This is a genomic window from Pseudomonas sp. PB103, assembly GCF_009764635.1.
Taxonomy (GTDB): Bacteria; Pseudomonadota; Gammaproteobacteria; order Pseudomonadales; family Pseudomonadaceae; genus Aquipseudomonas.
The window spans coordinates 1-44,268 of record NZ_RWIL01000075.1 but is presented as its reverse complement, the minus strand read 5'-3'; the positions used below and the strand labels follow the sequence as shown (position 1 = coordinate 44,268).

Annotated in this window: 44 protein-coding genes; 25 read left to right on the top strand and 19 right to left on the bottom strand. The window is 59.8% G+C overall.

Translation table 11 applies throughout. From position 1 onward, the window contains the following. Positions 1 to 435: 435 nt before the first annotated feature. Together EJA70_RS14415 and EJA70_RS14410 are read right to left on the bottom strand one after the other, a co-directional pair. Positions 436 to 1,515 carry an endonuclease/exonuclease/phosphatase family protein gene (locus tag EJA70_RS14415; RefSeq protein ID WP_158831583.1) on the bottom strand — a complete coding sequence of 360 codons (1,080 nt, stop codon included), beginning with the start codon at positions 1,513 to 1,515 and terminating at the stop codon, positions 436 to 438. A gap of 75 nt (positions 1,516 to 1,590) precedes the next feature. Next, the gene (locus EJA70_RS14410) at positions 1,591 to 2,265 is read right to left on the bottom strand and encodes a YciC family protein (RefSeq protein WP_008087373.1); all 675 of its coding nucleotides are present in this window, start codon (positions 2,263 to 2,265) and stop codon (positions 1,591 to 1,593) included. 178 nt (positions 2,266 to 2,443) lie between these two features. On the opposite strand from EJA70_RS14410, the gene EJA70_RS14405 reads away from it, so the two are divergent. The 3 genes from EJA70_RS14405 to EJA70_RS14395 all read left to right on the top strand — a co-directional run bounded on the left by EJA70_RS14405 (position 2,444) and on the right by EJA70_RS14395 (position 4,587). Further along, positions 2,444 to 3,190, top strand: coding sequence for a DUF2076 domain-containing protein (locus EJA70_RS14405; protein ID WP_158831582.1), 747 nt, complete (start codon positions 2,444 to 2,446; stop codon positions 3,188 to 3,190). Between the two features lie 287 nt (positions 3,191 to 3,477). Next, positions 3,478 to 3,957 (top strand): NYN domain-containing protein, encoded by a 480-nt coding sequence (locus tag EJA70_RS14400; protein WP_016986151.1) that lies wholly within the window; start codon positions 3,478 to 3,480, stop codon positions 3,955 to 3,957. 24 nt (positions 3,958 to 3,981) lie between these two features. After that, on the top strand, positions 3,982 to 4,587 hold the full coding sequence (locus EJA70_RS14395; RefSeq protein WP_158831580.1) for a PolC-type DNA polymerase III: 606 nt from the start codon (positions 3,982 to 3,984) through the stop codon (positions 4,585 to 4,587). Between the two features lie 153 nt (positions 4,588 to 4,740). On the opposite strand, the gene EJA70_RS14390 is transcribed toward EJA70_RS14395, so the two are convergent. Continuing rightward, complete coding sequence (locus tag EJA70_RS14390) at positions 4,741 to 5,193, bottom strand: Lrp/AsnC family transcriptional regulator (RefSeq protein WP_158831578.1); 453 nt, start codon at positions 5,191 to 5,193, stop codon at positions 4,741 to 4,743. A 163-nt stretch (positions 5,194 to 5,356) separates the two neighbouring features. On the opposite strand from EJA70_RS14390, the gene yedA reads away from it, so the two are divergent. Both yedA and EJA70_RS14380 read left to right on the top strand, forming a co-directional pair. After that, positions 5,357 to 6,292: a drug/metabolite exporter YedA gene (gene yedA, locus EJA70_RS14385; RefSeq protein WP_158831576.1), complete on the top strand. Its 936-nt coding sequence runs from the start codon at positions 5,357 to 5,359 to the stop codon at positions 6,290 to 6,292. Positions 6,293 to 6,344: 52 nt separating this feature from the next. Then, complete coding sequence (locus tag EJA70_RS14380; protein ID WP_008082980.1) at positions 6,345 to 7,682, top strand: DEAD/DEAH box helicase; 1,338 nt, start codon at positions 6,345 to 6,347, stop codon at positions 7,680 to 7,682. A 73-nt stretch (positions 7,683 to 7,755) separates the two neighbouring features. On the opposite strand, the gene EJA70_RS14375 is transcribed toward EJA70_RS14380, so the two are convergent. Continuing rightward, the gene (locus EJA70_RS14375; RefSeq protein WP_158831574.1) at positions 7,756 to 9,015 is read right to left on the bottom strand and encodes a TIGR03862 family flavoprotein; all 1,260 of its coding nucleotides are present in this window, start codon (positions 9,013 to 9,015) and stop codon (positions 7,756 to 7,758) included. A gap of 268 nt (positions 9,016 to 9,283) precedes the next feature. Continuing rightward, the gene (locus EJA70_RS14370; protein ID WP_158831572.1) at positions 9,284 to 10,204 is read right to left on the bottom strand and encodes a histone deacetylase; all 921 of its coding nucleotides are present in this window, start codon (positions 10,202 to 10,204) and stop codon (positions 9,284 to 9,286) included. Positions 10,205 to 10,286: 82 nt separating this feature from the next. On the opposite strand from EJA70_RS14370, the gene EJA70_RS14365 reads away from it, so the two are divergent. The 3 genes from EJA70_RS14365 (at position 10,287) to EJA70_RS14355 (ending at position 12,425) form a co-directional block, all read left to right on the top strand. Further along, on the top strand, positions 10,287 to 10,856 hold the full coding sequence (locus EJA70_RS14365) for a GNAT family N-acetyltransferase (RefSeq protein ID WP_008082983.1): 570 nt from the start codon (positions 10,287 to 10,289) through the stop codon (positions 10,854 to 10,856). A gap of 109 nt (positions 10,857 to 10,965) precedes the next feature. Then, entirely contained in the window at positions 10,966 to 11,835 is an 870-nt protein-coding gene (gene tesB, locus EJA70_RS14360) for an acyl-CoA thioesterase II (protein WP_008082985.1), read from the top strand. Further along, positions 11,832 to 12,425 (top strand): HAD family hydrolase, encoded by a 594-nt coding sequence (locus tag EJA70_RS14355; RefSeq protein ID WP_158831570.1) that lies wholly within the window; start codon positions 11,832 to 11,834, stop codon positions 12,423 to 12,425. Before tesB ends, EJA70_RS14355 begins: the two co-directional genes overlap by 4 nt. 139 nt (positions 12,426 to 12,564) lie before the next feature. Here EJA70_RS14355 and EJA70_RS14350 read toward each other — a convergent pair whose 3' ends face one another. The 4 genes from EJA70_RS14350 to EJA70_RS14335 form a co-directional block, all read right to left on the bottom strand. Beyond that, positions 12,565 to 13,515: an alpha/beta hydrolase gene (locus tag EJA70_RS14350; protein WP_158831568.1), complete on the bottom strand. Its 951-nt coding sequence runs from the start codon at positions 13,513 to 13,515 to the stop codon at positions 12,565 to 12,567. Continuing rightward, positions 13,516 to 14,403, bottom strand: a complete 888-nt coding sequence (locus EJA70_RS14345; protein ID WP_158831566.1) for a neutral zinc metallopeptidase — start codon at positions 14,401 to 14,403, stop codon at positions 13,516 to 13,518. It abuts the gene before it with no gap. Positions 14,404 to 14,606: 203 nt separating this feature from the next. Next, complete coding sequence (locus EJA70_RS14340; RefSeq protein WP_158831564.1) at positions 14,607 to 15,440, bottom strand: aldo/keto reductase; 834 nt, start codon at positions 15,438 to 15,440, stop codon at positions 14,607 to 14,609. Further along, on the bottom strand, positions 15,424 to 17,163 hold the full coding sequence (locus tag EJA70_RS14335; RefSeq protein WP_158831562.1) for an FAD-dependent oxidoreductase: 1,740 nt from the start codon (positions 17,161 to 17,163) through the stop codon (positions 15,424 to 15,426). The genes EJA70_RS14340 and EJA70_RS14335 overlap by 17 nt, the downstream gene beginning before the upstream one ends. A 177-nt stretch (positions 17,164 to 17,340) precedes the next feature. Here EJA70_RS14335 and EJA70_RS14330 point away from each other — a divergent pair, with 177 nt between their 5' ends. The 4 genes from EJA70_RS14330 (at position 17,341) to EJA70_RS14315 (ending at position 21,222) form a co-directional block, all read left to right on the top strand. After that, positions 17,341 to 18,117, top strand: a complete 777-nt coding sequence (locus EJA70_RS14330; RefSeq protein ID WP_158831560.1) for an IclR family transcriptional regulator — start codon at positions 17,341 to 17,343, stop codon at positions 18,115 to 18,117. Positions 18,118 to 18,333: 216 nt separating this feature from the next. Continuing rightward, positions 18,334 to 19,395, top strand: coding sequence for a Gfo/Idh/MocA family protein (locus tag EJA70_RS14325; protein ID WP_158831558.1), 1,062 nt, complete (start codon positions 18,334 to 18,336; stop codon positions 19,393 to 19,395). Positions 19,396 to 19,397: 2 nt separating this feature from the next. Beyond that, on the top strand, positions 19,398 to 20,213 hold the full coding sequence (locus tag EJA70_RS14320) for a sugar phosphate isomerase/epimerase (RefSeq protein ID WP_158831556.1): 816 nt from the start codon (positions 19,398 to 19,400) through the stop codon (positions 20,211 to 20,213). Between the two features lie 118 nt (positions 20,214 to 20,331). After that, positions 20,332 to 21,222, top strand: a complete 891-nt coding sequence (locus EJA70_RS14315) for a DMT family transporter (protein WP_158831554.1) — start codon at positions 20,332 to 20,334, stop codon at positions 21,220 to 21,222. 87 nt (positions 21,223 to 21,309) lie between these two features. Here the strand turns inward: EJA70_RS14315 and EJA70_RS14310 are convergent, their stop codons facing one another. Further along, complete coding sequence (locus EJA70_RS14310; protein WP_158831552.1) at positions 21,310 to 22,647, bottom strand: MFS transporter; 1,338 nt, start codon at positions 22,645 to 22,647, stop codon at positions 21,310 to 21,312. A gap of 351 nt (positions 22,648 to 22,998) precedes the next feature. Here EJA70_RS14310 and quiC point away from each other — a divergent pair, with 351 nt between their 5' ends. Next, positions 22,999 to 24,900: a 3-dehydroshikimate dehydratase QuiC gene (gene quiC / locus EJA70_RS14305; RefSeq protein ID WP_158831550.1), complete on the top strand. Its 1,902-nt coding sequence runs from the start codon at positions 22,999 to 23,001 to the stop codon at positions 24,898 to 24,900. A gap of 101 nt (positions 24,901 to 25,001) precedes the next feature. Next, entirely contained in the window at positions 25,002 to 25,679 is a 678-nt protein-coding gene (locus EJA70_RS14300; protein WP_158831548.1) for a TetR family transcriptional regulator, read from the top strand. Positions 25,680 to 25,757: 78 nt separating this feature from the next. Here the strand turns inward: EJA70_RS14300 and EJA70_RS14295 are convergent, their stop codons facing one another. Further along, positions 25,758 to 26,612 (bottom strand): shikimate dehydrogenase, encoded by an 855-nt coding sequence (locus EJA70_RS14295; protein WP_158831546.1) that lies wholly within the window; start codon positions 26,610 to 26,612, stop codon positions 25,758 to 25,760. A gap of 5 nt (positions 26,613 to 26,617) precedes the next feature. Continuing rightward, positions 26,618 to 27,058 carry a type II 3-dehydroquinate dehydratase gene (gene aroQ, locus EJA70_RS14290; protein WP_008084592.1) on the bottom strand — a complete coding sequence of 147 codons (441 nt, stop codon included), beginning with the start codon at positions 27,056 to 27,058 and terminating at the stop codon, positions 26,618 to 26,620. A gap of 314 nt (positions 27,059 to 27,372) precedes the next feature. On the opposite strand from aroQ, the gene EJA70_RS14285 reads away from it, so the two are divergent. After that, positions 27,373 to 27,801, top strand: a complete 429-nt coding sequence (locus tag EJA70_RS14285) for a DUF4160 domain-containing protein (protein ID WP_158831544.1) — start codon at positions 27,373 to 27,375, stop codon at positions 27,799 to 27,801. Next, on the top strand, positions 27,798 to 28,244 hold the full coding sequence (locus EJA70_RS14280; RefSeq protein ID WP_158831542.1) for a DUF2442 domain-containing protein: 447 nt from the start codon (positions 27,798 to 27,800) through the stop codon (positions 28,242 to 28,244). The genes EJA70_RS14285 and EJA70_RS14280 overlap by 4 nt, the downstream gene beginning before the upstream one ends. 55 nt (positions 28,245 to 28,299) lie before the next feature. Here EJA70_RS14280 and trmA read toward each other — a convergent pair whose 3' ends face one another. Both trmA and EJA70_RS14270 read right to left on the bottom strand, forming a co-directional pair. After that, a complete protein-coding gene (gene trmA, locus EJA70_RS14275; RefSeq protein ID WP_158831540.1) occupies positions 28,300 to 29,379 on the bottom strand; it encodes a tRNA (uridine(54)-C5)-methyltransferase TrmA in 1,080 nt (359 codons plus the stop codon). After that, complete coding sequence (locus EJA70_RS14270; protein WP_158831538.1) at positions 29,376 to 30,671, bottom strand: NCS2 family permease; 1,296 nt, start codon at positions 30,669 to 30,671, stop codon at positions 29,376 to 29,378. Before EJA70_RS14270 ends, trmA begins: the two co-directional genes overlap by 4 nt. Positions 30,672 to 30,894: 223 nt before the next feature. Between EJA70_RS14270 and EJA70_RS14265 the strand changes: the two genes are divergently transcribed. Together EJA70_RS14265 and EJA70_RS14260 are read left to right on the top strand one after the other, a co-directional pair. After that, on the top strand, positions 30,895 to 31,341 hold the full coding sequence (locus tag EJA70_RS14265) for a DUF4879 domain-containing protein (protein WP_008084603.1): 447 nt from the start codon (positions 30,895 to 30,897) through the stop codon (positions 31,339 to 31,341). Between the two features lie 67 nt (positions 31,342 to 31,408). Further along, positions 31,409 to 31,954, top strand: a complete 546-nt coding sequence (locus EJA70_RS14260) for a DJ-1 family glyoxalase III (RefSeq protein WP_158831536.1) — start codon at positions 31,409 to 31,411, stop codon at positions 31,952 to 31,954. An 8-nt stretch (positions 31,955 to 31,962) separates the two neighbouring features. Here the strand turns inward: EJA70_RS14260 and EJA70_RS14255 are convergent, their stop codons facing one another. Continuing rightward, the gene (locus EJA70_RS14255) at positions 31,963 to 32,208 is read right to left on the bottom strand and encodes a HigA family addiction module antitoxin (RefSeq protein ID WP_158831534.1); all 246 of its coding nucleotides are present in this window, start codon (positions 32,206 to 32,208) and stop codon (positions 31,963 to 31,965) included. Next, positions 32,208 to 33,464 carry an MFS transporter gene (locus EJA70_RS14250; protein ID WP_158831532.1) on the bottom strand — a complete coding sequence of 419 codons (1,257 nt, stop codon included), beginning with the start codon at positions 33,462 to 33,464 and terminating at the stop codon, positions 32,208 to 32,210. The genes EJA70_RS14255 and EJA70_RS14250 overlap by 1 nt, the downstream gene beginning before the upstream one ends. Positions 33,465 to 34,014: 550 nt before the next feature. Here EJA70_RS14250 and EJA70_RS14245 point away from each other — a divergent pair. The 3 genes from EJA70_RS14245 (at position 34,015) to EJA70_RS14235 (ending at position 36,709) form a co-directional block, all read left to right on the top strand. Then, complete coding sequence (locus tag EJA70_RS14245) at positions 34,015 to 35,460, top strand: cytochrome ubiquinol oxidase subunit I (RefSeq protein ID WP_158831530.1); 1,446 nt, start codon at positions 34,015 to 34,017, stop codon at positions 35,458 to 35,460. Positions 35,461 to 35,463: 3 nt separating this feature from the next. After that, positions 35,464 to 36,471, top strand: a complete 1,008-nt coding sequence (cydB, locus tag EJA70_RS14240; protein ID WP_008084613.1) for a cytochrome d ubiquinol oxidase subunit II — start codon at positions 35,464 to 35,466, stop codon at positions 36,469 to 36,471. A gap of 70 nt (positions 36,472 to 36,541) precedes the next feature. Beyond that, positions 36,542 to 36,709 (top strand): DUF2474 domain-containing protein, encoded by a 168-nt coding sequence (locus tag EJA70_RS14235; protein ID WP_008084615.1) that lies wholly within the window; start codon positions 36,542 to 36,544, stop codon positions 36,707 to 36,709. A gap of 73 nt (positions 36,710 to 36,782) precedes the next feature. On the opposite strand, the gene EJA70_RS14230 is transcribed toward EJA70_RS14235, so the two are convergent. Further along, positions 36,783 to 37,907 carry a class I SAM-dependent methyltransferase gene (locus EJA70_RS14230; RefSeq protein ID WP_158831528.1) on the bottom strand — a complete coding sequence of 375 codons (1,125 nt, stop codon included), beginning with the start codon at positions 37,905 to 37,907 and terminating at the stop codon, positions 36,783 to 36,785. A gap of 173 nt (positions 37,908 to 38,080) precedes the next feature. Beyond that, positions 38,081 to 38,794 (bottom strand): autoinducer binding domain-containing protein, encoded by a 714-nt coding sequence (locus EJA70_RS14225; RefSeq protein WP_158831526.1) that lies wholly within the window; start codon positions 38,792 to 38,794, stop codon positions 38,081 to 38,083. A gap of 318 nt (positions 38,795 to 39,112) precedes the next feature. Between EJA70_RS14225 and EJA70_RS14220 the strand changes: the two genes are divergently transcribed. Beyond that, a complete protein-coding gene (locus EJA70_RS14220) occupies positions 39,113 to 39,889 on the top strand; it encodes a ferredoxin--NADP reductase (RefSeq protein ID WP_158831524.1) in 777 nt (258 codons plus the stop codon). Positions 39,890 to 39,932: 43 nt separating this feature from the next. Here EJA70_RS14220 and mscL read toward each other — a convergent pair whose 3' ends face one another. Further along, positions 39,933 to 40,349 (bottom strand): large-conductance mechanosensitive channel protein MscL, encoded by a 417-nt coding sequence (gene mscL / locus EJA70_RS14215; protein ID WP_008084629.1) that lies wholly within the window; start codon positions 40,347 to 40,349, stop codon positions 39,933 to 39,935. A gap of 286 nt (positions 40,350 to 40,635) precedes the next feature. Between mscL and katB the strand changes: the two genes are divergently transcribed. The 3 genes from katB to radA are packed head-to-tail and all read left to right on the top strand — an operon-like array spanning position 40,636 to position 44,200. Continuing rightward, complete coding sequence (gene katB / locus EJA70_RS14210; protein ID WP_158831522.1) at positions 40,636 to 42,177, top strand: catalase KatB; 1,542 nt, start codon at positions 40,636 to 40,638, stop codon at positions 42,175 to 42,177. A 60-nt stretch (positions 42,178 to 42,237) separates the two neighbouring features. After that, entirely contained in the window at positions 42,238 to 42,786 is a 549-nt protein-coding gene (locus tag EJA70_RS14205; RefSeq protein WP_158831520.1) for an ankyrin repeat domain-containing protein, read from the top strand. Positions 42,787 to 42,832: 46 nt separating this feature from the next. Further along, the gene (gene radA / locus EJA70_RS14200) at positions 42,833 to 44,200 is read left to right on the top strand and encodes a DNA repair protein RadA (RefSeq protein WP_008084632.1); all 1,368 of its coding nucleotides are present in this window, start codon (positions 42,833 to 42,835) and stop codon (positions 44,198 to 44,200) included. The last annotated feature ends 68 nt before the right edge of the window (positions 44,201 to 44,268 follow it).

Here is a 44,268-nt window from a genome sequence, read left to right as displayed (position 1 = left end):
TGCCGCAGGCTGCGATCTTTTGATGTTGTTCTTGAAGATCAAAAGATCGCAGCCTGCGGCAGCTCCTACCTTGATTAATCTGCTGCCGAGTAACCCTGCAGGAGCCGAGCTTGCTCGCGAAACCGGTGTGTCTGCCGGCCTGTGTGCTGGCTGATCCAACGCCAAATGTAGGAGCTTCCGCAGGCTGCGATCTTTTGATGTTGTTTTTGAAGATCAAAGGATCGCAGCCTGCGGCAGCTCCTACCTTGATTAATCTGCTGCCGAGTAACCCTGCAGGAGCCGAGCTTGCTCGCGAAACCGGTGTGTCTGCTGGCCTGTGTGCTGGCTGATCCAACGCCAAATGTAGGAGCTGCCGCAGGCTGCGATCTTTTGATGTTGTTTTTGAAGATCAAAGGATCGCAGCCTGCGGCAGCTCCTACACGGGGATGTGGTGATTTATGGGGCAGCGGGGAGGAGGAAGCGGGCGATGACCGGCAGGTGGTCGGAAATGCGCAAGGTATCGTCCTGGCGCACCGTCGCTTCGATCCGTTTGATTTTCGGGCTGTAGAACAGATAGTCCACCGTGCGATCCGGGCCATTCAGGCCGGGGTCGTTGGGGTAGTGCGTCAGCCACTGCGCACGGTCAATGCCGCCGGCCTCGTTGTTGGTCGGGATCATCGGGTACTTGTCCCACAGCAGATGCAGTTCGCTGTCGGTGGAGTAGGGCGTACGCCGTTCGACCGGCAAGCGGCGGTATTGCCCGAGCGGCAACAGGTTGAAGTCACCGCCGATCAGCCATGGCAGGCCCTGGCTTTCATATTTGTCGAGGACCTTGGCCACGGCGCTCACTTGCGTCTGCAAGGTGCTGTCCGGCTGGCTGGCGCGTTCCAGATGCGTGTTGAAAACGGTCAATTGTCCGCCATCGCTGAGCGGCAGCTTGGTCGCGAGCAAGGCATCTTTGGGCTGAAACTGACGGCTGATGAAGTTCGCCGAGGCCACCGGCAATTGCAGGCGTTCGGCGTGTTCGATGCGGTAGCGGCTGAGGGTCGCCAGTTGCCGGCCGACACTGCCGAAGATATGCCGATCAGGAACGAAGTCAGCCTTCCAGTCAAAAGCGCTGACGCTGCACGGATACAGGTCGGCGACCCTTTCCTGCAGCAGTTTGAGCTGATCCTGATAATCGCTGGCCTTGGCGCCGTCATCCAGCTCCTGCAACAGCAGCACATCGGGCTGCTCATCACGGATCACCCGCGCCACTTCATCAAGGCTGAAGGCCATGTCTTCCAGTGTCGGCGATTCGTCGTCGCCCTGGGCCAGGTCATTCCAGAACACGTAGCGCTTGCCGGCGAGAAACTGCACGTTCCAGGTCATGACTTTCAGCGCTTGCCCCGGCACCAGCGTCGGTGGTTTCCCGGTACAGCTGACCGGCAGGGTTTCGCGGGCATCGGGGCGCCAAGTCAGGCTGAAAATCAGCCCGCCGATCACGGCGATGGCGAGCACAACAAGCAACAGGGTGTAGCGCAGTAGACGGGTCATGGCTCGGCTTATAGCGTTACAGAAAGTGGCCCCGAGCATACCTGAGGGCGGTCGCCATGCCCAAGCGCTGCGCTGTCAGACCGCTCCGTCACGTTTGTCAGGCAATTCGCTGATGAGCATGAACAGGCGAAACAACACCACGCTGGTGAACAGTTGCAGGAAGCTGTGGGCGCTTTCGATCAGCACGGCAATCGCCGGGTTCTGCGGCTCGGGATAGACCGCCAGCGTCGCGCCCTTGAGCAGCCACAGTGGCGTCATCACACACAGAATGCACAGCAGAATTCGCCAGAAATGCCCGCGGGTCAGGCGCAGGCTTTCTTTCATTGCCTGCAACGGGGCGAGGCCGCGCAGCACCAGCAGGTACTCACCGAACGCAAGCATGACCATCAGTATCAGGCCCGGCAGGAAGTACAGCGACAGGCCGAGCAAGATCAACAACGTGTTGAGCGCGGTCAACAGCGCGAAACGCGGCCACAGGCGGGCCGACATCGCCAGCAGATCAAGGGTGCGCGGCGACTCGCCTCGGGTGCGGGCGTCGAGAAACAGGATCAGTGCAGCGGTGTAGAGCGGATAGACCAACAGGCCGACGACCACACTGACCGAGGAAAAACTGTCCGGGTCGGTGTTGTGATCGACCACTTGCTGCAACAACGCTTCGAAAATCACCAGCGGCAGACACAACTGCACGATGCTGCCCAAATGGCGTTTGAAAAAATACAAAGAGTCGCGCAGTACTTCGAGGGCATTCATCAGTCGGTATCGCAGGTCGAAAACAGTGGCTCACTTTAACCGATGATGCGCGCGGCGGCACAAACGTAAACATTCGGTAAAGGTCATTGAAACGTTTTGTCACTGTCTCCATTACAGGAGAGCACCTCACTCAAAGTGGGCGAGGGCAACGTTATCCCCGGCAATCTACGAGGTCGCCATGAACAGCGAAGAGCAAACCCTGATCGATGGACTGTTTTCCCGGTTGCAACAGGCCGAAACGGAGGCAGCCCCGCGCGACGCCCAGGCTGAATCGCGGATCAAGGAACACCTGACCCGCCAGCCGGCGGCAGGTTATTTCATGACCCAGGCGATTCTGGTGCAAGAGGCTGCGCTGAAGAGCCTCGATGAGCAGAACAAACAACTGACCCAGCAAGTCCAGCGTTTGCAGGCTGAATTGCAATCGGCCAAGGCCCAGAGTGCTGCGCCTGCTTCGAGTGGTAGCGGTGGATTCCTGTCGAGTATTTTCGGTGGCAGCCCGCGTCCGGCGCCGACCCAAAGTGCTGCCCCGTCTTCCACGGGCGGCTGGCGTGAACCGGCCCCGCAGCAGAGTTTCGGCGCGCCCGCGCCACAACAGAACTTCGGTGCAGCGCCGCCCAACTATGCGCAACAAGCGGCTCCGGCAGCGGGCGGCAGCTTCCTTGGCGGCGCCTTGAAAACCGCCGCCGGTGTGGCCGGTGGTGTAATGCTGGCGCAGGGCATCAGCAGCCTGTTCCATCACAACCAGCAACCGGAAGAAATCGTTGAAGTGATCAAGGAAGAACCGGCGCAGGTTGCCGACCAGAGCAACAGTGGCTGGGGCGATGATCAGCGTATGGCCGGCAACGATCAGGGCGGGTTCACCGACACCGATTACAGCAGCGACGACAACTCATCGTTCTTCGATGACGACGACTCCTTCGTCTGACCCATCTCTAAACTTCACGCTAACTCTGTGGCGAGGGGATTTAGCGAAACGTCGCACCGCCCCGTTGGGCAGCGGAGCGGCCCCAGTTTTTGGGACTGCTGCGCAGCCCATCGGCGCGGTGCGACGTTTCGCTAAATCCCCTCACCACATTCACCACTCGTCAGTAGCACCTCGGCGCCTGCCGGTGATTATTCGCTGAACCTTCCTCATGGCTGGCATACTGAGCGCCTTTTTCGGGCCCCGCGCCCGATCCCGCTTCGTGCGCTTGCGCGCCCACAGGAACTCCGGTGAAAAAAATCGCAGTGTTCGCCGACGTGCAGAACCTCTACTACACCGTGCGTCAGGCCTATGGTTGCCATTTCAACTATGCGGCGCTGTGGGCGGACATCAGCAAGGACGGGCAGATTGTCGAGGCCTACGCCTACGCGATCGACCGTGGCGACAGCAAGCAGCAGCAGTTCCAGCAGATCCTGCGCAACCTCGGCTTCACCGTGAAGCTCAAGCCGTACATCCAGCGCAGTGACGGCTCGGCCAAGGGCGACTGGGACGTCGGCATCACCCTCGACATCATGGACGCCGCCGACCACGTCGACGAAGTCGTTCTGGCCTCCGGTGATGGCGATTTCGACATGCTGCTCGAACGCATCATCAGCAAACACGGTGTGCAAGCGGTCGCCTATGGCGTGCCGGGACTGACTGCCAACTCGCTGATTCGCGCGGCCAGCCGTTACGTGCCGATCGAAGGCGCGCTGTTGCTCAAGAATTGATTTTTGTACGGAGTTGAACCCGGTTTGGAACGCATTGCAGTCATCGACTTTGAAACCACCGGCCTCTCGCCGAACAGCAGCTGTCGCGCCACGGAAATCGCCGTGGTCATGCTGGAAAACGGCCGCATCGTCGAGCGTTACCAGAGCCTGATGAACGCCGGCGTGCGCGTTCCCGCGTTCATCGAACAACTGACCGGCATCAGCAACGCCATGCTGCGCACCGCGCCGCCGGCCGAGAAGGTGATGAACGAGGTCAACGAGTTTGTCGGCTGCACGCCGCTGCTCGCGCACAACGCCTCGTTCGACCAGAAGTTCTGGGACTTTGAACTGGGGCGGATCAAGCGCACGCGGTTGCAGAATTTTGCCTGCTCGTTACTGCTGGCCCGACGCTTGATGCCGGCAGCGCCGAATCACAAGCTTGGCACCCTCACCACATTCGCGCGCCTGCCGCACACCGGCCAGGCTCACCGGGCCATGGCCGACGCCGAGATGGCGGCCAACCTGATGGCGCATCTGGCCGAAGAGTTGCGCCACAAGCACGGCGTGCGCGAGCTGTCGCACGACCTGCTGTGCAAACTGCAGAAAGTCCCCGCCGCGAAAGTCAGCGAACACCTGCAACGCTATCGCTGACGCCACCCGATCCTCTGTAGGAGCTGCCGCAGGCTGCGATCTTTTGATCTAGAGGTGAAAGATCAAAAAATCGCAGCCTCGTTTCACTCGTCAGCTCCTACAGGGGATGGAAGATTGTTTCTGTGCAGGGAGAGGGGCGGTCACGCGATTTATTCACTTTCCGTTGTTTTCGATATGGCCGAGCGGCACGCGCTTTTCGATGGCGCTCGACAGCACGATCGATGTCTTGCTGAAGCCGAATTTCGCCACGCGATTGATCAGCTCTTCCAACTCCGGCATTGAACCCACCGCGCCTTTCATCATCACGCACGGATCGCCCGTCACTCGAAAGCACTCGGTCAGTTGCGGGATCTTCACCAGTTCGTCGTAGACCTTCTGACTGCCGTTCTGGTGCAGACGCAATTCGATCATGCACTGGATCGGTAAGCCGATTTTCGACAGGTCGATTTTCGCCTCATATCCGGTGATTACTCCGGATGCCTCAAGCTTGGCCACGCGTTCGGCCACCGCGGGCGCTGACAGGTTCACCTTGCGCGCCAGATCGGCGTAAGACGCACGGCCGTTTTCGAGCAGAGCGCTGAGCAGCATGCGGTCGTATTTGTCCAAGATCGAACTCCTGAAAATGCCAGACTTTCGAAATCGCGGTTTAAGCCGTCGATCTCCGTGATTTCCAAAGTGTACCGGCCTGATAAACAGGTTTTGTAGCTTATTTTTGCCCGTGTGCCTTTCTAGAATAATCCAATCCCTGATCCTGACAGTCGAGCCACTCATGTCTGCCTTGCGCCGTTTTTCTCTACCGCTGATCGCCGCGTTTTTTGCGTTGTATGTGATTTGGGGATCGACCTACCTGGTGATCCGCATCGGCGTTGAGTACTGGCCACCGCTGATGCTCGGTGGTGTGCGCTTCGTGATCGCGGGCACGTTGATGTACGCGTTCCTGCGCTGGCGCGGGGCGCCGGCACCGACCTGGGCGCAGTGGAAAGCGGCGGGAATTATCGGGATTTTGCTGCTCAGTTTCGGTAATGGCGCGGTGAGTGTGGCTGAGCACACGGGCGTGGCTTCGGGTGTCGCAGCCTTGGCAGTGGCAACGGTGCCGCTGTTCACTTTGCTGTTTGGTTATTTCTGGGGTGCGCGCAATACCCGTCTGGAATGGGCCGGAGTGGCCTTGGGAATCATCGGCATCGCCATGCTCAACATGGGCTCCAACCTGCAATCGAGCCCGATGGGCGCAGCGCTGCTGATTTTTGCGGCGGCGACCTGGGCGTTCGGTTCGGTGTGGAGCAAACATTTGCCGTTGCCGCAGGGGGCGATGGCCAGTGCGGTGGAAATGCTCGTTGGCGGTGTGGTGCTGCTGATGGGTAGCGCCGTCAGTGGCGAACGCCTGCAAGCCGTGCCGCCGATGGAAGGCTGGCTGGCGTTGGCGTACCTGATCTTCTTCGGCTCGATCATCGCCTTCAACTCTTATATGTATCTGCTCAAGCACGTACGCCCGGCGGCGGCGACCAGTTATGCCTACGTCAACCCGGCGGTGGCGGTGTTGCTCGGGATCGTGTTTGTTGGCGAAACCATCGGGATCGAGGAAGCGCTGGCGATGCTGGTGATCATCAGCGCCGTGGTGCTGATTGGCTTGCCGCAGTGGCGCCGCCCAGCACAGCCGCCAGTCGTGGCGCCGACAGCCGTTCCCACAGAAACGCGTACGAATTAGGGTAAACTGCGCGGCATTGCATGCCCGCGTCATCTTTTCCTACGGTACTCCCATGACTTTCGCCACCCTTGGCCTGATCGAACCCTTGCTGCGCTCCCTTGAGACGCTCGGCTACCAGACCCCGACGCCGGTGCAGGCGCAAGCCATCCCAGCCGTTCTGGCCGGTCGCGACCTGATGGCCGCCGCCCAGACGGGCACCGGCAAAACCGCCGGTTTCGCCTTGCCACTGTTGCAGTTGCTGAGCATGGAAGGGCCGAAAGTCGCTGCCAACTCGGCGCGTGCGCTGATTCTGGTGCCGACCCGCGAGCTGGCCGAGCAGGTTCATGAATCTGTGCGCCAGTACGCCGAAAACCTGCCGCTGCGCACTTATGCGGTTTACGGCGGCGTCAGCATCAACCCACAAATGATGAAGCTGCGCGGCGGCGTCGATGTGCTGGTCGCCACGCCGGGTCGCCTGATCGACCTGTTCCGCCAGAACGCGCTGAAACTCGATCAGTTGCAGACTCTGGTGCTGGATGAAGCCGATCGCATGCTCGACCTGGGCTTCTCCGAAGAACTGGCGAACATTTATCGCATGCTGCCGAAGAAGCGCCAGACCCTGCTGTTCTCCGCGACGTTCTCCGATGACATCCGTCTGCTGGCAGGGCAGATGCTCAACGATCCGCTGAGCATTGAAGTCAGCCCGCGCAACGTCGCCGCCAACACCGTCAAGCAGTGGATCGTCACGGTGGACAAGAAGCGCAAGGCCGAACTGTTCGTGCACCTGATGCGCAAGAACAAGTGGAAGCAGGTGCTGGTGTTCGCCAAGACCCGCAACGGCGTCGATGCGCTGGTGGAAAAACTTCAGGGTCTGGGTGTGAACGCCGACGGTATCCACGGCGACAAACCGCAGGCGACTCGTCAGCGCGCGCTGGATCGTTTCAAGCTCAGTGAAGTGCAGATTCTGGTCGCGACCGACGTTGCTGCCCGTGGTCTGGATATTGAAGATTTGCCGTTGGTGATCAACTTTGATCTGCCAATCGTGGCCGAAGACTACATCCACCGTATTGGCCGTACCGGCCGTGCGGGTGCAACCGGTGAGGCGATCTCGCTGGTGTGCGCGGATGAAGTGAACATGTTGTCGGCGATTGAAATGCTGACGCGCCAGACTTTGAAGCGTCAGAACGAGCCGGACTTCGAACCTGAGCACCGCGTGCCGGACACCGACGCCAGCGGTCAGGTGATCAAGAAGCCGAAGAAACCGAAGAAGCCGAAAGCTTCTGGTGGTGGCGGCAAGCGTAATCTGGGCAAATGGGTGGATAGCGGTGAGACGCAGGCGCCGGAGCCTTCGATCAAGCCTGTGCGCAAGGTGCCGGTATTTAACACCGGCCCTCGTAAGCGTAAGCCGTAACTCCTGTAGGAGTTGCGGCACGCTGCGATCTTTTGATCTTGATTGCCGAAGATCAAAAGATCGCAGCCTCGTTTCACTCGTCAGCTCCTACAGGGTTAGGGTGTTTGAGCCACTGTAGGATCCCCGACCCTGCCGCCCGGCCGCTGGCGAAACAGCCTGTCAGCAGATAGCCGCCCGTCGGCGCTTCCCAATCGAGCATCTCTCCCGCGCAGAACACCCCCGGCAAGGCCTTGAGCATCAAGCGCTCATCCATCGCCTCAAACGTCACGCCACCGGCACTGCTGATCGCTTCGTCCAGCGGCCGCGGTTTCACCAAGGTCAGCGGCAACGTCTTGATCGCCCGGGCCAACAGCGCCGGATCGGCGAAAGTCGCAGCATCGGTCAGCTCACGCAACAACGCCGCTTTCACCCCATCAATCCCGACCTGGCTGTGCAGATGCTTGGCCATCGAACGCGAACCGCGTGGCTTGCTCAATCCCGCCTGTAACTTATCCACAGGCCGGCCGGGCAGCAGGTCGATGTGAACAACCGCCGCGCCATACTGATTGATCGCCTCACGAATCGGCGCTGACAGCGCGTAAATCAGACTGCCTTCAATCCCGGTCGCAGTGATCACGCATTCACCCAAGCGCGGAATGTCATCGTTCAAACCAATGGCGATATTTTTCAGCGGCGCGCCGGCGAATTTGCTGACCATCAACTCGCTCCAGGCCTGCACCTCGAAGCCACAATTACTTGGCTGCAGCGGCGCAAGTCCTACACCGCGTTGCTCCAGTGGCAGCATCCAGGCGCCGTCGGAACCGAGGCGCGACCAACTGCCGCCGCCGAGGGCGAGCAGGGTGGCGTCGGGTTTGACGGTGATTTCACCTTCCGGGCTGTCGATGCGCAGCGCACCGTGTTCATCCCAGCCGAGCCAGCGATGGCGGGTGTGGATAACTACGCCGCTGTCGCGCAGACGCTTGAGCCAGGCGCGAAGTAGCGGCGCGGCTTTCATGTCGGTAGGGAATACGCGGCCGGAGCTGCCGATAAAGGTTTCGATACCGAGATCGTGAATCCATTTACACAACGCGTCAGCATCGAAGCCGCGCAGCAGCGGGGCGATTTGCGGTGCACGTTCGGCGTAGCGCGAGAGGAACGCCGGGTACGCTTCGGAGTGGGTGATGTTCATCCCGCCAACGCCAGCCAGGAGGAATTTGCGGCCCACCGAGGGCATGCCGTCGTACAGATCGACGCGGATTCCGGCCTGGCTCAGCACTTCGGCGGCCATCAGGCCGGCAGGGCCACCGCCGATGATGGCGACGTGAGCGGGGGAGGAGACGGCGTTCTGGGTCATGGCGTGCGCTGCGGTATGGCGGGATAAGCCGCGCATTCTAACAGCGCAAATCCCTTGTAGGAGCTGAGCTTGCTCGCGAAAGCGGTGTGTCAGCCACCAACAATACTGAATGAAAGACCGCTTTCGCGAGCAAGCTCTGCTCCTACAAGTTTGTGGTGGTTAAAAATTGACCAGTGTTCTGTAGGCCATGGTGGATGTGGGCTGTAGGCTCTTTCACGCAGGTTATCCACAGGCAGTTCCACAGCGATTGTGGGTAACGCAGCACAGCTCAATGACAACCGTGTGACTGCCAGACCCGTTGTGCGCTGTGATGGAGGATGCCGTGGCGGCGGGCAAGGGCGTGGCGATCCTTGCTGTAGCCGCCGCCGATCACGCCCATCACCGGAATGTCGCGGCCCAGGCAATGGCGCATCACGCTTTCATCACGGGCGGCGACGCCTTCGTCCGTCAGTTGTAAATAACCGAGGGCGTCGTCCTTGTGCACATCAACGCCGGCGTCGTACAGCACCAGATCCGGTTGATACAGCGGCAGCAAATAGTTGAGCGTGTCGTCGACCACCTTCAAATAATCGCCATCGCCCATGCCTTTGGGCAGTGGAATGTCCCAGTCACTTTCGGCTTTGCGTGCAGGAAAATTCTTTTCGCAGTGCAGGGAAACGGTAATCGCCTCCGGCGTGTCATGAAGAATCCGCGCCGTGCCGTCACCCTGATGCACATCGCAGTCAAAGATCAGCACGCGATTGACCCGGCCGCTTTGCAGCAAATAATGGCTGATGATCGCCAAGTCATTGAAGATGCAGAATCCCGCCGGGTAGTCGTAATGCGCGTGATGGGTGCCGCCGGCCAAGTGACAGGCCAGGCCATGCTCCAGGGCTTGTTCCGCCGCCAGAATCGAACCGCCAACCGCGCGCACCGTACGCCGCGCCAAAGCTTCGTTCCAAGGCAGGCCAAGGCGCCGTTGGTCTTCGCGGGACAACTCGCCGCTCATGTAGCGTTCGATATACGCACGGTCATGGGCGAGGGCGAGGATGTCGTTGGGGCAGATCTCGGGGCGCAGCAGGTCAGCATCGCGGGTCAGACCGCTGTCGACCAAGTGATCGCGCAGCAGACGAAACTTGTCCATCGGGAAGCGGTGATCCGCCGGAAACTCGGGGCTGTAGTCTTCGTGGTAGATCAGCGGCAATGGCATGTCGGTTTCATGTAGGAACGTAGGAAAGAGTGAAGGATCCTACCAGCGATGTAGACTTGCGGCATGGAAACGGAGGGGCACGATGGAGCCGATACTGGAACTGCAAAGCGCGCGGCTGGTGATGCGTCAGTGGCAGGACGAGGATTTGCCGGCATTTGCGGCGATGTGCGCCGATCCGCAGGTGATGCGCTACTTTCCGGCACCCTTGAGCCGACTGGAAAGCGCGTCGATGATCGGCCGCGTGCGCGGGCATTTTGCCGAGCACGGTTTCGGCTTGTGGGCGCTGGAGCGCAAGGACAGCGGCGAATTCATCGGTTTCACCGGGCTCGGCGTGGTCGGGTTCGACGCGCCGTTCACCCCGGCGGTGGAGATCGGCTGGCGTCTGGCCAAGGAACATTGGGGGCTCGGTTATGCCAGTGAAGCGGCGTGGACCGCTCTGCGTTGCGGCTTTGACCGCTTGGCCTTGAAGGAAATCGTCTCTTTCACCGCGCAAACCAATCTGCCTTCGGAGAAGGTCATGCAGGCGATCGGCATGCATCACGCCCCGGAGGATGATTTCGATCACCCCAAGCTTGCCGCCGATCATCCGTTGCGCAGGCATGTGCTGTACCGCATCACCCGGGAACAATGGCTGCAAACCTTGCATGGCTAAGCCGACACGGACGTTTACAATGGCCGCCAAATCATTGGCCCGTGCCAGAACCTGAATCGCCCGCCGCAGCCAAGACTGCGCGGCATAGCTTTGTGTGAGGAGAGTCTGAATGAGCCAAGTGTTGGAAGATCTGGTCGACCTGCTGACCCTGGAACCGATCGAAGAAAACCTGTTCCGTGGCCGTAGCCAGGACTTGGGTTTCCGTCAGTTGTTCGGTGGTCAGGTGCTCGGTCAGTCGCTGTCGGCGGCCAGTCAGACGGTTGAAGAAGCGCGCCATGTGCACTCGATGCACGGTTATTTCCTGCGTCCGGGCGACGCCAAATTGCCAGTGGTTTATTCGGTTGATCGCGTGCGCGATGGCGGCAGTTTCAGCACCCGCCGCGTCACGGCGATCCAGAAGGGCCATCCGATTTTTACCTGCAGCGCTTCGTTCCAGTACGACGAAGCCGGCTTCGAACACCAGAGCCAGATGCCTGTCGTGGTCGGCCCGGAAAACTTGCCGTCGGAGCTGGAGCTGTTCCAGCAACGCGCGCAACTGATCCCCGAGCACATGCGTGAAAAGCTGCTGTGCCCGAAGCCGATCGAAGTGCGCCCGGTCACTGAAAAGGATCCGTACAACCCGCAACCGGCCGATCCGGTGAAGTACGTGTGGTTCCGTGCAGACGGTGCGCTGGCCGACATTCCCGCGCTGCACAAATACCTGCTGGCCTACGCCTCGGACTTCGGTCTGCTGACCACCTCTATGCTGCCCCACGGCAAATCGGTCTGGCAGAAAGACATGCAGGTCGCCAGCCTCGATCACGCGCTGTGGTTCCACAACGATCTGCGCGCCGATGACTGGTTGCTCTACGCGATGGACAGTCCGTGGGCCGGCAATTCCCGTGGTTTTTCCCGTGGCAGCGTGTACAACCGCGCCGGGCAACTGGTCGCGTCGGTGACGCAGGAAGGCCTGATTCGTCATCGCAAGGATTGGGCATGAGCCTGAGCGACGTTCGCCATTGGGTGTTCGACATGGACGGCACGCTGACCGTTGCCGTGCATGACTTTGCGGCGATTCGCGTGGCATTGGCGATTCCGCCGCAGGACGACATCCTTACGCATCTCGCCGCGTTGCCGGCGGATGAGGCGGCGGCCAAACATGCGTGGTTGCTTGAGCACGAACGCGATCTGGCACTGGGCTCGACCCCGGCGACCGGGGCGGTGGAATTGGTGCGTGATCTGCACGCGCGCGGTTATCGCCTTGGCATCCTCACCCGCAACGCGCGGGAGTTGGCGCATGTGACGCTGGAGGCGATTGGTTTGGCTGACTGCTTTGCGGTGGACGATGTGCTGGGCCGCGACGAAGCGCCACCGAAGCCGCACCCGGGTGGATTGCTGAAGTTGGCAGAGGCCTGGGATGTGGCGGCCAGCGAGATGGTGATGGTCGGTGATTACCGCTTTGATCTGGATTGCGGGCGAGCGGCGGGGGCGCGCACGGTATTGGTGAATTTGCCGGATAACCCGTGGCCTGAGTTGACCGATTGGCATGCCAAGGATTGTGTCGAGTTGCGCAGGATGTTGTTTACCTGACATTTCGGTTGTTTGATATGGCCTCATCGCTGGCAAGCCAGCTCCCACAGGGATTTTCAGTGGATGCAAAATGTGTGCGACACAACCCACTGTGGGAGCTGGCTTGCCAGCGATGGCGGCAGATCATTCAATACAGGACTTATTCAAACAACGCCTTCTGCCCCTCCGGCGAGGTCAGCATGCCATCGCCGTTATGCCCGACCCCGGGCACTTCAACCAGCCGCTGATTCACCCCTTCCGGATGGCGGCGCAGCAAATAGCCGAAGTACAACTTCCCACGCTCCAGACGATAGGCACCTTGCGCCTCGGCTTCACATCGCTTGTCCAGCGCCGGATGCTTGGGATCGATGTCCTGCTGCCCCAGCAGATAAATCATCTCGCGTTTGATGTAACTGCTCTCAAGCTGCAACGGCGTTTGCCCACCGGCGTACACCGGCATGTCTGTCAGACCGTACTTCCAGCGATTGAAACCCACGCACTTGGCATGATCGAACGCCACCGGCCGCTGTTCATTGAAGTACGCATAGGACGAAGGATTGGCCACCACGTAGCGCAAACGAATGCCGTTGGCCTTCAGCGCGGGCTGATCCTTGGCCAGCAGGGCATAACGCTGCACCACCTGACCGCCGCCAGAGTGTCCGAAAATAACGATCTGCTTCACGTCGGGAAACTGTTTGCGATCGCTGATCCGCGCGACGATTTCGTCCAGCGCCGCGTAGGAACTCAACGGATTCGGCCCTGTGGATAACCCGCCGCCCATCCAATCGTTACCTTGCCAGCGCAGCAACGTCGCAGGCAACGAGTACAAAGCGACATCGCTTTCATTGAGAAACTGTGGCGCGATCACCAGCGTGTGCGCACTTTGCCCGGCCAGTTCGGCCGCGCTCTCGGCGCTTTTGCGATAGGTCTCGGCGTTGCGCAAACGGCCATGAATGACGATCAGCACACGCTCAATCTTCTCCGGCGCGGGGCCGATACCCACTGCCATTTCGCCGGCCTTGAGTTGCAAGCGACCCGGGCTGATTGCATCGACACCGGCGGCTTGCGCAGTGCTGCCAACTATCAGTAACGCCAAAAGCCATTTATGCATTTACAGGTTTTTCGCCGCGAAGGTGTCGCACTGGCCGACCTGGCCCTGCGCGAATCCGGTTTTGAACCAGCGCACCCTTTGCGCCGACGTACCGTGGGTAAACGAGTCCGGCACCACACGACCCTGACCCTGTTGCTGCAAGCGATCATCACCGATGGCGTTGGCCGCGTTCAAGGCTTCTTCGATGTCGCCCGGTTCCAGCCAGTTCAGGCGCTTCTGCGCACTGTAGGCCCAAACGCCAGCCAGACAGTCAGCCTGCAATTCCTGACGCACCAACAAACCGCCGGCGCCTTCCATCTGCCGACCTTGCTGGCGGGCTGTCTGAATTTTCGCCGAGACGCCGAGCAGCGTCTGTACATGGTGTCCGACTTCGTGCGCGATCACGTAGGCCTGGGCGAAATCGCCGGCAGCCTTGAAGCGTTGCGACATTTCCTGGAAGAACGCCATGTCCAGATAAACCTTCTGGTCAGCCGGGCAATAGAACGGGCCGGTGGCGGACGTTGCCAGGCCGCAGGCGGAATTCACCCGATTGCTGAACAGCACCAGCGTCGGGTCTTTGTATTGGCGCCCGGCCTGTTGGAAAATCGCTCCCCAAGTGTCTTCGGTATCACCGAGGATCGAACGGACGAATTCGGCTTGCTCATCATTGGCCGGCGGCGCCTGACGAGTTTGCGAGGTCGGCGCCGCTTGCTGGGTGGATTGCCCGGTGAGCTGGCCGAGGATCTGCAATGGATCCTGCCCAGTGATCCAGCCGATCCCGACGATCAGCAGGATCGCGCCCAGGCTCAGGCCTTTGCCGCCGCCGAAGCGCATGCCGCCGCCACCGCCGGCATCATCACCACGGGCATCGACGACGTTGTCACTGCGTCGGCCTTTTTTCCATAGCATGTGGGAATCCTCTGTTTGTATCGGGTGAATAGCACGTGGTGATGAGTGTTGCTGGTGTGTGAGTGTGGCGCCAGTCCGGTCGTCCGTCTATTGGCCACACGCAAACAGGCCCGGCCTCGTGCAGACGAGGTCGGGCCTGTTATTGACGATCGCCCGGCCCGCGAATTCAATCCGGTGGCGGGTTTCTTTCAGCAGGTCATCGATCAGCGATCAAAGGCATCCCATTCAGGCGCGAAATCCGGGCTGACCTGGCGTTGATTTTTCGGCAGTGCGGCAATCAATGCGCGGTCTTCATCGTCGAGTTCGACCTTCAGCGAGGCCAGGTTGGCCAGTTGATTGGTCTGGCTGCTGGCCTTGGGAATGGCCGCAACGTTGGGCTGATCGAGCAACCATTTCAAGGCGACCTGGGTCGGCAGCACGCCGTGCTTTTGCGCGATCTGTTGGATCTGCGGGATGTCCGAGACTTTGTTGCGCGCCAACGGGGTGTAGGCCGTCAGTGCCATGTCGTGTTGGCGGGCGTAGTCGAGCAGGGCGTTTTGGCCGAGGAGAACGTGGTACTCGACCTGAATCGCTGACAGACAAATCCCGTATTCCTCGACGACTTTGCGCAGCAGCGCCAGGGGGAAATTCGCCACGCCGATGTTGCGGGCCAACCCCTGTTCCTTGAATGACGCCAATGTTTCGAGCGTACGGGGTAAATCCCAGTCCGTGCTCGGCCAGTGGATCATGAACAAATCGACGTAGTCGCTGCGCAAGGCTTTGAGGCTGCGCGCCATGGAGTGGCGCATGGCATCGGGTTGCAGCTGATCCCACCAGACTTTGCTGGTGACATGGATCTGCTCGCGCGGTGTCGGCGTATTCGCCAGCGCTTGTCCGACCGCGTCTTCATTGTTGTAGGCCGCTGCCGTGTCGATGTGGCGATAACCGAGTTCCAGCGCCTGCTCGACGGCGCGGGTGCATTCGTCGCCGAGCATCGGCCAGGTGCCGAGGCCGAGTTTCGGCATGTTCAAGCCCTGGGCATTAACGATGTGCTGCATGGTCGATCTCCTGTTCGAAAGCAGTGATGCCGGCGATGTGCCGGGCGGCGATGTAACCGAACGTCAGCGCCGGGCCGAGGTTGATCCCGCCTGCCGGGTAGTGGCCGCCCATGATGCTGGCCATGTCGCCGCCTGCCGCGTAGAGCCCGGTGATGGCGTGTTCGTTGGCGTCGAGCACTTGCGCGTGCGGGTTGACCTTGAGGCCGGCGAAGGTGCCGAAACAGCCCGGCTGGACTTTCACGGCATAGAACGGGCCGGTGTCTATCGGGGCAACGCAGGGGTTGGGCAGGTTCGCCGGGTCACCCTGTTTGCGGTTGTAAGGTGTTGAGCCGCGCCCGAATTGCGGGTCTTCGCCGTTGCGTGCATGGCGATTGTAATCGTCGAGAGTCTGGCGCAAGCCGCCCGGGTCGATGCCGCAAGCACTGGCCAATTCTTCAACGCTGTTACCGGTTTTCAGATAGCCGCTGCGGATAAATTCTGACACTGGCAGCGGAAACGGCCTCGATATGCCAAGGCCATAACGCCGTTGAAAGGCGTGGGTGCAGATCAGCCACGAGGCGACTTCTTCGCCTTCCGGCGCGGCGGCAACCATGGCGCTGACATAGTCGTAGTAACCGTTGGCTTCGTTGACGAAGCGCTGACCGTTGCGCAGCACACCGATGATTCCGGGTTTGCCGCGCTCGATGATGTGTGGGAAATGGCCGGTGCTGCCGTCGGAATGTGGCACTTGCGACACCGGTGCCCACGCCACCGGTGAAGCGACATCGGTGTTGACCCGCGCGCCGACGCTTTCCCCCAGGCGCAGGCCATCGCCGTTGACGGCCAGCGGCGGCAGCGCCCAATGCTCGTGGCCGGTTGGCGTGCGTGGGAACAGGGCTTTGCGCCGTTCGATATCGTTGGCGAAGCCTCCCGCCGCGAGTACCACGGCTTTGCGCGCACGGATGCGGATCGGGCCTTTACGGCTGTTGATCAAGGCTCCCGAAACGCGGTTTCCGTCCTGCAGCAGTTCGGTAACTGGCGCTGAGTGCCACAGCAATACCCCGAGGTCTTCGGCGGATTTCGCCAGTCGCGCGACCAGCGCCACGCCGTTGACCAGTTGCATTGCCCGGCCGTGAATCGCGAGGTCGAGCAGGTGCCGAGTAAAACGTCGCGTCACATGCCACGCCGCTTTCAGCGAACGAGTCAAATTGAGGAACGCCGAAAGATCCGCGCCGGCCATGATCGGCATGCCCATGAAGGACGTTTCGCGCATCGTTGTACGAAGACGCTTGAGCAAGCGCCCGACTTTGCGTCCGTCGTAAGGGGCGGCGATGACAGAACGTCCACCGGTGCCAGCGCCCGGCGTGTCGCCATGAATGTCGGCAATGGCGTTGCCGTCGGCAAATTGCAGGACGGTGTGCTGCTCGAAAAACGCCACCATGCGTGGCCCGGCGGTCAGGAAGGCGTCGATCATTGCCGGGTCGAAATGCTCGCCCAGTTCATGGCGCAAATAGGTGCGCGGTTGTTCGACGTCTTCGATGATGCCGGCCCGACGTGCCAGTGGATTGCACGGCACCCACGCCCAGCCGCCCGACCACGCGGTAGCACCACCGAAGACCGGATCTTTTTCCACGACGATAACCTTCAGGCCATGCCACGCCGCAGTGACGGCCGCCGACAACCCGGCGGCGCCGGAGCCGACGACCAACACGTCGCAGTCGATTTCGGGAAGTTCGACAGACATCAAACAAGGCTCCAGCGCTGAATTTTTTTTGGAATTTGATTCCAGAAAATAACCAGTGGCGGCACCGCTCGACAAGTCTTGGGCCGACAAAGCGGGCGGTTATCGAACGGGCGGTTGCAGATTTCGCTTTGCCAAGGATGTCTTCTAGAATCGGCGAAATTTCATTTGGATTTCTCCATGGCCGGCAGTCAAATCGAACGGGTTTTCAGCGTGCTGGAAAGCCTCACCAGTGATTCGCGCGGGCTGCCGATGCAGACGCTGGCCGAGCAACTGGACATCCCCAAGAGCGCAACGCATCGCTTGCTCGCCGAGCTGATCCGCCTGGGCTACGTGCGGCAGAATCCGGAGACCCTGCGTTATCACCTGTCGACCAAACTGGTTGCGATGGGCTTTCAATACTTGTCGAGCAGCGGTGCCGACATCGTTCAGCCGGTGCTTGATCGGCTGGCGCAAGAGAGCGGCGAGCTGGTGCGCCTGGGCGTGATCGACGGCGAGCGCCAAACCTGGATTGCCAAAGCGCAAGGCGCGCGCACCGGTCTGCGCTATGACCCGGACATGGGCCGCGATGCGCCGCTGTTCTACACTGCGTCCGGGCATGCGTGGCTGGCGTGCATGACCGACGCCGAGGCGCTGTCGATGGTCGAACGTCAGGCGGCGGAGGTGCCGGCGGGTGTCGGGCCGAATGCGCCGCGTTCCAATATCGAATTGCTGGAACGCCTGCGCCTGGCCCGTGAACAGGGTTATGCCTGCGTTGAAGAAAGCTCGGCGGTCGGCACTTCGGCCATTGCCGCGGTGGTGAAACATCCTACGGATGGTCGAGTGATCGGCGTGCTGAGTATCGCCGGCCCCAGTGCGCGCATGCCGGGCGCACGCTTGCATGAACTGGCGCCGCTGTTGCTGACATTCACCAAAGAATTATCAGCAGCCAGTCTGGCCTCGGAACTGTTCATCTAATAGCCACAATCCCCTGTAGGAGCTGCCGCAGGCTGCGATCTTTTGATGTTGTTTTTAAAGACAGGATCAAAAGATCGCAGCCTGCGGCAGCTCCTACAGGGGAAAAGTTGTGCGGTGTTCGCACGGTTCTCGGATTGGTGGGTTTTTGATTCTGGAACTCGGTTCTAAATTGTTGCTGGAGTGGTATTCCAATAACAATCACAAGAGGATCGCGCCTTGAATTCGCCCCTTCGAATCGCCCTGATCGGCGCCGGCAACATGGGCCAGCAACATTATCGACACCTGCAAACCCTGAGCGAAGCGACGCTGTGCGCAGTGGCTGATCCTGGGTCGCAAGCCGCAGCCCTGGCGGCTGAGTGGGGTGTAAGGCATTTCGCTGATCACCGTCAGATGCTCGAGCAGATCAGGCCAGACGCGGTAATCGTCGCCAATCCGAATAATCAACATGTCAGCACGGCCCTCGATTGCCTGGCGGCGGGCGTACCGGTGTTGCTGGAAAAACCGGTCGGCGTGCACCTCGATGAAGCGCGTGTGTTGGTCGCGGCGGTCAAAAGCAGTGGCGTGCCGGTATTGGTCGGCCATCACCGACGGCACAATCCGCTGATCGTGCGAGCCCATGAACTGGTGCAGAGCGGCGCGCTCGGGCGTCTGACCACGGTCACCGCGCTGTTCCAGTTGCGCAAACCGGACAGCTATTTCGAGATCCCGTGGCGTCGTGAACCGGGCGCCGGCATGTTGCTGACCAACCTTATCCACGACCTCGATTTGCTCCGGCATCTGTGCGGTGAAGTGCGCTCGGTGCAAGCGATCACCGACAACGCTGTGCGGGGTTTTGCCAATGAAGACAGCGCGGCGGTGTTGCTGCAATTCGCGGGCGGCACATTGGGTACGTTGAGCGGTTCGGATGCGGTCGCCGCGCCATGGAGTTGGGAGCTGGACTCCGGCGAAAACCCGGTGTATCCGCGTCAGGCCGATCAGCCGTGTTACTTGTTGGCCGGGACCGCCGGCGCATTGAGTATTCCGCAGCTCAAGCACTGGCATTACGCCGCTGATCAGGTGGATGCCGGTTGGCATGAACCGTTACAGGTGGTGCAAGAGTCCTACAGCGGTGACGACGCTTTACGTTTGCAGTTAGAGCATTTCGTACGCGTGGCGCGGCGTGAAGTCGAGCCGCTGGTCAGTGCGGCCGACGCCGCCCGCACCCTTGCACTGATTGAAGCCATTCGCGCCGCCGCCGCTACCGGCCGTGCTTGCGCCCCTGCACTGATCGAGGCTTGAACATGAGCGAACGCATTCTTTCCCTGGCCAGCCTTACCGTGCTGGAGTTGTCGCCACCGCAAATGGTCGAAGTCGCTGCACGCGCCGGTTATAGCCATGTCGGTCTGCGCCTGGAACCGGCAACGCCTGAGGAATATCACTTTCCATTGGTAGCCGATGGCGACTTGCGTCGTCGGACGTTGGCGCAGTTGCGCGATAGCGGTATCCGTGTGCTCGACGTGGAAATCCTCCGTCTGAAACCGCAAACCGTGGTGGCCGACTTCGAGAAACTTCTTACGGTCGGTGCGGAATTTGGCGCTACTGAATTGCTGGTCGCCGGTAACGATCCTGACGAGCAGCGGCTTACCGATAATTTTGCGGCGCTGTGTGATCTGGCGGCGCCGTACGGGTTGCATCCGCACCTGGAGTTCATGCCCTGGACGGATGCGCGCAATCTTGAGCAAGCGCTGCGCATTGTTGAAAACGCTGATCGGGAAAATGCTGCGGCGCTGGTCGACGCGTTTCATTTTGATCGTTCGGCGTCACGGCTGGAGGATCTGGCAGGTGTGCCCGCGTCGCGCCTGCGATATGCGCAATTATGTGATGTCGCGGGGCCGAGGCCGTCAGACATGGCCGAGATCTTGCGTCAGGCGCGCAACGAGCGACGGTTTCCCGGCGAGGGCGATTGCGATCTGCTCGGGTTGTTGAAAGCGCTGCCGACTAATATTCCACTGAGCCTGGAAATTCCCACGGTGAAATTGCTGGAGCAGGGCGTGAGCGGATTGCAGCGGGCGCAGATGGCGATTGATAAAACTCGAGCGTTGTTGGCGCGACTGTAAGCGGTGCTGCGCACCTGTTCGCGGGCAAGCCTTGCTCCTACGGGGTTTACCCAACCCCTGTAGGAGCAAGGCTTGCCCGCGAAGCTTTTGATCTTTTTCGGCACCACAAGGAAACCCAATGACCATCAGCACCCCGCTCTCCGGTGTCAATCAACCCTTCAAGGGCATCTTGCTGATCGTCGTGGCGACCTTCCTGTTTTCCAGTCACGACGCACTGTCGAAATACCTGTCCGGTTTCTACCCGATCGTGATGGTGGTCTGGGCGCGCTATCTGGTGCACACCTTACTGATGGCGGGGATTTTTCTGCCGCAGTCGGGATTGCGCGTCCTACGTACCAAGAAGCCGTTATGGCAGTTGGTTCGGGCACTTTGCCTACTCGGCACCAGCCTGTTTTTCACCACGGCGCTGCTGTACATCCCGCTGGCGGAAGCCACGGCGGTCAACTTTCTTGCGCCGGTATTGGTCACGGCATTGTCAGTGCCGCTGCTCAAGGAGCGAGTGACACGCGGCCAATGGATCGCGGTCATCTGCGGTTTTATCGGCGTGCTGATCATCGTTCATCCGGGCGGTGAACTGTTCACTCCTGCGGTGCTTCTGCCGTTCTGCTCGGCGCTGTTTTTCTGTTTCTATCAGTTGCTCACGCGCAAGCTGGCAGAGGTGGACAGTCCGACCACCAGTAACTTTTTCGCCGGGTTGTGCAACACGCTGGTGATGAGTGCGCTGGTGCCGTTCTTCTGGCAGGTGCCGACGCTGACCCACGCCGGGTTGATGCTGGCGCTGGGCAGTTGCGGGATGACCGCGCATTTGTTCCTGACCCAGGCGTTCCGCCATGCCGCACCGGCGCTGCTGGCGCCGTTCGGTTATTGCCAGATCGTGTTTGCAGGGTTGTTGGGCTGGCTGCTGTTCAATCACACGCCGAGTCTGTTGACGATCATCGGCATCGCGGTGATCTGCTGCAGTGGACTGGCAGCAGCGTGGCAGCAAAGCCGAAAACACAAACCCCTGTAGGAGCTGACGAGTGAAACGAGGCTGCGATCTTTTGATCCTCAACATCAAGATCAAAAGATCGCAGCGTGCCGCAGCTCCTACATGGGTTTATTCGGTGACGGTCGGGATTTTGCGCGGGGCCATGAAGTACATCCAGGTCAGCGCAATGAAGTACATCGCCGGAATCAGGGTGAACAACACGGTGTAGTTGTTGTTGGTCACAGTCAGGATATGGCCGACGATCTGGGTCATGAACATCCCGCCAATCGCTGCGCACATGCCGCCGAAACCGAACACCGTGCTCATCATGTGCTTGGGCGTGTAGTCCATCACCAGGCTCCAGATGTTCGCGGTCCAGGCCTGATGCGCGCCGATCGCCAGAGAAATCGCCGCCACTGCCACCCACAGATTGGCCGAGCCAGCCGCCATGATCACGCCGATGATGCAGCAGGCGAACAGCAACATCGATAGCAGCCGCGCCTTGATCGAGTTCATCCCGCGACCGATCAGGAACGAAGACAGAATCCCGCCTCCGACGCTGCCAAAGTCAGCGGTCACGTAGATGATGATCAGCGGAATACCCATCTGGGTGACGTTGATGCCCAGGTTGTATTGCTGATTGAGAAACGGCGGCAGCCAGTACAGGTAGAACCAGAACACCGGCGCGGTCAGCGCATAAGCGATGGCGAAGGCCCAAGTGCCGCGCATCCGCAGGATTCTCGAGAACGGTACGCGGGCCTGCTCCGGTTCGACTTCCTGCTGGATGTAGTCCAGTTCGGATTGCTTGACGCTCGGGTGATCTTCCGGGTTGAAGTACTTCAAGCCCCAGAACAGCAACCAGATGCCGCCGAGTGCCGACATGCACAGGAATGCCGCTTGCCAGCCCCAGACGTGGAGAACCAGTGGCAGCAACATCGGCGTGAACATCGCGCCGACGTTGGTGCCGGCGTTGAAGATGCCGGTGGCGACTGCACGTTCGCCGGCCGGGAACCACAGGCGCGTGGTTTTCACGCAGGCCGGGTAGTTCGCCGCTTCCGTCAGGCCGAGGATGAACCGGCAGACCATGAAACCGATGGCCGATGTCGCCAGACCGTGGGCACCGGTGGCCAGGCTCCACAGCAACACGGCGCAGAAGAACACGCGTTTGACGCCGACCCGGTCGATCAGTCGACCTTGCAGGACGAAACCGATCGCGTAGCCGACCTGAAACCAGAAGTTGATGTTGGCGTAATCCATCGCCGTCCAGCTCATTTCCTTGGCGAGGATTGGCTGCATGACGCCGAGGGCGGCGCGGTCGATGTAGTTCAGGGTGGTGGCGAAAAACACCAGCGCCAGCATGCCCCAACGGGTCTTGCCGACGGCCATGGCGCCGCGGATCTTGTCGCCGATGCCACCTGAGGCAGTGCTCATGGCCGGGGCCATGCGGGAAGTCTGTGAAGGAATCATGTGTTCCACCCGTTTTTGGATTTGTTATTTGGTGTGCTTTTTTCTGTGCACGCTGCGACCGGTGGTTCAGATCCGGACTCAATGTGCGGTCGATGTTGGGCAGTGGACGAAAAATCGTCAATTCGCCAAACCGCCATTGTGTTCGATAATCGCACGCAAAACTAACCGGGTAGTACACTTTAAATTGCTGCCACGTTCGATGCAGCCAATAATTTCCCTACTATAAAAACCCATCCCATGTAGGAGCTGCCGCAGGCTGCGATCTTTTGATCTTGATCTGAAAAGCAACATCAAAAGATCGCAGCCTGCGGCAGCTCCTACATTAAAGCGGCGCAGTCCGGGAGTTGAAGCATGCAGCGTTCCATTGCCACCGTTTCCTTGAGCGGCACCCTGCCGGAAAAACTCGAAGCCATTGCCGCCGCCGGGTTCGACGGGGTGGAGATATTCGAAAACGACCTCCTGTACTACGACGGCAGTCCACGGGAAATTAAACAGATGTGCGCCGACCTCGGTATCGCCATCACCCTGTTCCAGCCGTTCCGCGATTTCGAAGGCTGCCGCCGCGATCGCCTGGCGCGCAATCTTGAGCGCGCCGAACGCAAGTTCGACCTGATGCAGGAACTCGGCACCGACCTGGTGCTGGTCTGCAGCAACGCCTCGGCCGACAGCGTCGGCGATCAACAAATTCTAGTCGATGACCTGCGCCTGCTGGCCGAACGCGCCGGTGCGCGTGGCTTGCGCATTGGTTACGAAGCGCTGGCGTGGGGCCGTCATGTGAACACTTATCAACAGGTCTGGGACATCGTGCGTCAGGCTGATCACCCAAGCCTTGGGGTTTTGCTCGACAGCTTCCATACGCTGTCGTTGAAGGGCGATCCCCGCGCAATCGCCGACATTCCCGGCGACAAGATCTTTTTCGTACAAATGGCTGACGCGCCGATTCTGGCCATGGATGTGCTGGAGTGGAGCCGGCATTTCCGCTGCTTCCCGGGGCAGGGCGAATTCGATCTGCCGGGTTTCCTCGCGCCGATCATCCAGAGCGGTTATACCGGGCCGCTGTCGCTGGAAATCTTCAACGACGGTTTCCGCGCCGCACCGCCACGGGCGAATGCCGCTGACGGTTTGCGTTCGCTGCTGTATCTGGAAGAGAAGACTCGCCAGCGTCTGGAACAGGAAGCGACGCCTGTGGCCAACCGTGAAATCCTTTTTGAAACGCCGAAGGCTAGCGAATATAACGGCATCGAGTTTCTGGAGTTTGCCGTCGATGAAAGTCTCGGCGCCAAGCTGTCGAACTGGCTGGAGCGCCTCGGGTTCGTCAAGGCCGGGCAGCATCGCTCCAAGAGCGTGAGCCTGCTACGTCAGGGCGACATTAACCTGATCCTCAACTCCGAGCCTTATTCTTTTGCGCACAGCTTCTTCGAAGCCCACGGGCCGTCGTTGTGCGCCACCGCTGTGCGGGTCAAGGACAGCGCCAGTGCTTTGGCCCGCGCCGTGGCTTACAAAGGTCAGCCCTATCGCGGACTGGTTGGCCCTAACGAGCTAGAACTGGCGGCAGTGCGCGCTCCCGACGGTAGCCTGATTTATCTGGTGGATGAACAGGCCGATGTCTACGGCACCGATTTCAATCTGCTGGCGGATACGCCGGCCCGTGGCGGCCTCAAACGCATCGATCACATGGCCATGGCGCTGCCGGCCGACAGCCTCGACAGTTGGGTGCTGTTCTACAAGAGCCTGTTGGATTTCGAGGCGGACGACGAAGTTGTGTTGCCCGACCCGTACGGTTTGGTGAAGAGCCGCGCATTGCGCAGTCGCGACAGCTCGATCCGCTTGCCGCTGAACATTTCCGAGAACCGCAACACCGCGATCTCCCACGCACTGTCGAGTTATCGCGGTTCAGGTGTGCATCACATCGCCTTCGATTGTGACGACATCTTCGCCGAAGTCAGTCGCGCCAAAGAAGCCGGCGTACCGCTGCTGGATATCCCGCTCAACTATTACGACGACCTCGCCGCGCGTTTTGATTTCGACGACGAATTCCTCAGCGAGCTGGCGTATTACAACGTGCTCTACGATCGTGACGCGCAGGGCGGCGAGCTGTTTCACGTCTACACCGAGCCGTTCGAAGGGCGCTTCTTCTTCGAGATTATCCAGCGCAAGAACGGCTATGCCGGTTACGGTGCGGCCAATGTCGCGGTGCGTTTGGCAGCGATGGCCAAATCACGCAGTGGCGCCGTTCGCCAGGTGAAGTTGTAGGAAATTCGTAAACGCGGGATTAAACACGGCTCGCGCGGCTTCCTTCACTGTGCGGCGCGGCCCATAATCGCCGCCTGTGCAGTGATGGCCGTGAGCCCGCAATGACGATGAATACAGAACTTACCGCAGCTCCTGAAGTGTCCGCTGTAGAGCCGCGCAAGAGTCGCAAGAACAACCCGGAAAAGACCCGCGAGAACATCCTGCAGGAGGCGATCGTCGAGTTCGTCCAGCAGGGCTTGTCCGGTGCCCGCGTCGACGCGATTGCCGAGCGCATCCACACCTCCAAACGCATGATCTATTACTACTTCGGCAGTAAGGAGCAGCTGTACGTCGAGGTGCTGGAGAAGCTATACGGCGATATCCGCAACACCGAAAACCGGCTGCACCTGGCCGAGTTGGCGCCGGTGGAAGCGATTCGCCGACTGGTCGAGTTCACCTTCGATCACCACGACCGCAACGTCGATTTCGTGCGCATTGTCAGCATCGAAAATATCCACAATGCTGAATACGTGAAGCGTTCCGATGCGATCAAGGCGATGAACAACACCATCCTCGATTCACTGGGTGAGATTTTGCGTCGGGGCGTTGAAGAGGGTGTGTTCCGTGCGGGGCTCGATGCGCTGGATGTGCATTTGTTGATCAGTTCGTTCTGCTTCTATCGCGTGTCGAACCGGCACACGTTTGGCGAGATCTTCCAGATTGACCTGCCGGATGAAAGCATCAAACAGCGTCATCGCGAGATGATCTGCGAATCGGTGCTGCGTTACCTGCAAGCCTGACAATCAAAAGATCGCAGCCTTCGGCAGCTCCTTCACCGATCCCTGTAGGAGCTGCCGCAGGCTGCGATCTTTTGATCTTCAGCTGTTCATGCTTTGAAAATGCGCGAGCATCCGCCGCGCATCCGGCACCACGCCGCTGAACAATTCAAACGCCTTCACCGCCTGAAACACCGCCATGTTGCCGCCATCCAGCGTCCTGCAGCCCAGTGCGCGGGCGTTGCGCAGCAGCTCGGTTTCCAGCGGGAAATACACAATCTCCGCCACCCACAATTCCTTGCGCAGCAACTCGACGGGCACCGGCATGCCCGGCAGTTTGGCCATGCCCATCGGCGTGGTATTGACCAGGCCGTCGGCCAGATTCAGCGTACTCGGCAGATCATGCCCGGCCACCGCACGACCGAAGCCGAAATGCTGATTGAGGTTGTTCGCCAGACTTTCTGCGCGCGCAGTGTCGACATCAAAAATGCTCAGCTGCTGCACGCCTTCGCTCAACAGGGCGTGGGCCACTGCCGCGCCTGCGCCGCCAGCGCCCATCTGGACCACACGCTCACGGGCGGCGTCCTGCAAGCCACGGCGAAAACCCTCGGCGAAACCGAGGCAATCGGTGTTGTGCCCGACGCGCTTGCCATCCCTCAGCACTACGGTATTCACCGCACCAATGCAGCGGGCTTCCGGCGACAACTCATCGAGCAGCGGGATGATTGCCTGCTTGCACGGAAAGGTAATGTTCAACCCGGTGTAGTTCATCCGCTCGGCCGCCAGCAGCAGGTCGGGCAGGGCGGTGGTGTCCATTTTCAGTTGATCCAGATCGATCAATCGATACAGGTAGCGCATCCCCTGCGCATCGCCTTCATGTTCATGCAGTGCCGGCGTGCGTGAAGCCTGAATACCGGCGCCGATCAGTCCGGCGAGTATTACGTTGCGACGGGACATACGATTCACCCCTTCAGCCGCTGACTGAAATGTTCCAGTGCCAGGCGATAGCCATGGCTGCCAAACCCGGCCATCACTGCCGTGGCAATCGCCGAGACAAACGAGTGATGACGGAACGGTTCGCGGGCATGGACGTTGGACAGGTGCACTTCAATCACCGGCAGTTCGCTTGCGACCAGCGCGTCGCGAATCGCCACCGAAGTGTGCGTCCACGCGGCCGGATTGATCACGATCCCGGCGCAACGACCGCGAGCCGCGTGAATCCAGTCGAGCAGTTCGCCTTCGTGATTGGTCTGGCGAAACTCCACCGCCAGGCCGAACTCTTCAGCCGCGCGACCGCATAGCGCCGAGATGTCCGCCAGGGTTTCGTGACCGTAAGTCGCCGGCTCGCGGGTGCCGAGCAAGTTCAGGTTCGGGCCGTTGAGCACCAGAACGATAGGGGGCATGAGGGGTAACTCCACTTATTGTTTTTGGCTTTGGCCAGAGGTTTCGGCCTGTGGAGATAAAATGTACTAGATGGTTACCATGGTCAATTGAACAAAAATGGACGTGGCGTTTTATGTTCGGTGATCGCACAGAAGCAACATTGATCGAGATATGACGACAGCTTTGCTTACGTTTTTCACTGGAGATTGACCGGCTCATGACCTGTTACGACGCTAGCCTCAAAAGCGCTGAAACGTCATGTGCCGATCACCAGTCGTCGGATTGGAAAGGAATCTTGAATTCTGAAACTTATTAACCTAACGGATGGGTTAGCATGAAGGTGTGCAGCTACAATGGATTGTCGATTGTCATCATGTTGCGAGATGAGCATTGCCCCCCGCACGTTCACATGAATGCAGGTAGCTGGAGCGCCCGATTACAGTTCAGTTTCTGGCACAACGATATTGAGCTCTGGGATGTCATGCCGCTTTCTCGTCGACCACCGTTAACCGTGCTGGAAGGCTTGTGTCGATCTCTTGAGCAGCCTGCTCATCTGCGACGAGCACGCGGGATCTGGTGGTCAAGATTGCAAACTGTCTGTCTCGACAATCAATTGTGGGACAGCCATTCAAACGAAGTGCTGGGGATGAAACTCGTCACTGACACGACATTCAGAGTGGGATCGGCGCGTTATCTGCCAGAAGAGGGCAAAACTCTTCTGACATTGATAGGCGCATTGGAAGGAGTGGAAATCGATTTATGAAAGTCATCAAGGCTAAGCCATCCACTCATCGTCCCCTGACGGAGGAGATGATCGACGCCGCCATCCTGCAAGGGGAGACACGCCGAGCGAGTAGCTTGCAGGCTGTCTCCGTAACCTTTGAAGAATCATCTCTGGTCATCCGTTTTGAGGATGGCAGCGGTGTGTTGCTTCCGGTGAACCAGTATCCAGAGTTTGACGGGTTTGATGCAGGCGACTACGAGGGGCTGACAGTCGGATTCGCAGGCACTGCGCTTTGCCATGAGGGCAAAGACCTTGACGTTTCCATTGCCGGGATGATTTCAGCGAGCCCGTCACTCATGAGGATGGCTGCGTCGGTGGTTGCTTCACGTAACGGTCGTCAAAGCAGTGCTGCGAAGTCCGAAGCTGCTCGAGCGAATGGCAAAAAGGGCGGGCGACCACGCAAGGCCGATCCCGCGTTGTAAACACCCACAAAAAAGCCGTCAATCACGACGGCTTTTTCGTATCAGGCTACTGCACTCAGCGCCGGGTCAGCAACACACCCGATTCCATGTGATGCGTCCACGGGAACTGGTCGAACAACGCGCACTTTGTAATGCGGTGCGTGTCGTGCAACTGGGCGATGTTCGCCGCGAGGGTTTCCGGGTTGCAGGAGATGTACAGGATGTTGTCGAAACGCCGGGTCAGCTCGCAGGTGTCCGGGTCCATACCGGCGCGTGGCGGGTCGACGAAGACGCTGCCGAACTCGTAGCTCTTCAGGTCGATGCCTTGCAGGCGACGGAACGGGCGCACTTCGTTGAGCGCTTCGGTCAGTTCTTCGGCGGATAAACGCACCAGGGTGACGTTATCCACAGCGTTTTCGCTGAGGTTGCTCAGTGCCGCGTTGACCGAGGTCTTGCTGATTTCGGTGGCCAGCACTTTGCGCACGCGGGTGGCGAGCGGCAGGGTGAAGTTGCCGTTGCCGCAATACAGCTCCAGCAAGTCATCAGTGCGATCGCCGAGTGCTTCATACGCCCAGTTGAGCATCTTCTGGTTCACGGTGCCGTTCGGCTGGGTGAACGCGCCTTCCGGCTGGCGATAGCTGAACGTGCGACCGCCGACGTCAAGTTTCTCGACCACATAATCGAGGCCAAGCACTTCGCGTTTGCCTTTCGAGCGACCAATGATGCTGACGCCCAGATCTGCCGACAACTGAGTTGCAGCAGCATGCCAGTGCGCGTCCAGCGGACGGTGATAGCACAGGGTGATCATTGCATCGCCGGACAGCGTGGTCAGGAATTCAACCTGAAACAGCTTGTGGCTCAATGCCGAACTGGCCTGCCACGCCGCTTTCAACTGCGGCATCAACTGGTTGATGCGCAGGCTGGCGATCGGGAATTCTTCGATCAGAATCGGCGTGCGTTTGTCGTCTTGAGCGAACATTGCGTAATGCCGATCGCCGCCCTCGCGCCACAGACGGAATTCGGCGCGCAGACGGAAGTTCTGCAATGGCGAGTCGAACACAGTCGGCTCGGGGGCATCGAACGGTGCCAGCAGATCACGCAAACGCGTGACCTTGGCTTCAAGTTGCTCGGCGTAAGCCTGGGAATCGAATGTCATGCGTTGAACCAACCCAACTTGATCACGAACAGAATCGACAGAATCACCAGCGCCGGGTTCAGCTCACGGGCACGGCCCGACAGCAGTTTGATCACGGTCCAGGAAATGAAGCCGAAGGCGATGCCGTTGGCGATCGAGTAAGTGAACGGCATGGCCAGCGCGGTCACCACGACTGGCGCGGCGACGGTGATGTCGTCCCAGTCTATTTCCGCCAGGCCCGAAGTCATCAACACGGCGACGAACAGCAGCGCTGGCGCGGTGGCGAATGCTGGAACGCTGGCCGCCAGAGGCGAGAAGAACAGCGCCAGCAGGAACAGGATTGCGACAACCACGGCAGTCAGGCCTGTACGGCCGCCGGCACTGACGCCGGCTGCGGACTCGATGTAACTGGTGGTAGTCGACGTGCCCAGCAGGGAGCCGGCCATGGCCGCGGTGCTGTCGGCGATCAGTGCACGACCCATTTTCGGCATGTGACCGTCCTTGCCCATCAGGCCGGCACGCTTGGCGACGCCGATCAGGGTGCCGGAGTTGTCGAACAGGTCGACGAACAGGAAGGCGAAGATCACGCTGACCAGACCGATGTCCAGTGCGCCTTTGATGTCCAGCTGCATGAAGGTCGGCGCCAGCGACGGAGGCATCGAGGTCACGCCGCCGAACGGGGTGAAGCCCATGGCGATGGAGATGATGGTCACCGCCAGAATGCCGATCAGCACCGCGCCGCGCACTTTCAGCGCTTCGAGAGCAACGATCAGGGCGAAGCCGAGGGTGGCGAGGATCGGTGCCGGTTGTTTCAGGTCACCGAGGCCGACCATGGTCGCCGGGTTGCTGACCACGATGCCGGCGTTGTGCAGGGCGATCAACGCCAGGAACAGGCCGATACCGGCGGCAATGGCCGAGCGCAGCGGCAGCGGGATGCTGTTGATGATCCATTCACGGATGCGGAAGATCGACAGCAGGAAGAAGCACACCGCCGAAATGAACACCGCACCCAGCGCCACTTGCCAGGTGTGGCCCATGTGCAGAACCACGGTATAGGTGAAGAAGGCGTTCAGACCCATGCCCGGAGCGAGGGCAATCGGGTAGTTGGCGATCAGGCCCATGATTGTCGAACCGATCGCGGCAGCCAGACAGGTGGCGACAAACACCGCGCCCTTGTCCATGCCGGTCTCGCCGAGAATGCTCGGGTTGACGAACAGAATGTAGGCCATGGCCAAGAAAGTCGTGATGCCCGCCAGAATCTCGGTGCGCACGTTGGTGTTGTGTGCCTTGAGTTGAAACAGCCTTTCCAGCATGTCTGCTCCCCGTGGCGCGCGTGGCGCCGTGAATGTATCGACCTCAACAGCAAAGCACAGACCGTCGCAAGCGCCTGGAAAATTGTGGTGGGCCGGAAAAAGCCGCGCATCATACCAGCAGCGTGAGGAATATGGCGGTTGTTGGTGTCGATCGTCGGCGAAGTTTTGCCTCGCGGCCAACTGCGCCATACTGCGCGCTGTTTTTTCGGGGGATAGGGATCGTATGAGCAAGCGCTGGATGAAGGCTTTCGGGCTGATCGCCGTTTTGATGACCGCAGCGTCAGGTGCCTGGGCTGCGTCGGCGCCGCCCTTGAGCCAGTTGAAGGTGTTGAAGGTCGAGTCGCCCAAGTGCGGCTTTGAAGACATCGCCGAGGGCCAGGAACAGACGCGCTGCGATCACAGTGGTCCGAATATCAAGGTCTACGTGCTGGAAGTCGGTTATGGCCGCGAAGCGCATGTGGCACTCGACGGTTTTGAAATCAACGGCACACGAACGCCGGTCTGTGCCTACGACAACGGCAACCTGACTGAATGCACGGTTGGCCGCAATACCGTGGGCTATCTGTATGTGCTCGACCTGGCCGGTAAACAGGATGGCCTCTTTACTTTCAGCAACACGTCGATCAACGCGCCGGGCAACAGGATGTCGACGCAGCTTTACATCAAGTAACGCCTGTCGCTGAACAGGGCCGGGCAAAGCTGACTACGCTGTGAGGATCACCCAGCGGACAGCGCCCATGACCTTTAGAGCCCTGATTACCCTCGCCGAGGGCATCGATGATCTGCAAAGCGTGACCCTGATGGATGTGCTGCGCCGCGCCGGCATCGAAGTGGTCGCCGCCAGCATCGAGGGAAGGCGCATGTTGACCTGCGCTCGCGGTACGCGCCTGACCGCCGACGGCATGTTGATCGATGTGCTGGCGCAGACTTTCGATCTGATCGTCCTGCCCGGCGGCGCCGTCGGTGCGCAGCATCTGGCCGCGCATCAACCTCTGCAACAACTGCTCAAGGATCAAGCCCGCGGGGGCCGCCTGTTCGCCGCCATCGCCGAAGCCCCGGCCGTCGCCCTGCAAACCTTCGGTGTATTGCGCCAGCGGCGCATGACCTGTTCGCCCAGCGCCAGCCATCAACTGTCAGGCTGCTCTTTTGTTGATCAACCGGTCGTTGTCGACGGCAACTGCATCACCGCGCAAGGCTCCGGCGCAGCCCTGGAGTTTGCCCTGACGCTGGTCGAACAACTCGGCGGCAAGGCCTTGCGAGCGAAAGTGGCGGGGGATTTGTAGGGGCGTTCTCAGGCGTGTGCCGCGATAGGTTCAATCACTGGTTGTTCTCGATGCTCCGCTTGCCACAGATCGTAGTCAGTTTGGACGCCTAGCCACACGCGCGCCTTGCCAATGCCGGCACGCTCAAGTCTTACGGCCAGATCCGGGCTGATCGGGGCATGTCCGTGCAATACGCGTGAAAGATATGGGCGTGCGAAGCCCAGATGCCGTGCCAATTCGGTAACGCTGATACCTAGCTCGGGCAAAATATCCATCAGCAGGGTTTCACCGGGGTGCGGCGCACTTCTTCCACCGGCACATGCATCCGATCGCGATTAGCCAGCGTCGGAAACAACTTGATCCACGTCCCCGTCACCACCAGCGTGCCGATCCCGCCCATGACCACCGCCGGTACGGTGCCGAACCAGTGGGCGGTGAGCCCGGATTCGAATTCGCCCAACTGGTTCGAGGCGCCGATGAACAAGCCGTTCACCGCGCTGACCCGGCCGCGCATTTCGTCCGGGGTTTCCAGTTGCACGAAAGAGGCGCGGATCACCATGCTGATCATGTCAGCCGCGCCGAGCACCACCAGCACCGCCAACGAGAACCAGAACGAGGTCGACAGGCCGAAGGCGATGGTCGCCACGCCGAAAATGCCGACTGCGGTGAACATCACCCGACCGACATTGCGTTCCACCGCAAACCGCGCCAGAAACAGCGACATCGCCAGCGCGCCGACCGCCGGTGCCGAGCGCAGCAGGCCGAGGCCCCACGGCCCGGTCAGCAGGATGTCCTTGGCGAACACCGGCAACAACGCCGTCGCGCCGCCAAGGAGCACCGCGAACAGGTCCAGCGAAATCGCCCCGAGAATGTCCGGGCGGCTGCGAATGAAGCGAATCCCCGCGAGCAACGAATCCAGCGTGGCTTTGCCTTTGTTCAACGGCGTTTGCCGCGCGGGCAGGTTGAGCATCAAGGTGCAGGCAATGACGTAGAGCAGCACCGTCGGGCCATAGACCCAGACGCTACCGAACGCGTAAAGCAAACCGCCCAGCGCCGGGGCAACGATGGTTGCCGACTGTTGCGCCGATTGCGCCGCCGCCACCGCGCGGGGGAACAGCGCTGTGGGCACGATGCTCGGCAGCAGCGCCTGAGTGGTGGGCATTTCGAAGGAGCGCGCCGCGCCGAGCAAAAAGGCGAGGATGAAGATCATCTCGCGAGTGACATGATCGGTGGCGCTGCCGATGGCCAGCGCCAAGGCAATCAACGCCTGCAATGACTGACAGATCGCCGCGACCTTGCGCCGGTCGTAGCGGTCGGCGACATGCCCGGTGTGCAGCATGAACAGCACGCGCGGGGCGAATTCGACCAGACCGACCAGCCCCAGATCGAGGACGTTGCCAGTCAGTTGATAGAGGTTCCAGCCAATTGCCACGGTGAGCATCTGAAAACCGCTGGCGGTGAAAATCCGCGCCAGCCAGAACGCAAGGAAAGGGCGATGGTGACGTAACAGCAGGGGCTCTTGGCTGGGCATCTGAGGGCAGGTCTGGTTCGGGGGGAACCGCGAGATTATCACCAGTCTGTAACAGGAAGTTGCTATGACAAAAAATTTAGTTAGCCAGACATCGATCTCTTCATTGATCACAAATCACCCTGTGGTGAGGGGATTTATCCCCGATGGGCTGCGAAGCGGCCCCAAATCCATTCAACGCGCTTTCTCAGATTAATCGAGTCGCCTGATTCAGGGCTGCTTCGCAGCCCATCGGGGATAAATCCCCTCGCCACAGGGATCTCATTTACTTGAGAAATACGTTACGGGGTTTTGCCGCAGTTATGAGGCAACTTGTCACGCGGCAAACGACCACGCAGTTCATCGGCAAAAATGGGACTACTCTTTCAACGTTGCTTGATCCAGATCAAGACCCCAGACGGAATTGATCCGGCGGCCAGTTGGCCAGACTCCCTGCGTTGCGATGGTTGTTTAAAAAGAACGAATCAGAATTCGCCGCACTCCATATCCGTGGGGGCAGTAGGCGCAGGGGCCACAAGCCCCACAGCCGGTATTACCTGACAGAGGAAGCCATATGTTCGGTTTAGAGGCACTAGATCTCGCCCGAATTCAGTTCGCGTTCACCATCTCGTTCCACATCCTGTTCCCGGCCATCACCATCGGTCTGGCGAGTTACCTCGCCGTACTCGAAGGCCTGTGGCTGAAAACCCGCAACGACACCTACCGTGACCTCTACCATTTCTGGTCGAAGATCTTTGCCGTCAACTTCGGCATGGGCGTGGTTTCGGGGCTGGTCATGGCCTATCAGTTCGGCACCAACTGGAGCCGTTTCTCGGACTTCGCCGGTGCCGTCACCGGGCCGTTGCTGACCTATGAAGTACTCACGGCATTCTTCCTCGAGGCCGGTTTCCTTGGGGTCATGCTGTTCGGCTGGAACAAGGTCGGGCGCGGGCTGCACTTCTTCTCCACCGTCATGGTAGCCATCGGCACGCTGATTTCGACCTTCTGGATTCTCGCGTCCAACAGCTGGATGCAAACCCCGCAGGGCTTCGAGATCATCAACGGCCAGGTGATTCCGACCGATTGGCTGGCGATCATCTTCAACCCGTCGTTCCCGTACCGCTTGATGCACATGGCGACGGCGGCGTTTGTGGCCACGGCATTCTTCGTCGGCTCCTCGGCGGCCTGGCATTTGCTGCGCGGCAAGGACAACCCGGCGATTCGCACCATGCTCTCGATGGCGATGTGGATGGCATTGATCGTTGCACCGATTCAAGCCGTCATCGGCGACTTCCATGGTCTGAATACGCTCGAACACCAACCGGCAAAAATCGCCGCGATCGAAGGCCACTGGGAAAACAAAGGTGACGAAGCCACGCCGCTGATCCTGTTCGGCTGGCCGGACATGAAAGAAGAGAAAACCAAGTTCGCCGTGGAAATCCCCTACCTCGGCAGCCTGATCCTCACCCACTCGCTGGACAAACAGGTGCCGGCGCTCAAGGAATTCCCACCGGAAGACCGGCCGAATTCGACCATCGTGTTCTGGTCGTTCCGGGTCATGGTCGGCCTCGGCTTCCTGATGATCTTCACCGGTCTGTGGAGTTTGTGGCTGCGTAAACGCGACACGCTCTACACGTCGCGGCCATTCCTCTATCTGGCGTTGTGGATGGGGCCATCCGGTCTGATAGCAATTCTGGCGGGCTGGTTCACCACTGAAATCGGCCGTCAGCCGTGGGTGGTCTACGGGCTGATGCGCACGGCGGATGCGTCTTCCAACCACAGTTTCATGCAGATGAGCATCACGCTGATCATGTTTGTGGTGGTGTATTTCGCGCTGTTCGGTGCCGGTCTTGGCTACATGATGCGCCTGGTGCGCAAAGGGCCGAAGATCAGCGAAGGCGCAGAAACGCCCGACGGTGGGCCAGGCAAGCAGCGTACACCGGCGCGTCCGTTGTCCGCCGCCGACGATTCGGCCGACGCCGATCACGACGACACCCCCAGCCTGACCAAGGAGATTTGAGCCATGGGTATTGATCTTCCGCTGATCTGGGCCGTGATCATCATCTTCGGCATCATGATGTACGTGGTCATGGACGGCTTCGATCTGGGCATCGGGATTCTCTTCCCGTTCATCCCCGGCAAGGTCGACCGTGACGTGATGATGAACACCGTCGCCCCGGTCTGGGACGGCAACGAAACCTGGCTGGTACTGGGTGGCGCGGCGTTGTTTGGCGCGTTCCCGCTGGCTTATTCGGTGGTGTTGTCGGCGCTGTATCTACCGCTGATTTTCATGCTGATCGGTTTGATCTTCCGCGGTGTGGCCTTCGAGTTCCGCTTCAAGGCCAAGGACGACAAGCGTCACCTGTGGGACAAGGCGTTCATCGGCGGTTCGGTGGCGGCGACGTTCTTCCAGGGCGTGGCGCTGGGCGCGTTCATCGACGGTTTGCCGGTGGTCAATCGGCAGTTTGCCGGCGGTTCACTGGACTGGCTGACGCCGTTCACGCTGTTCTGCGGTGCCGCACTGGTGGTGGCGTATGCCTTGCTCGGCTGCACCTGGCTGATCATGAAGACCGAAGGCAAGCTGCAAGAACAGATGCACAATCTGGCCCGGCCTCTGGCGTTCGTGCTGCTGGCGGTGATCGGTGTCGTCAGCCTGTGGACGCCGCTGGCTCACCCGGAAATTGCCTCGCGCTGGTTCAGCATGCCTAACCTGTTCTGGTTCATGCCGGTGCCGATTCTGGTGCTGGTGACGATGTACGGCCTGATCCGCGCGGTGGCGCGTAACGCCAACTACACGCCATTCCTGCTGACGCTGGTGCTGATTTTCCTCGGCTACAGCGGCTTGGGCATCAGCCTGTGGCCGAACATCGTGCCGCCGTCGATCTCGATCTGGGACGCCGCCGCACCGCCGCAAAGTCAGGGCTTCATGCTGGTGGGCACGCTGTTCATTATCCCGTTCATCCTGGGCTACACCTTCTGGAGCTACTACGTGTTCCGCGGCAAGGTCACCCACGAAGACGGCTATCACTAAACCTGTGGGAGCGGGCTTGCCCGCGATGGCGTCGGTAGCGGCGCCATCGATCTGACTGAGGATCGCAACAATGACCGGCAAACATTCCCTGCACGACATTGAACAAGCCGAAAAAAAACCGCTGTGGCAGCGGCTCGGCTGGCTGGCCCTGATCTGGGTCGGCAGTGTCGGCGCGCTGTTCATCGTCGCCAGCCTGATGCGCATGTTCATGAATGCCGCAGGTCTGACCACGCACTGAATCATCCCCGTCCCGGCGCCTTCGGGTACGGCTTTGCAACCCTCCTCAAGGAGGGTTTTTTTTGCCTTGAGGATTATTTACGGGCTTTGAGAATCACGAACTTCGGTGTCGCCGCCACTTGCTCGACGCCACGGAACAGCCGCGCCAGCTTGCTGTGATAACCCAGATGACGGTTGCCGACGATGTACAACGCACCGCCCACTACCAGCGCCTCGCGGGCCTGCTGGAACATGCGCCAGGCGAGGAAATCGCCGACCACTTGCTGTTGATGGAACGGTGGATTGCACAGCACCACGTCCAGCGATTGCGCGTCCTGCCCGGCCAGGCCATCGCCGGCCCGCACGATGACGTCGCGATCACCCAGGGCGGCTTGCCAGTTTTCAGCGGCCGATTGCACCGCCATGAACGACTCGTCGACCAGTGTGTACTGCGCGTCGGGGTTTTGCAGGGCACTGGCAATCGCCAATACACCGTTGCCGCAGCCGAGATCGGCGACGCGGGCGCTACCGAGGTTTTTCGGTAGATGCGGGAGGAAGGCGCGGGTGCCGATGTCCAGGCCTTCGCGGCAGAACACGTTCGCGTGGTTGAGCAGTTCGATCGCTGGCTCGTCGAGACGATAACGCGTCGGGTAGGGCGAAACGGCGGCGGCTTTGACCTGCGGCGTAGCGATCAGCAGTCGAGCTTTTTTCACCGCCAGAGAGGCTTGTACCGGGCCAATGTAGCGCTCCAGCAAATCGCCGGCGGCACGTGGCAAGTGCTTGACCATGGCGGCCGCGACCACTTCGGCTCCGGGGGCGAGCTGCCCCTGCAGGCGAATCAGTTGCTCTTCCAGCAGTGCGAGGGTTTTCGGCACCCGGATCAATACCCGGTCAAATGGCCCGATCAACGGCGCGCTGGCAGGTGTCGGGCGGATCGCGTCGAACGCGTGGCTGTTGCGCAGCAGATTTTTTTCCAGGCCTTGAAAGCCCAGAAACGAGTCGCCGCTGCTGCTCACGTCGACCTTGCCGAGAAGGCTGGCTGCCAGTGCGCCGAAGCTGTCATTGAGCACCAGCACACGCGTGCTCGCCGCCGGCTGTTGCGCAGCCAGATGATTGAGCAGGTATTCGTCGGCAGCGTCGAAAGCTTGCAGCGGTTCGTTCTGCTGCTCGGGCTGGCGGATCAGATCGAGTTGGGCGAAAGGGGTATCGAGCAAAGGCATGGGGCGGGGACTCAGGGTAATCGAGGGGTGTCCCGCAGCCCTGATGTGCGGCGGAACCGACCGAGTGCACAGCAACACGTAACGCGCGCGTTATTACTCAGGAAGGTCACAAATGGTACTTTTTTTTCACTGTAAATACTTGCAAGTTTTCAGCCGGGTGGGTGCTCGGGCACTCAGATGATTCCGGCTCGGGCCGCGGCAATGACCGCAGAAATCTTGTTACAAACGTTGAGCTTCACGATGATGTTCTGCACGTGGTAGTTCACGGTGCGCTCGCTGAGGCTGAGAATGCGCGCGATCTCGTAAGCGGTTTTACCGGAGGCGGACAGTTGCAGCACCTCCAGCTCTCGCGGCGACAAATGGGCCGGTTTCGGTTTGCAGGCCCGGGCGGGCAGGGTGCTGATGAAAAGCTCGGTCAAATGGCTGGTGACAAAGTGCATGTAACCTACATGTTCATAAAGCTCCAGCGGACTGATCTCGCAATCTTTTCTCGCCAGGCTCAGGGTGCTGCGTACCGCTTGTTCCTCATTATGAAAAGACTGCGACCAACCGTATCGAAGCCCTTCCTGCTGCAAGGCCCGCCAGAGGTTGGGCGCATTGGCGTAGGCGCTTTTGCTCCATACCAACGGCAGCATCGAGTTTCTGCAATGGGCGATGACCGGATCGGCTTCATGGTCATTGTCCCGTTCGCATCGACGGTTCCAGTCGTTGGAGTAGTTACTGATTTCCAAAGTCTTGAAATGTGGTTGATGATGGGTTGAGGCAACCGTGACGGCGCAAAAGTTGAAGCCGATGTTCTTCGAGAAGTTCTCCAAAATCGGGTAGGCCGTATCTATCCCTCGTGCAAAAGACAACTGCCTCAACTGCGATTCCTTCCACAATTCCATTTCGAACGCTCCATGTGTGTTGCTTGGGGGTGCGATGGATCCAATACGCACGAAATCGAGTGTAGGACGCTTCCTACAAAGTGGTGTGAATTTTTTTGCTCTTTAAAAGTTGGTGTATTTGGATAAAACGCTATTAGCGTACTTGTCGCTTATATGAAGGTCGACATTTTAATAGGCAAATGTTCTTTCTGGCTAGTTGTGTAATTAGTACGCGTTGTTCTAGTTAGATGAAGCGCTGCGTAATACCACTACAAAATGGCGGTTTTAACCTGCACTTCTTTGCGAGAGACTAGGGCAACCGCCAAATGGAGCGCCCACATGACTGCCAGCGCAGACAAGTTCACTCGCCAGACCCTGCTCGATGTACAGCCGCTGACGCCGAATCTGTTCACCTTGCGTACCACTCGCGACGCGGGCTTCAGATTTCGCGCCGGTCAGTTCGCCAGGCTCGGCGTCACCAAGGCTGACGGCAGCACGGTTTGGCGTGCCTACTCGATGGTGTCTTCACCGTTTGACGAATTTCTCGAGTTCTTTTCCATCGTCGTGCCGGGTGGCGAGTTCACCAGTGAGCTGAGCCGTCTCGAGGTGGGGGATACACTGCTGGTGGAGCGTCAGGCCTTCGGTTATCTGACCCTTGATCGCTTCGTCGACGGGCGCGACCTGTGGTTGTTATCCACAGGCACCGGTGTCGCGCCGTTTCTGTCGATCCTGCAGGACTTCGAGGTGTGGGAGAAATTCGAGCGGATCATTCTGGTGTACAGCGTGCGCGAGGCGCGAGAGCTGGCTTATCAACAGCTGATTGCCGAGCTGACGCAGCGGGATTATCTGGCTGACTACGCCCACAAGTTGCAGTTCATCCCGACCGTGACCCGTGAAACGCATCCGGGCGCGCTGAATGGCCGGATCACCACGCTGATCGAAAATGGCGAGCTGGAGCGCGCGGCAGGCGTGGAGCTGTCGGCGGAGCATTCGCGGGTCATGTTGTGCGGCAATCCGCAGATGATCGACGACACTCGCGCGTTGCTCAAACAACGGCACATGAGCCTGAGCCTGACCCGCCGGCCCGGCCAGGTCGCCGTGGAAAACTACTGGTAAAAAAAACGGCGCCACCAGGGCGCCGTTTTTTGTACTGGCCGGTTTATTGCGGCCGGTTGTTCTGCGCCTTGAGCAGGTCGCGGATCTCGCCCAGCAGCTCTTCTTCTTTAGTCGGAACCGGTGGCAGGCTAGGGGCCACGGCCTCTTCGCGCTTGAGGCGGTTGATGGCTTTGACGCCCATGAAGATGGCGAAAGCGACGATCACGAAGTCCAGAATAGTCTGGAGGAATTTGCCATAGGCCAGCACCACCGCAGGCGCCGAGCCTTCGGCGGCCTTGAGCGTGACGGCAAGGTCACTGAAGTCCACCCCACCGATCAACAGGCCGATCGGCGGCATGATGACGTCACCGACAAACGACGAAACAATCTTGCCGAAGGCCGCACCGATGATGATACCGACGGCCATGTCGACCACATTGCCTTTGACCGCGAAGGCCTTGAACTCACTTAGCACGCCCATAGGTTATTTCCTTGTTACAGATGAGTTTGGTGTACGCAGTGTAAATCAGCAAAACGCGTCCTGCGCGAAACACCTTCTTACAATGCCCGTTTTTACCGACACAAGAATCGACGATTAGTTTGCAAAGTGCCACTAATCGCGCGCGAAATACGCCTTAACCCGCTGAACAGGAAGCCATTTTTTTCCATCGCCCGGGTGGGAAGATTCTATTTATGTTCTCGGTGCAGGACCTCTAGCCTCTGGTTGGCGCATCTGGATGCGCCCAAAACAACCAGAGGATCCTGATATGACTTCATCACTTGGCTTAGGGGCTTTTCCCCATCGCCGCACCCTTGGCGTACTCACCGCCAGCCTCCTGAGCTTTTCCGTCAACGCCGCGCCGCTGACCCGCGATAACGGCGCAACGGTTGGTGACAACCAGAACTCGCAAACGGCCGGCGCCAACGGCCCGGTGCTGTTGCAGGACGTGCAACTGATTCAGAAGTTGCAGCGCTTCGACCGTGAGCGCATTCCCGAGCGCGTGGTGCACGCCCGCGGTACCGGTGCCCATGGCACGTTCACCGTGACCAATGACCTCAGTGACCTGAGCAAGGCCAAGGTATTTGCTGCCGGCCAGAGCACCCCGGTGTTCGTGCGCTTCTCGGCGGTGGTCCACGGCAACCATTCGCCGGAAACCCTGCGTGATCCGCGTGGTTTCGCCACCAAGTTCTACACCGCTGACGGCAATTGGGACTTGGTCGGCAATAACTTTCCGACGTTCTTTATTCGAGATGCGATCAAGTTTCCCGACATGGTCCATGCCTTCAAACCCGATCCGCGAACTAACCTCGATGATGATTCGCGTCGTTTTGATTTCTTCTCGCATGTACCGGAAGCCACCCGGACATTAACCGAGTTGTATTCCAACTCCGGTACGCCCGCCAGTTATCGTGAAATGGACGGTAATGGTGTGCACGCCTACAAGTTGGTCAATGGTAAAGGCGAAGTGCACTACGTCAAGTTTCACTGGAAGAGTTTGCAGGGTATAAAAAACCTGTCGCCCAAAGAGGTCGCGAAAGTTCAAGGTCAGGACTACAGCCATATGACCAATGACTTGGTGACGAATATCAATAAAGGTAATTTCCCCAAGTGGGGCTTGTACGTCCAGGTACTGAATCCGCAGGATTTGTCCAAGTTTGATTTCGATCCATTGGACGCCACCAAGATCTGGCCGGGTGTTGCTGAGCGAAAAGTTGGACAAATGGTGCTCAATCGCAATCCTGCGAACGTGTTCCAGGAGACCGAGCAAGTGGCCATGGCACCGGCCAATGTCGTGCCCGGAATCGAGCCTTCCGAAGATCGTTTGCTGCAAGGTCGCGTGTTCTCCTACGCCGATACGCAAATGTATCGCCTCGGCGCCAATGCCCTGCAATTGCCAATCAACGCACCGAAGGTTGCCGTCAATAACGGTAATCAGGACGGTGCCATGAACGTCGGCGCGAGTAACTCCGGGGTGAACTATCAGCCGAGCCGACTGCAACCGCGTGAAGAAACGCAAACTGCGCGTTACAGCCAATCAGCCCTGGCTGGAAATACTCAGCAAGCGAAAATTACTCGAGAGCAGAATTTCAAGCAGGCCGGTGATCTGTATCGCTCGTTCAGCAAACAGGAACGCCGCGATCTGATTGAGAGCTTTGGCGGCTCGCTGGCTACCACCGATGACGAGAGCAAGCACATCATCCTGTCCTTCCTTTATAAGGCCGATCCGGAATACGGCACCGGCGTGACGAAAGTGGCCAAGGGTGACCTTAGCCGGGTCAAGGCCCTGGCCGCCAAACTGGTCGACTGATAGCCATGTAGTACCGGCGGGGCCTGAGGCAGGCCCCGCTTCTGCGAAAGGACATAGCCCATGCGTGTTTATCTTTTTTTACTGTTCAGCCTGTTGTCGCCCGGTGTGTTCGCGGCGCCGCTTGAGCAGCAGGATCCGGTCGCGATCAAGGCCCAACTGCAGGACTACTATTTCGACGCGGCCCGACGCGGTGATGTACCGATGCTCGACACGTTCATCGAGTCCGGATACGCCCTCGATACTCGTGACGACAAAGGCTACACCGCATTGATTCTGGCGGCCTATCACGGTCAGGCGCAGGCAGTGGAGCGCTTGCTCGCCGCGGGTGCCGATGCTTGTGCCCAGGATCAGCGCGGCAATACGGCGCTGATGGGTGCCATTTTCAAAGGTGAGTTGCAGATTGCCCGGCGCTTGATGGCCACCGATTGCAGCCCTGATCAGCGCAACGGTGCCGGGCAGACGGCGGCGATGTACGCCGGGCTGTTCAAGCGCCTGGAACTGCTCGATGCCTTGAAAGCCAAGGGCGCCGACCTGAATGCCGAAGACCCGTTGGGCAACAGCGCCGCGCGTCTGGCCAGCGGCGAAATCCGCACGGCTGCGCCGCGCTGACGAGTGGCGTCTGCGTTATCATCGCGGTTTTGCCCCGGGGGTTCTGATGGCCAAGGCCAAGCGCATGTACGGCTGCACCGAGTGCGGCGCAACCTTTCCCAAGTGGGCCGGGCAGTGTGGGGAATGTGGTGCCTGGAACACCCTGACCGAAACCATGATCGAAAGTGGCGGTGCCACGGCGCCGTCCGGTCGCACCGGCTGGACCGGCCAGCAGGCACAGATCAAAACCCTGGCCGAAGTCAGTGTCGAAGAAATTCCGCGTTTTTCCACGGCCTCCAGTGAACTGGATCGCGTGCTCGGCGGCGGTCTCGTCGACGGTTCGGTGGTGTTGATCGGCGGTGATCCGGGCATCGGTAAATCGACGATTCTGTTGCAGACCCTGTGCAACCTCGCCAAGAGCATGCCGGCCCTCTACGTCACCGGCGAAGAATCCCAGCAGCAAGTGGCCATGCGCGCCCGCCGTCTCGGCTTGCCGCAGGATCAACTGCGGGTAATGACCGAAACCTGTATCGAAACCATCATCGCCACCGCCCGCCAGGAAAAGCCCAAGGTGATGGTGATCGATTCGATTCAGACGATCTTCACCGAACAGTTGCAATCGGCACCCGGCGGCGTCTCTCAGGTACGTGAGAGTGCAGCGCTGCTGGTGCGTTACGCCAAGCAGAGCGGTACGGCGATTTTCCTCGTCGGCCACGTGACCAAGGAAGGCGCACTGGCCGGCCCTCGCGTGCTCGAACACATGGTCGACACCGTGCTGTATTTCGAAGGCGAATCCGATGGACGTCTGCGTTTGCTGCGCGCGGTGAAAAACCGTTTCGGCGCGGTCAACGAACTGGGCGTGTTCGGCATGACCGACAAGGGTTTGAAAGAAGTCTCCAACCCTTCGGCGATTTTTCTCACGCGCGCGCAGGAAGAAGTCCCGGGCAGTGTGGTAATGGCGACGTGGGAAGGCACGCGACCGATGCTGGTGGAAGTGCAGGCGCTGGTCGATGACAGTCATCTGGCCAACCCGCGACGGGTGACGTTGGGGCTGGATCAGAACCGTTTGGCGATGTTGCTCGCGGTTTTGCATCGCCACGGTGGAATTCCGACACACGATCAGGACGTGTTTCTCAACGTGGTCGGTGGGGTGAAGGTGTTGGAAACGGCATCAGACCTGGCGCTGATGGCGGCGGTCATGTCGAGCTTGCGCAACCGGCCATTGCCGCATGATCTGCTGGTGTTCGGTGAAGTCGGCCTGTCTGGCGAAGTGCGTCCTGTACCCAGTGGCCAGGAGCGCCTGAAGGAAGCCGCGAAGCATGGCTTCAAGCGCGCGATCGTGCCCAAGGGCAATGCGCCAAAGGAATCCCCGCCGGGCTTGCAGATCATCGCCGTAACGCGCCTCGAACAGGCCCTCGACGCCCTCTTCGAATAACCAGAGATTCCCTGTAGGGGCTGCCGCAGGCTGCGATCTTTTGATTTTGGTTTTCAAGATCAAAAGAT

Excerpts from the sequence above, each read along its gene's own strand:
- EJA70_RS14415 (WP_158831583.1), bottom strand. The coding sequence starts at position 1,515 with ATGACCCGTCTACTGCGCTACACCCTGTTGCTTGTTGTGCTCGCCATC.
- EJA70_RS14410 (WP_008087373.1), bottom strand. The coding sequence starts at position 2,265 with ATGAATGCCCTCGAAGTACTGCGCGACTCTTTGTATTTTTTCAAACGC.
- EJA70_RS14405 (WP_158831582.1), top strand. The coding sequence starts at position 2,444 with ATGAACAGCGAAGAGCAAACCCTGATCGATGGACTGTTTTCCCGGTTG.
- yedA (WP_158831576.1), top strand. The coding sequence starts at position 5,357 with ATGTCTGCCTTGCGCCGTTTTTCTCTACCGCTGATCGCCGCGTTTTTT.
- EJA70_RS14380 (WP_008082980.1), top strand. The coding sequence starts at position 6,345 with ATGACTTTCGCCACCCTTGGCCTGATCGAACCCTTGCTGCGCTCCCTT.
- EJA70_RS14375 (WP_158831574.1), bottom strand. The coding sequence starts at position 9,015 with ATGACCCAGAACGCCGTCTCCTCCCCCGCTCACGTCGCCATCATCGGC.
- EJA70_RS14370 (WP_158831572.1), bottom strand. The coding sequence starts at position 10,204 with ATGCCATTGCCGCTGATCTACCACGAAGACTACAGCCCCGAGTTTCCG.
- EJA70_RS14365 (WP_008082983.1), top strand. The coding sequence starts at position 10,287 with ATGGAGCCGATACTGGAACTGCAAAGCGCGCGGCTGGTGATGCGTCAG.
- tesB (WP_008082985.1), top strand. The coding sequence starts at position 10,966 with ATGAGCCAAGTGTTGGAAGATCTGGTCGACCTGCTGACCCTGGAACCG.
- EJA70_RS14355 (WP_158831570.1), top strand. The coding sequence starts at position 11,832 with ATGAGCCTGAGCGACGTTCGCCATTGGGTGTTCGACATGGACGGCACG.
- EJA70_RS14350 (WP_158831568.1), bottom strand. The coding sequence starts at position 13,515 with ATGCATAAATGGCTTTTGGCGTTACTGATAGTTGGCAGCACTGCGCAA.
- EJA70_RS14345 (WP_158831566.1), bottom strand. The coding sequence starts at position 14,403 with ATGCTATGGAAAAAAGGCCGACGCAGTGACAACGTCGTCGATGCCCGT.
- EJA70_RS14340 (WP_158831564.1), bottom strand. The coding sequence starts at position 15,440 with ATGCAGCACATCGTTAATGCCCAGGGCTTGAACATGCCGAAACTCGGC.
- EJA70_RS14335 (WP_158831562.1), bottom strand. The coding sequence starts at position 17,163 with ATGTCTGTCGAACTTCCCGAAATCGACTGCGACGTGTTGGTCGTCGGC.
- EJA70_RS14330 (WP_158831560.1), top strand. The coding sequence starts at position 17,341 with ATGGCCGGCAGTCAAATCGAACGGGTTTTCAGCGTGCTGGAAAGCCTC.
- EJA70_RS14320 (WP_158831556.1), top strand. The coding sequence starts at position 19,398 with ATGAGCGAACGCATTCTTTCCCTGGCCAGCCTTACCGTGCTGGAGTTG.
- EJA70_RS14315 (WP_158831554.1), top strand. The coding sequence starts at position 20,332 with ATGACCATCAGCACCCCGCTCTCCGGTGTCAATCAACCCTTCAAGGGC.
- EJA70_RS14310 (WP_158831552.1), bottom strand. The coding sequence starts at position 22,647 with ATGATTCCTTCACAGACTTCCCGCATGGCCCCGGCCATGAGCACTGCC.
- quiC (WP_158831550.1), top strand. The coding sequence starts at position 22,999 with ATGCAGCGTTCCATTGCCACCGTTTCCTTGAGCGGCACCCTGCCGGAA.
- EJA70_RS14300 (WP_158831548.1), top strand. The coding sequence starts at position 25,002 with ATGACGATGAATACAGAACTTACCGCAGCTCCTGAAGTGTCCGCTGTA.
- EJA70_RS14295 (WP_158831546.1), bottom strand. The coding sequence starts at position 26,612 with ATGTCCCGTCGCAACGTAATACTCGCCGGACTGATCGGCGCCGGTATT.
- aroQ (WP_008084592.1), bottom strand. The coding sequence starts at position 27,058 with ATGCCCCCTATCGTTCTGGTGCTCAACGGCCCGAACCTGAACTTGCTC.
- EJA70_RS14285 (WP_158831544.1), top strand. The coding sequence starts at position 27,373 with ATGAAGGTGTGCAGCTACAATGGATTGTCGATTGTCATCATGTTGCGA.
- EJA70_RS14280 (WP_158831542.1), top strand. The coding sequence starts at position 27,798 with ATGAAAGTCATCAAGGCTAAGCCATCCACTCATCGTCCCCTGACGGAG.
- trmA (WP_158831540.1), bottom strand. The coding sequence starts at position 29,379 with ATGACATTCGATTCCCAGGCTTACGCCGAGCAACTTGAAGCCAAGGTC.
- EJA70_RS14270 (WP_158831538.1), bottom strand. The coding sequence starts at position 30,671 with ATGCTGGAAAGGCTGTTTCAACTCAAGGCACACAACACCAACGTGCGC.
- EJA70_RS14265 (WP_008084603.1), top strand. The coding sequence starts at position 30,895 with ATGAGCAAGCGCTGGATGAAGGCTTTCGGGCTGATCGCCGTTTTGATG.
- EJA70_RS14260 (WP_158831536.1), top strand. The coding sequence starts at position 31,409 with ATGACCTTTAGAGCCCTGATTACCCTCGCCGAGGGCATCGATGATCTG.
- EJA70_RS14255 (WP_158831534.1), bottom strand. The coding sequence starts at position 32,208 with ATGGATATTTTGCCCGAGCTAGGTATCAGCGTTACCGAATTGGCACGG.
- EJA70_RS14250 (WP_158831532.1), bottom strand. The coding sequence starts at position 33,464 with ATGCCCAGCCAAGAGCCCCTGCTGTTACGTCACCATCGCCCTTTCCTT.
- EJA70_RS14245 (WP_158831530.1), top strand. The coding sequence starts at position 34,015 with ATGTTCGGTTTAGAGGCACTAGATCTCGCCCGAATTCAGTTCGCGTTC.
- cydB (WP_008084613.1), top strand. The coding sequence starts at position 35,464 with ATGGGTATTGATCTTCCGCTGATCTGGGCCGTGATCATCATCTTCGGC.
- EJA70_RS14235 (WP_008084615.1), top strand. The coding sequence starts at position 36,542 with ATGACCGGCAAACATTCCCTGCACGACATTGAACAAGCCGAAAAAAAA.
- EJA70_RS14230 (WP_158831528.1), bottom strand. The coding sequence starts at position 37,907 with ATGCCTTTGCTCGATACCCCTTTCGCCCAACTCGATCTGATCCGCCAG.
- EJA70_RS14225 (WP_158831526.1), bottom strand. The coding sequence starts at position 38,794 with ATGGAATTGTGGAAGGAATCGCAGTTGAGGCAGTTGTCTTTTGCACGA.
- EJA70_RS14220 (WP_158831524.1), top strand. The coding sequence starts at position 39,113 with ATGACTGCCAGCGCAGACAAGTTCACTCGCCAGACCCTGCTCGATGTA.
- mscL (WP_008084629.1), bottom strand. The coding sequence starts at position 40,349 with ATGGGCGTGCTAAGTGAGTTCAAGGCCTTCGCGGTCAAAGGCAATGTG.
- katB (WP_158831522.1), top strand. The coding sequence starts at position 40,636 with ATGACTTCATCACTTGGCTTAGGGGCTTTTCCCCATCGCCGCACCCTT.
- EJA70_RS14205 (WP_158831520.1), top strand. The coding sequence starts at position 42,238 with ATGCGTGTTTATCTTTTTTTACTGTTCAGCCTGTTGTCGCCCGGTGTG.
- radA (WP_008084632.1), top strand. The coding sequence starts at position 42,833 with ATGGCCAAGGCCAAGCGCATGTACGGCTGCACCGAGTGCGGCGCAACC.